At 39.3% G+C, this 57,671-nt stretch carries 53 protein-coding genes and 1 pseudogene (2 of these 54 only partly in view); 22 read left to right on the top strand and 32 right to left on the bottom strand.

Going from position 1 to position 57,671, the window contains the following annotated elements; all coding sequences use genetic code 11:
- Together IHV77_RS10465 and gyrA are read left to right on the top strand one after the other, a co-directional pair.
- Positions 1–196 carry the final stretch of a DegQ family serine endoprotease gene (locus IHV77_RS10465; RefSeq protein ID WP_194811893.1) on the top strand. The gene continues 1,196 nt to the left of window position 1, outside the view, so the window shows 196 of its 1,392 coding nt (coding positions 1,197–1,392); the start codon falls outside the window, past its left edge; it ends in the stop codon at positions 194–196.
- A 364-nt stretch (positions 197–560) separates the two neighbouring features.
- Positions 561–3,203 (top strand): DNA topoisomerase (ATP-hydrolyzing) subunit A, encoded by a 2,643-nt coding sequence (gene gyrA / locus IHV77_RS10460; protein WP_194811892.1) that lies wholly within the window; start codon positions 561–563, stop codon positions 3,201–3,203.
- A gap of 102 nt (positions 3,204–3,305) precedes the next feature.
- On the opposite strand, the gene IHV77_RS10455 is transcribed toward gyrA, so the two are convergent.
- From IHV77_RS10455 to IHV77_RS10425, 7 genes and pseudogenes are all read right to left on the bottom strand, one after another.
- Positions 3,306–6,449, bottom strand: a complete 3,144-nt coding sequence (locus tag IHV77_RS10455; RefSeq protein WP_194811891.1) for a type I restriction endonuclease subunit R — start codon at positions 6,447–6,449, stop codon at positions 3,306–3,308.
- A 60-nt stretch (positions 6,450–6,509) separates the two neighbouring features.
- On the bottom strand, positions 6,510–7,583 hold the full coding sequence (locus IHV77_RS10450) for a Fic family protein (protein WP_194811890.1): 1,074 nt from the start codon (positions 7,581–7,583) through the stop codon (positions 6,510–6,512).
- 335 nt (positions 7,584–7,918) lie between these two features.
- Positions 7,919–8,389, bottom strand: coding sequence for an REP-associated tyrosine transposase (locus IHV77_RS10445; RefSeq protein WP_194811889.1), 471 nt, complete (start codon positions 8,387–8,389; stop codon positions 7,919–7,921).
- Positions 8,390–8,952: 563 nt separating this feature from the next.
- Complete coding sequence (locus IHV77_RS10440) at positions 8,953–9,864, bottom strand: hypothetical protein (RefSeq protein ID WP_194811888.1); 912 nt, start codon at positions 9,862–9,864, stop codon at positions 8,953–8,955.
- Entirely contained in the window at positions 9,861–11,216 is a 1,356-nt protein-coding gene (locus IHV77_RS10435; protein WP_194811887.1) for a restriction endonuclease subunit S, read from the bottom strand. Before IHV77_RS10435 ends, IHV77_RS10440 begins: the two co-directional genes overlap by 4 nt.
- A 17-nt stretch (positions 11,217–11,233) precedes the next feature.
- Positions 11,234–11,863, bottom strand: coding sequence for a hypothetical protein (locus tag IHV77_RS10430; protein WP_194811886.1), 630 nt, complete (start codon positions 11,861–11,863; stop codon positions 11,234–11,236).
- Positions 11,856–13,481 (bottom strand): annotated as a pseudogene (locus IHV77_RS10425) (class I SAM-dependent DNA methyltransferase); the annotation flags it as partial. The pseudogene IHV77_RS10425 and the gene IHV77_RS10430, both read right to left, overlap by 8 nt.
- Positions 13,482–14,026: 545 nt before the next feature.
- Between IHV77_RS10425 and IHV77_RS10420 the strand changes: the two are divergent.
- The 6 genes from IHV77_RS10420 (at position 14,027) to IHV77_RS10395 (ending at position 23,216) form a co-directional block, all read left to right on the top strand.
- On the top strand, positions 14,027–16,390 hold the full coding sequence (locus IHV77_RS10420; protein ID WP_228550013.1) for a TonB-dependent receptor plug domain-containing protein: 2,364 nt from the start codon (positions 14,027–14,029) through the stop codon (positions 16,388–16,390).
- 215 nt (positions 16,391–16,605) lie between these two features.
- Positions 16,606–19,377 (top strand): M16 family metallopeptidase, encoded by a 2,772-nt coding sequence (locus tag IHV77_RS10415; RefSeq protein ID WP_194811885.1) that lies wholly within the window; start codon positions 16,606–16,608, stop codon positions 19,375–19,377.
- A gap of 336 nt (positions 19,378–19,713) precedes the next feature.
- Positions 19,714–20,595 (top strand): metal ABC transporter substrate-binding protein, encoded by an 882-nt coding sequence (locus IHV77_RS10410; RefSeq protein WP_194811884.1) that lies wholly within the window; start codon positions 19,714–19,716, stop codon positions 20,593–20,595.
- Positions 20,595–21,518, top strand: a complete 924-nt coding sequence (locus IHV77_RS10405; protein WP_194811883.1) for an ATP-binding cassette domain-containing protein — start codon at positions 20,595–20,597, stop codon at positions 21,516–21,518. The genes IHV77_RS10410 and IHV77_RS10405 overlap by 1 nt, the downstream gene beginning before the upstream one ends.
- Positions 21,515–22,372 carry a metal ABC transporter permease gene (locus IHV77_RS10400; protein WP_194811882.1) on the top strand — a complete coding sequence of 286 codons (858 nt, stop codon included), beginning with the start codon at positions 21,515–21,517 and terminating at the stop codon, positions 22,370–22,372. The genes IHV77_RS10405 and IHV77_RS10400 overlap by 4 nt, the downstream gene beginning before the upstream one ends.
- Entirely contained in the window at positions 22,365–23,216 is an 852-nt protein-coding gene (locus IHV77_RS10395) for a metal ABC transporter permease (protein ID WP_194811881.1), read from the top strand. The genes IHV77_RS10400 and IHV77_RS10395 overlap by 8 nt, the downstream gene beginning before the upstream one ends.
- A gap of 15 nt (positions 23,217–23,231) precedes the next feature.
- Here the strand turns inward: IHV77_RS10395 and IHV77_RS10390 are convergent, their stop codons facing one another.
- The 3 genes from IHV77_RS10390 to pmbA form a co-directional block, all read right to left on the bottom strand.
- Complete coding sequence (locus IHV77_RS10390) at positions 23,232–23,870, bottom strand: thiamine diphosphokinase (protein ID WP_194811880.1); 639 nt, start codon at positions 23,868–23,870, stop codon at positions 23,232–23,234.
- 138 nt (positions 23,871–24,008) lie between these two features.
- Complete coding sequence (gene hpt, locus IHV77_RS10385) at positions 24,009–24,548, bottom strand: hypoxanthine phosphoribosyltransferase (protein WP_194811879.1); 540 nt, start codon at positions 24,546–24,548, stop codon at positions 24,009–24,011.
- 203 nt (positions 24,549–24,751) lie between these two features.
- On the bottom strand, positions 24,752–26,107 hold the full coding sequence (gene pmbA / locus IHV77_RS10380) for a metalloprotease PmbA (protein ID WP_194811878.1): 1,356 nt from the start codon (positions 26,105–26,107) through the stop codon (positions 24,752–24,754).
- A 151-nt stretch (positions 26,108–26,258) separates the two neighbouring features.
- On the opposite strand from pmbA, the gene yjgA reads away from it, so the two are divergent.
- The 6 genes from yjgA to rapZ all read left to right on the top strand — a co-directional run bounded on the left by yjgA (position 26,259) and on the right by rapZ (position 30,065).
- Positions 26,259–26,792: a ribosome biogenesis factor YjgA gene (gene yjgA / locus IHV77_RS10375; RefSeq protein ID WP_194811877.1), complete on the top strand. Its 534-nt coding sequence runs from the start codon at positions 26,259–26,261 to the stop codon at positions 26,790–26,792.
- A 66-nt stretch (positions 26,793–26,858) separates the two neighbouring features.
- The gene (gene lptC, locus IHV77_RS10370; RefSeq protein ID WP_194811876.1) at positions 26,859–27,467 is read left to right on the top strand and encodes an LPS export ABC transporter periplasmic protein LptC; all 609 of its coding nucleotides are present in this window, start codon (positions 26,859–26,861) and stop codon (positions 27,465–27,467) included.
- Positions 27,448–27,963 (top strand): lipopolysaccharide transport periplasmic protein LptA, encoded by a 516-nt coding sequence (lptA, locus tag IHV77_RS10365; RefSeq protein ID WP_194811875.1) that lies wholly within the window; start codon positions 27,448–27,450, stop codon positions 27,961–27,963. The genes lptC and lptA overlap by 20 nt, the downstream gene beginning before the upstream one ends.
- 3 nt (positions 27,964–27,966) lie before the next feature.
- Entirely contained in the window at positions 27,967–28,692 is a 726-nt protein-coding gene (gene lptB / locus IHV77_RS10360) for an LPS export ABC transporter ATP-binding protein (RefSeq protein ID WP_194811874.1), read from the top strand.
- Between the two features lie 2 nt (positions 28,693–28,694).
- On the top strand, positions 28,695–29,195 hold the full coding sequence (gene ptsN, locus IHV77_RS10355; protein ID WP_194811873.1) for a PTS IIA-like nitrogen regulatory protein PtsN: 501 nt from the start codon (positions 28,695–28,697) through the stop codon (positions 29,193–29,195).
- Positions 29,196–29,207: 12 nt separating this feature from the next.
- Positions 29,208–30,065, top strand: a complete 858-nt coding sequence (rapZ, locus tag IHV77_RS10350; RefSeq protein WP_194811872.1) for an RNase adapter RapZ — start codon at positions 29,208–29,210, stop codon at positions 30,063–30,065.
- Between the two features lie 199 nt (positions 30,066–30,264).
- On the opposite strand, the gene IHV77_RS10345 is transcribed toward rapZ, so the two are convergent.
- The 5 genes from IHV77_RS10345 to IHV77_RS10325 all read right to left on the bottom strand — a co-directional run bounded on the left by IHV77_RS10345 (position 30,265) and on the right by IHV77_RS10325 (position 35,451).
- Complete coding sequence (locus tag IHV77_RS10345; protein WP_194811871.1) at positions 30,265–30,945, bottom strand: M15 family metallopeptidase; 681 nt, start codon at positions 30,943–30,945, stop codon at positions 30,265–30,267.
- A 1-nt stretch (position 30,946) separates the two neighbouring features.
- A complete protein-coding gene (gene dapE / locus IHV77_RS10340) occupies positions 30,947–32,080 on the bottom strand; it encodes a succinyl-diaminopimelate desuccinylase (protein ID WP_194811870.1) in 1,134 nt (377 codons plus the stop codon).
- A 146-nt stretch (positions 32,081–32,226) separates the two neighbouring features.
- The gene (locus tag IHV77_RS10335) at positions 32,227–32,571 is read right to left on the bottom strand and encodes an ArsC family reductase (protein WP_194811869.1); all 345 of its coding nucleotides are present in this window, start codon (positions 32,569–32,571) and stop codon (positions 32,227–32,229) included.
- Positions 32,572–32,647: 76 nt separating this feature from the next.
- Positions 32,648–34,528 carry a molecular chaperone HtpG gene (gene htpG / locus IHV77_RS10330; protein WP_194811868.1) on the bottom strand — a complete coding sequence of 627 codons (1,881 nt, stop codon included), beginning with the start codon at positions 34,526–34,528 and terminating at the stop codon, positions 32,648–32,650.
- Between the two features lie 131 nt (positions 34,529–34,659).
- On the bottom strand, positions 34,660–35,451 hold the full coding sequence (locus tag IHV77_RS10325) for an IclR family transcriptional regulator (protein ID WP_194811867.1): 792 nt from the start codon (positions 35,449–35,451) through the stop codon (positions 34,660–34,662).
- Positions 35,452–35,653: 202 nt separating this feature from the next.
- Here IHV77_RS10325 and yiaK point away from each other — a divergent pair, with 202 nt between their 5' ends.
- From yiaK to IHV77_RS10295, 6 genes are all read left to right on the top strand, one after another.
- On the top strand, positions 35,654–36,652 hold the full coding sequence (gene yiaK, locus IHV77_RS10320) for a 3-dehydro-L-gulonate 2-dehydrogenase (RefSeq protein WP_194811866.1): 999 nt from the start codon (positions 35,654–35,656) through the stop codon (positions 36,650–36,652).
- 38 nt (positions 36,653–36,690) lie between these two features.
- Positions 36,691–37,161, top strand: coding sequence for a YhcH/YjgK/YiaL family protein (locus tag IHV77_RS10315; RefSeq protein ID WP_194811865.1), 471 nt, complete (start codon positions 36,691–36,693; stop codon positions 37,159–37,161).
- A complete protein-coding gene (locus IHV77_RS10310) occupies positions 37,161–37,643 on the top strand; it encodes a TRAP transporter small permease (protein WP_194813279.1) in 483 nt (160 codons plus the stop codon). The genes IHV77_RS10315 and IHV77_RS10310 overlap by 1 nt, the downstream gene beginning before the upstream one ends.
- Positions 37,640–38,917, top strand: a complete 1,278-nt coding sequence (locus tag IHV77_RS10305) for a TRAP transporter large permease subunit (RefSeq protein ID WP_194811864.1) — start codon at positions 37,640–37,642, stop codon at positions 38,915–38,917. The genes IHV77_RS10310 and IHV77_RS10305 overlap by 4 nt, the downstream gene beginning before the upstream one ends.
- Before the next feature lie 41 nt (positions 38,918–38,958).
- The gene (locus IHV77_RS10300; RefSeq protein ID WP_194811863.1) at positions 38,959–39,948 is read left to right on the top strand and encodes a TRAP transporter substrate-binding protein; all 990 of its coding nucleotides are present in this window, start codon (positions 38,959–38,961) and stop codon (positions 39,946–39,948) included.
- Between the two features lie 61 nt (positions 39,949–40,009).
- Positions 40,010–41,470 (top strand): FGGY-family carbohydrate kinase, encoded by a 1,461-nt coding sequence (locus IHV77_RS10295; RefSeq protein WP_194811862.1) that lies wholly within the window; start codon positions 40,010–40,012, stop codon positions 41,468–41,470.
- Between the two features lie 176 nt (positions 41,471–41,646).
- Here the strand turns inward: IHV77_RS10295 and IHV77_RS10290 are convergent, their stop codons facing one another.
- From IHV77_RS10290 to IHV77_RS10280, 3 genes are all read right to left on the bottom strand, one after another.
- Positions 41,647–42,156 carry a SprT family zinc-dependent metalloprotease gene (locus IHV77_RS10290; protein ID WP_194811861.1) on the bottom strand — a complete coding sequence of 170 codons (510 nt, stop codon included), beginning with the start codon at positions 42,154–42,156 and terminating at the stop codon, positions 41,647–41,649.
- Positions 42,157–42,296: 140 nt separating this feature from the next.
- The gene (gene metK / locus IHV77_RS10285) at positions 42,297–43,451 is read right to left on the bottom strand and encodes a methionine adenosyltransferase (RefSeq protein ID WP_194811860.1); all 1,155 of its coding nucleotides are present in this window, start codon (positions 43,449–43,451) and stop codon (positions 42,297–42,299) included.
- 219 nt (positions 43,452–43,670) lie between these two features.
- On the bottom strand, positions 43,671–44,240 hold the full coding sequence (locus tag IHV77_RS10280) for an anthranilate synthase component II (RefSeq protein WP_194811859.1): 570 nt from the start codon (positions 44,238–44,240) through the stop codon (positions 43,671–43,673).
- Positions 44,241–44,390: 150 nt separating this feature from the next.
- On the opposite strand from IHV77_RS10280, the gene IHV77_RS10275 reads away from it, so the two are divergent.
- A complete protein-coding gene (locus IHV77_RS10275) occupies positions 44,391–45,368 on the top strand; it encodes an aminodeoxychorismate synthase component I (protein ID WP_194811858.1) in 978 nt (325 codons plus the stop codon).
- Positions 45,368–45,934, top strand: a complete 567-nt coding sequence (locus tag IHV77_RS10270; protein ID WP_194811857.1) for an aminotransferase class IV family protein — start codon at positions 45,368–45,370, stop codon at positions 45,932–45,934. Before IHV77_RS10275 ends, IHV77_RS10270 begins: the two co-directional genes overlap by 1 nt.
- A gap of 148 nt (positions 45,935–46,082) precedes the next feature.
- On the opposite strand, the gene srlR is transcribed toward IHV77_RS10270, so the two are convergent.
- From srlR to IHV77_RS10200, 14 genes are all read right to left on the bottom strand, one after another.
- A complete protein-coding gene (gene srlR, locus IHV77_RS10265; protein ID WP_194811856.1) occupies positions 46,083–46,853 on the bottom strand; it encodes a glucitol operon DNA-binding transcriptional repressor SrlR in 771 nt (256 codons plus the stop codon).
- A 22-nt stretch (positions 46,854–46,875) separates the two neighbouring features.
- The gene (gene gutM / locus IHV77_RS10260; protein ID WP_194811855.1) at positions 46,876–47,238 is read right to left on the bottom strand and encodes a transcriptional regulator GutM; all 363 of its coding nucleotides are present in this window, start codon (positions 47,236–47,238) and stop codon (positions 46,876–46,878) included.
- 225 nt (positions 47,239–47,463) lie between these two features.
- The gene (gene srlD / locus IHV77_RS10255; RefSeq protein WP_194811854.1) at positions 47,464–48,246 is read right to left on the bottom strand and encodes a sorbitol-6-phosphate dehydrogenase; all 783 of its coding nucleotides are present in this window, start codon (positions 48,244–48,246) and stop codon (positions 47,464–47,466) included.
- 11 nt (positions 48,247–48,257) lie between these two features.
- Positions 48,258–48,623: a PTS glucitol/sorbitol transporter subunit IIA gene (gene srlB / locus IHV77_RS10250; RefSeq protein WP_194811853.1), complete on the bottom strand. Its 366-nt coding sequence runs from the start codon at positions 48,621–48,623 to the stop codon at positions 48,258–48,260.
- Positions 48,624–48,674: 51 nt separating this feature from the next.
- A complete protein-coding gene (gene srlE, locus IHV77_RS10245; RefSeq protein WP_194811852.1) occupies positions 48,675–49,661 on the bottom strand; it encodes a PTS glucitol/sorbitol transporter subunit IIB in 987 nt (328 codons plus the stop codon).
- 12 nt (positions 49,662–49,673) lie between these two features.
- Complete coding sequence (gene srlA, locus IHV77_RS10240) at positions 49,674–50,219, bottom strand: PTS glucitol/sorbitol transporter subunit IIC (RefSeq protein WP_194811851.1); 546 nt, start codon at positions 50,217–50,219, stop codon at positions 49,674–49,676.
- A gap of 270 nt (positions 50,220–50,489) precedes the next feature.
- On the bottom strand, positions 50,490–51,665 hold the full coding sequence (gene rlmC / locus IHV77_RS10235; RefSeq protein WP_194813278.1) for a 23S rRNA (uracil(747)-C(5))-methyltransferase RlmC: 1,176 nt from the start codon (positions 51,663–51,665) through the stop codon (positions 50,490–50,492).
- Complete coding sequence (gene nagZ, locus IHV77_RS10230) at positions 51,662–52,708, bottom strand: beta-N-acetylhexosaminidase (RefSeq protein WP_194811850.1); 1,047 nt, start codon at positions 52,706–52,708, stop codon at positions 51,662–51,664. The genes rlmC and nagZ overlap by 4 nt, the downstream gene beginning before the upstream one ends.
- Before the next feature lie 2 nt (positions 52,709–52,710).
- The gene (locus IHV77_RS10225) at positions 52,711–53,061 is read right to left on the bottom strand and encodes a DUF1425 domain-containing protein (RefSeq protein WP_194811849.1); all 351 of its coding nucleotides are present in this window, start codon (positions 53,059–53,061) and stop codon (positions 52,711–52,713) included.
- Positions 53,061–53,411 carry a purine nucleoside phosphoramidase gene (gene hinT / locus IHV77_RS10220; protein ID WP_194811848.1) on the bottom strand — a complete coding sequence of 117 codons (351 nt, stop codon included), beginning with the start codon at positions 53,409–53,411 and terminating at the stop codon, positions 53,061–53,063. The genes IHV77_RS10225 and hinT overlap by 1 nt, the downstream gene beginning before the upstream one ends.
- Before the next feature lie 305 nt (positions 53,412–53,716).
- A complete protein-coding gene (locus IHV77_RS10215; RefSeq protein WP_194811847.1) occupies positions 53,717–54,184 on the bottom strand; it encodes a YjiG family protein in 468 nt (155 codons plus the stop codon).
- On the bottom strand, positions 54,181–54,837 hold the full coding sequence (locus tag IHV77_RS10210) for a nucleoside recognition domain-containing protein (protein ID WP_228550012.1): 657 nt from the start codon (positions 54,835–54,837) through the stop codon (positions 54,181–54,183). The genes IHV77_RS10215 and IHV77_RS10210 overlap by 4 nt, the downstream gene beginning before the upstream one ends.
- Positions 54,838–55,349: 512 nt before the next feature.
- Positions 55,350–57,212 carry a peptidylprolyl isomerase gene (gene ppiD, locus IHV77_RS10205; RefSeq protein WP_194811846.1) on the bottom strand — a complete coding sequence of 621 codons (1,863 nt, stop codon included), beginning with the start codon at positions 57,210–57,212 and terminating at the stop codon, positions 55,350–55,352.
- Positions 57,213–57,290: 78 nt separating this feature from the next.
- On the bottom strand, positions 57,291–57,671 hold the 3' portion of the coding sequence (locus IHV77_RS10200) for a manganese efflux pump MntP (protein ID WP_194811845.1). It continues 192 nt past the right edge of the window; the window shows 381 of its 573 coding nt (coding positions 193–573); its start codon lies off the right edge, out of view; it ends in the stop codon at positions 57,291–57,293.

The raw sequence follows: 57,671 nt of genomic DNA, 5'->3' as shown, positions 1-57,671 counted from the left end.
CATTGAGATAACGAAAATTCAACCGAACTCTCTTGCGGCACAACGCGGTTTGAAAGTTGGTGATATTATTATCGGAATGAACCGTCAAATGGTGGAATCAACCCAAGATTTACGTAAAGCTCTGGAAGAAAAACCTTCGGCAGTCGCATTAAATATCTTGCGTGGCAATAACAATTTCTACTTGCTGGTGCAATAAGTAAAAAAGTGCGGTTAGTTTTTCGTTATTATGTATCTATCGCACAAAGAGAGTTTTATTATGTTGGTAGGGGCATATTGCATACGCCCCTACTGTGATTTGTGCAACAACTACATAATATCGATTTTTTTAACCGCATTTTTTAAGATCCTTAGGGTGAATTAGCCACAAGGCGTAACGCACCGTAAAAATACCGAGGAATCGTGGAGCGTTACGGCTTCGCCCAACGTCCCCTACGGGAATTGCCGTTAAGGCTGTAAGGTGGGCAAATTTTTTGCCCACCGTTTTTTCATGGGAAAAACTAGGGAAAAATCCTCTCTTATGCTACAATTCACGCAATTTTTTGATCGAAAAAGGAATACCCATGACGGATTCAATCCATTCCTCTATTACCCCTGTCAATATTGAAGAAGAGCTGAAATCTTCTTATCTCGACTATGCGATGTCGGTCATTGTCGGGCGCGCCTTGCCTGATGTGCGTGACGGTTTAAAACCGGTTCACCGCCGAGTATTATTCTCAATGGATCGCGAAGGCAATACGGCGAATAAAAAATATGTAAAATCAGCCCGTGTGGTGGGTGATGTTATCGGTAAATATCACCCGCATGGCGATTCTGCCGTGTATGAGACCATTGTGCGTATGGCGCAGCCTTTCTCTCTTCGTTATATGTTGGTGGACGGTCAAGGTAACTTCGGTTCGATTGATGGTGATGCGCCGGCGGCAATGCGTTATACCGAAGTGCGTATGCAAAAAATTACGCAAGCTCTACTTACCGATTTAGATAAAGAAACCGTAAATTTCTCGCCGAACTATGACGGCGAATTGATGATTCCTGATGTTTTACCGACCCGAATCCCCGCCCTTCTTGCAAACGGTTCTTCCGGTATCGCCGTGGGTATGGCGACTAATATTCCGCCACACAACTTAAACGAAGTGTTAAACGGCTGTTTAGCGTATATCGATAACAACGAAATTACGATTGATGAATTAATGCGGCATATTCCGGGTCCGGATTTCCCAACCGCAGCATTGATAAACGGGCGTAAAGGAATTGAAGAAGCCTATCGCACCGGTCGTGGTAAAGTCTATGTTCGCGCCCGTGCTGCAGTTGAAAGCAACGATAAAGGTCGTGAACAAATCATCGTCTCCGAATTGCCTTATCAAGTGAATAAGGCAAAATTGGTAGAGAAAATCGCCGAGCTTATTCGCGAGAAAAAAATCGAAGGTATCAGCAATATCACCGATCTTTCAAATAAAGAAGGGATTCGCATTGAAATCGATATAAAACGCGATGCCGTAGGTGAAGTGGTGTTAAACCACCTTTACTCACTGACACAGATGCAGGTTACTTTCGGTATCAATATGGTGGCGTTGGATCATGGTCAACCTCGCCTGTTCAATCTGAAAGAAATCATTGAATCTTTCGTATTACACCGCCGTGAAGTGGTAACCCGCCGTTCGATTTTTGAATTACGCAAAGCACGTGAACGCACCCATATTTTAGAAGGTTTAGCGGTAGCGCGTTCTAATATTGACGAAATGATCGGCATTATTCGCAATTCTAAAAATCGTGAAGAAGCCGCAACCGCACTGAGCTCCCGTTCTTGGGCGTTACACAGCGATATTATTAATTTACTTGATATTAATGCACGACCTGATGATCTTGAAGAAAACTTAGGCATTCAAGGCGAACAGTATTATTTATCGCCTGCACAGGTTAATGCGATTTTAGAACTCCGTTTACACCGTTTAACCGGTATTGCCTTTGAAGAAGTGGTAAAAGAATATCAAGAATTATTGGTAAAAATTGCAGATCTTCTTCATATTCTAAATAGTGCAGAACGTTTAATGGAAGTGATTCGTGAAGAATTGGAAGAGGTGAAAGCCCAGTTCGGTGATGATCGTTTAACCGAAATCACCACAGCCTCCGGCGATATTGATTTAGAAGATTTAATTGCACAAGAAGATGTTGTTGTTACCCTTTCACACGAAGGCTATGTGAAATACCAGCCGCTTACCGATTATGAAGCGCAACGCCGAGGCGGTAAGGGTAAATCTGCAACAAAAATGAAAGAAGAAGATTTCATTGAAAAATTATTAGTCGCCAATACACATGATACGATTCTCTGCTTCTCAAGTCGCGGGCGTTTATATTGGCTGAAAGTGTATCAACTTCCGCAAGCAGGCCGTGGCGCACGTGGCCGCCCTATCGTAAATATTCTTCCATTGCAGGAAAATGAACGAATCACGGCGATCTTACCGGTATCCGCTTATGAAGAAGATAAATTTGTGGTGATGGCGACTGCCGGCGGTATCGTGAAAAAAATTGCGCTCACTGAATTCAGTCGCCCACGTTCAAATGGTATTATTGCCTTGAATCTACGTGATGAAGATGAATTGATCGGTGTGGATATTACCGACGGTAACAATGAAATTATGTTGTTTTCTTCTCAAGGTCGTGTCGTACGTTTCGCAGAAAGCGCCGTGCGTGCAATGGGACGTTTGGCAACCGGTGTTCGTGGCATTAAACTCGCCTTAACAAATGAATTGTCCGATGATGAAAGTGCGGTCGAAATTGAAGAAGTTTCCGATGAAAACACAGAAAAAACCTTAGATCTCAATATCGACAAAGTGATTTCATTGGTTATTCCAAAAGGTGAAGGAACAATTTTAACGGCAACGCAAAACGGTTACGGCAAACGTACACAATTAAGCGAATATCCGATCAAATCGCGTAATACGAAAGGGGTTATTTCCATCAAGGTGAGCGAGCGTAACGGTAAAGTTGTTGCGGCAACCCAAGTGGAAGAAACCGATCAAATTATGTTGATTACCGATGCCGGCACATTGGTTCGCACACGTGTAAGTGAAGTGGGAATTGTGGGCCGTAACACGCAGGGGGTTCGCCTAATCCGTACCTCAGAAAATGAACACGTAGTAAGCCTGGAACGTGTTTGCGATGTGGATGATGAAGAAACATCAGAAGAAATGGATTCGCAAGAATAATCTTAATAAGGTAGGGTGGGCTACTTGTTGCCCACCATTGAAATATCCTCTTTGAATCTGTGGGCAACAAGTTGTCCACCCTACGTTTAAAGGGGCTGATTTTTATTTACTCCATTCCTCCCCAATCACTTCCGCCTGTTTTAACACAAATTCAATGGCTTCAGGCTGTAAATCCGGTGGGTATTTGTAACTTTGCAATAAACGTTTGATAAAAATCCGCATTTTGGCTCGCACTGCCTCTTTATATTGCCAATCAATGGTAACGGATTTTCGTAAGCGTTCGGTGAGTTCTTTGGCTAAACGCACCAATACCAAATCGCCCATCAATTCCACCGCACTTTGATTTTGTGCTAAAGCATCATAGAAGGCTAATTCCGCTTGACTTAGCCCCAAGGCTTCGCCTCGGGCTTGCTGTTGGTGAAAATCTTTCGCCAGTTCCACTAACTCTTGCAGAATTTCAATCACCGACAGTTGCTGGTTGTGATAGCGATTCATCGCTTCTTTTAAACGTTCTTCAAAGGTTTTCTTGGTGGCAAGGTTGGCGGTGCTACGCTCTCGGATTTCTGCTTTGAGGTATTTTTCCACCGCACTAAGCCATAAATTCGGCACTTCACTATGTTTGACAGTGGTTAAAAATTCATCGGAAAGCAAGCTGATATTCGGGCGTTCTTGATGCAACAGCTCAAATAAATCCACCACGCCCTCTGAGGTAACTGCACGATTTAGCCATTGTGTCAGCTTAAGCTGTTTATCCTGTTGCCCTGTGGCGGGTTCTCGGGTGGTGCTATTTTTAATAATGGTCGCCCGCACCGCATCATAAAAAGCCAATTCGGGTTTATAAGGTTCGGTTTCAGACATTGCCCCACAGAGAGAAAGCCCTTTTTTCGCCAAACGTATCGCCTGTAAAAACGCTTGTTTACGTTCCGTTTTGTTCGCTTTCGTTGCCTCATCTAACGCCAAAATATGGTTCGCCGCCCGTAAAATACCATTGAGCAACGCATTCGGATCGGTTAATTGCAAAATTTGTGAAATATCGATCGCACTTCCCTGCACCGGCGTGGCAAATTGCCCACGAATAATGCTGATATGTTCTCGCATTTTTGCGAATACCGCCTCAACATCTTGTTTTACATCCGAGCCTTTCCCGCCTGCATTGGTGTATTGCTGTTTAGCGGCTTTCAATTCCTCCGTCAGCCCAATATAATCCACAATCAAGCCACCATTTTCACGGCTTTTATTATGAAAAACCCGATTAACCCGTGCAATCGCCTGCATTAAATTATGCCCTTTCATCGGCTTGTCGATATACATCGTATGGCAACAAGGGGCATCAAAACCTGTCAGCCACATATCCCGCACAATCACGATTTTCAACGGGTCATCAGGATCTTTAAACCGCCGTTCGAGCGTTTTTTTATCTTGATTATGTTTCTGCCAACTTTCAGGATCGTTCACACTGCTTGTCATCACAATTTTAATCGCCCCTTGATGGACATCATCTGCCGCCCATTCGGGACGAAGTGCGGTGATTTTTTCAAACAATTTTACCGCCACTGCACGGCTAATCGCCACAATCATCGCCTTACCGTCTGTAACCGCAATGCGTTGCTCAAAATGATAAATAAAATCCTCGGCTAAACGTTCAAGCCGTTGCTCATTGCCGACCAGTTTCTCATAAATGCGGAATTTATAGCTTTTTTCGTTCTCCTCATCGGCTTCATCAAGCTCACTTTCTCGCACCACATTGTCAAATTCCTCGCTTTCGCCCAAGCGGATTTGGCGCGCTTCATAGAAAATCGGCACCGTTGCCCCGTCAATCACCGCATCTTCAAAATCATAAATCGACACATAACGCCCAAAAACCGCTTGCGTGTCTTTATCTTCCGCCTCAATCGGCGTGCCTGTAAAGCCGATAAAAGAGGCATTCGGCAAAGCGTGACGGAGATATTGAGCGTAGCCCGTGCGATATTCGCCTTTTTGATTGAGTTTTTGGCTAAAGCCATATTGGCTGCGGTGGGCTTCATCAGAAATCACAATAATATTATCCCGACTATTCAGCACAGGGTGCTTATCTTCATTCTCTAACAAGCCGAATTTTTGAATGGTGGTAAAAATCACACCGCCTGCTTGGCGTGCATTTAATGCCTGACGCAAATCCTCTCGCCCGTCTGCTTGCATCGGCGTTTGTTTCAACAAAGCATAACCGCCACAAAAGGTTTGATAAAGTTGCCCGTCCAAATCATTGCGATCCGTAACCACCACAATAGTCGGATTTTTCAACGCTTTTTGGGCTAACAATTTGCCGGCATAAAACAGCATTGAAAGAGACTTGCCCGAGCCTTGCGTGTGCCACATCACCCCAATTTTGCGATCGCCCTGCTCACTGCTCGCAACCAGCGTGCAATCGAGGGCTTCATTCACCCCATAATATTGATGATAAGCCGCGGATTTTTTAATTATTTTGCCCTTTTCATTGCTTTCAAACACAATAAAATTCTGCACATAATCCAAAAAACATTCCGGCAACAGCACACCATTTAGCACCGCATCCAGCTCTTGTTCAAAGGGAATACGCAGACTTTTTTGCTTTTCATCCACCACACGCCAAGGGGTAAAGCGTTCAAAAGAGGCGGAAAGCGAGCCGATTCGAGCGGTAACGCCGTCCGAAATCACTAAAAGCTGGTTAAAAATAAACAGATCACCGATTTCCTCTTTATAGGTTTGCAACTGTCGCCACGCCATCGTCAAATCCGCCTCAATGTTCAGCGGATTTTTCAGCTCGCACACCATTAACGGCAAACCATTTACATAGCCGATTAAATCAGGAATCCGCTTACCTTTCGTGCCTTGAATATCAAGCTGATTGATCAGCAAAAAATCATTATTTTCGACCGCTTGAAAGTCCACCAGCTGTGCCACATCGTGCTTTTGCTCGCCATTTTGTTGATACACCACCGGCACACCGTTTCGCAAATAGCCATAAGCAAGTTGATTTTTCTCCAACAAATCCCGCCCTTCAACCTGACGCACCTTGCTCAACACCTGATCGACAGCCAACTCCGGCAAATGGGGATTGAACTTTTCCACCGCCTCACGCAAAAGGTTCTCAAAAATGACCGCACTTGTCCTCGCCCGCCACGGATTTTCCAAGCCTTCCAAAATCGTCTTGCCATACACATAACGCCAACCTACCGATTGAAATTTCTCAATCGCCGTTTGCTCCAGCACCGTCTCGTTAATTTGCATATTTTTTCCTTACAATATTTTCATTCGTAGGGTGGGCAACGAGTTGCCCACCCTACGTATCTATTGTGCTAACAGCTCAAAAAGTTCTTGATTGACATAAAAACTTTCTCGCCCAATTTTTGTTTTTTTAACTATTCCCAATAGTTCCAGTTCTGTTAAACGTTTTAACGCCGTATTACGATGAACTTCACAATCTTCAGCTAAAAACTCTACTTTGGTATAAGGATATTTATAAAGATTATTGATTAGTTCGTGACTATATAACTTAGGATTTGCATCTTTTATTATTTTCTTATGTTTTTGCATTAAAGATTTAATTTCAGTAACTAAATTTAATGTCTGTTTTGCCGTTTTCTCAATACCTTTCAACATAAAAAGAAGCCATTTCTCCCAACTTTCGGTATCTCTTACTTCTTGCAATAAATAATAATATTCTCGTTTATTTTGGTTAATATAACGGGATAAATAAAGAATCGGCTTGTCTAATAAACCATTTAAAACCAGATATAAAATATTGATAATCCTCCCTGTTCGCCCATTCCCGTCATAAAAAGGATGAATACTCTCAAATTGATGATGAATAATCGCCATCTTCACTAACGGATCATAATCTAATTGCTCAGAATCATTGATAAAAAGAGCTAACTTCCCCATATAATACTCAATTTCATTATTGGACTGCGGCGGTGTATAAACACTTTTTCCCGTATTTTGATCAATCAATTTCGTTCCTGCCTGACAACGAAAACCCGCATTATTATTTTCTAAAATTTGTTGCACATTTTTGATCGTACTCAAAGTCAAAAGCTGATAAGTTTTCACTTGCTGAAAACCAAACTGCATAGCCTGAGCATAACGATGTACCTCTTTAGCTGCCAACGAGCTAAAATGCTGAGTTTCATAATTGCTCGCATACATATCATCTTGTGTTGTAATGATGTTCTCAATTTCCGAACTATCCTTCGCTTCTTGCAAAGGCAATGTACTTAACAAAATATCTTGGTTTGGCATTGTATTCACAATCCCTTTCAATTCACCCAAAGCTTGATGAGCAAGATTCGCCGCTTTCAATACCGCTTTTGTTTCCACATCAGGTAACGAAAACAAATCAGGGACCCGGTACGCATTTTCCATAAGAACTCCTACAAATTTTCCACATTTTTTGTATCTATCAAAAGAATACATACAGATTTTAGCGTTTTTTTGTAAGTGTTACATTCAATACTCACAGTTTTTTGCGATTTTCTGTATGTATTTCAATAATGCTCACACAAAATAGCCTTTTTTTGTAGTTTTCCGCACAATGCTCACAATAGATAAAATTACGAAAAATCCAACAGCTTGTACTTATTAAATTTCTCCTCATCGAGTGTGTTGAACCAAAAGCTATTTTAACCTTTTGTAGAGTGGGCAAATTTTTGCCCACCGTTTCAATCCTGATATTTTCGGTGGGCAACGAGTTGCCCACCCTACGTATCTTTTATTTTATGAATTGACGAATATTTCCAATCCTCACAACGCTCAACATAACCGTGTCTAACAGGGTTATAATGAATATAATCAATACAATTATTTAAATCCCGATCATCAACAATCGTATGTTCCCAAAAACGCCGTTGCCAAATCCCTTTTTCTCTATGCTTGATTTTGCTTTCACTCCTAGTGTTACTGATAGGTAATTTAGATGAAAAATATTTTTTTATTAATTGCCAACGTAATGAATAGTTTGTATCGCCCTCGGGTAATTGCCAAATAGCGTGAATATGATCAGGTAAAATACAAATTGCAATCGTTTTAAACGGATATTTTTGACATACCTTTTGATAGGATTGCCTTAATAAATCAATACGATCAATCAGTAATGTGCTTTTTCTATCTTGTAACGCAACAGTGAAAAAATAATAGGCATTTTCTAAATAAACACGGCGATAATTTGGCATAAAACCTCCCAATATATTCCGTGTTAATATCATTATTTCATCACCCTAAACAATAAAAAAATCTCATTTTCTCGATCCACATCACATATTTATATTATTCATATTTCAGCATTTCACATTACACGTAGGGTGGGCAAATTTTTTGCCCACCCTTTCAATCCGGTATTTTCGGTGGGCAACCAGTTGCCCACCTACGTATATCTCGTTAATTTACATATTTTTTCCTTACCATATTTTTATCACCCGTAGGGTGGGCAAATTTTTGCCCACCGTTTCAGTCCGATATTTTCGGTGGGCAACCAGTTGCCCACCCTACATATATCTCGTTAATTTACATATTTTTTCCTTACCATATTTTTATCACCCGTAGGGTGGGCAAATTTTTGCCCACCGTTTCAGTCCGATATTTTCGGTGGGCAACCAGTTGCCCACCCTACGTATATCTCGTTAATTTACATATTTTTTCCTTACCATAATTTTATCACCCGTAGGGTGGGCAAATTTTTGCCCACCGTTTCAATCTGATATTTTCGATGGGCAACGAGTTTCCCTCCTAGCCTCCATTACTTATTTGTATTTATTTTATCTGTAATTTTTATTAATAATTCTTCCATAGGTATTTTCTCCATTGAAGATTTTTCTAATAACAATGCTGGATTTAAACCTAAACTATCTATTGCTATTTTGGTAAGTTCAAATTTTATCTCTTTCAACTTATCTAGATCTTCGTATAAATGGTAATCTCTACTAAAAAACTCTAGAAAATTCAAATATGATCTTGCAACAGTTTCTTTATGCATATATGTCTGCTCAAGTTTTCTACACTCTGATATTCTTTTAGAAAGAAAAAGGATACTCCAAACAGCAGGAATAAATAGAAAAAATTTAGCAAATAAACTAAAAATATCACTAGCCGAATTGATTGTTAATAACCCACCAATAAGCATTAAGAATAATAAACAAAAAAATGCCCAAGTATAGTTTTCTTGTTGTCTCCTAATTTCATCTCCCTTACGCCTAAATTCTGAGTACAAATAAGGCAATGTGGTTTCTCCAAAAATTTCAGAAACTCTTTCATGAATTTTTTTCTTTTCATTATCAATAAATTCTAGATTAAATTTTTGCAATTCAATGAGAAAATCTATACTTTCGATTTGTAAAAACTCTGCTTTTAGTCTTTCAAGTAAATTAATAATCGTTTTTACATCATTCTCTTGTATCTCTCTTACTTCTATCCCTCTAAATTTAATTTTATTACTAATAAACCCCCTAACTTCCAATAATACTTTTTTAACATTTTCAATATTAGTTATATGTAAAATAGGGAAGTTAAAGCAACCATCTAGATAAGATACTAAATCTGAAATTTCAGGAATTGAATTAAAAGGAATTTCATCAACTTTTAACTCTACTCTTTTTAACTCTCTTGAACAGTTATTCCATTCACTTAATAAAATTTCAATTTCATTACTCATACCTCAACCTCTCCATTCAATAACTTAGGTAATAATTCATCTCTAGTCTTAGACAATAAGATATTTTCTCTCAAATTACATACTTGTTTATCCATAATTGAAGAAATACAACTATCAAAATATTTTAAAATCTCAATATTTGGTTTAAATATTTCTGTATTTTCTACAATTCCTTTACTAATATTTTGCTGTGCAGAACCAACAGCTTGATTAGCAAAATATTCTTCTTTATTTTTTAGATAGTAATAATTAAAATACCTAAAATATTCTTTGGGTTCTAATGAGCATACAGCTTGATTGCTTGTTGTCTCAAATGCACAAAAAGAACATTTACCAGCTGTAGGCGAGGCATATAAAGCAATCAAAGTAGAATTTTCTTTAACAAGTTTCGCTGACGAATTTTGTAAACCTAATTCGGTAATAAACTCTTTTGAACTTACTAAAATAGGATTATTACAGACCTCTCCCGAGGATAGCCAAGGAATAGTCCCATTTTCCCAAAATGGGAGATTGCTTCTTTTGGGAGTTCCTCCATTTTGGATTTTATTACAACATTCTTTTAAAGTTACAATCTCCCCCCCCCTCGGCACGCCATCTTCCCCAATCTCACTTGGCATTGCGTCGGCGAGTTGTTGGAGGGGGTGGTATTGTTCGGGGGGAAGTGCGGTCAATTCTTGGGGAGTTTTGCCCGAGATGGCTTGCATTGTAGCAAGGCGAATTTCCGCTTCGGTTTTGCCATTACGAATGGCTTGTGCTTTGGCTTTGACTGGCTCAAAGTCAATAAACCAGCTTTTAAAAATCGCTTGGGCGATTTGTTCTAGGGTTTGATTGGTTTGGGTGTTATATCTAATCTTGTTATCCAAATTATTTAATGTATTAGCAATTTTTATTTGTAATTCTAAATCAGGAGCTAAAAACTCTAATTTACTTAAATTAGAAATATATAAATTTTTTTGTACACTACCCTCAGCTAAATTTTCAATATCTTTACGATTGACAAGCAACATATAAAATATAAATCTATAATCAAATTTATTTTTATCAACTTCAATATTTATTATTGCTCTATTAGCACACATATAATCTTGTAAAATACCTATCCTACCTATAGTACCTGACTTACTTACAGCTATAGTATTAGGTTTAAAAAGAATTGAACTTTTACCTGCACTTTGGAAACCTATTTCACTTAAAGTTTGAGAAGTATCAAAAATAAAATTATCATTTAAATCTGTAGCTCTCAGCCATTTTACATTTCCTCCAAAAAATTCTTCAACTGTTCTTTTAGGATTTACATACCCTTCTCTAAATATACCACACTCACCTAATTTATAAATTTTCCAATCACTCATACACTGTTCCTTTATTACTATTTATCCTTCATAAAATATTCTAAATCTAACGAACGATAAAACTCTAAAAAATCATTATCTAAATATTCATAATCTTTTTGTAATTCAGGAACTGTTACATTAGTTCCATTTAGCATAACAACTTTTCCATTTTTTAAATCATCATCAATATTTTTTATTTTGACAAATTCTTTAACAATTTCATCAGGTGTTTTATTTGAATGCCAAAGTTCATAACTAGACATTTTCTGCTTACCAACCATACTCTGACGAATTTTATCTTTGTCATTTTGAATTAAATACACACATCGCTTTCTAAAATTTTGTATTGGTGTAGGTGGATTACCAAAATTTGTGAAACTAAAGCTACGTTTTTGATTTTCTTTTTCAATCCAAAAGCACAAGTCTTTTGATGGTTTATATTCCGATTTTCTAACATAAAAATCACAGCCTCTTAAATTATCAAACTGTAATAAAATAATTTCTTTATCATCGTGATAATCGGTTAAAAAACTTTTTAAATCTATAATATGATTTTTGTTTGAAATTTTCTGCCCTTGACTATAACTATCCCTTATATTTCTTAGATGAGCTTTTAAAGATTTCTTGCTAGAAAACTTATGATTATTCAATATATATTTACTCATACCCCAATCCCCCCAAATTTGCTTTAATCTTCGCTTCCAATTCCGCACTTTGTTTAAATTGTTCGTTTAAAAGAGCGGTCAAATTTTGCATTTTTTCTGCAAAAGGAATGCCGTCATCTTCCATTTCTTCGGTGCCGACATATCGCCCCGGGGTGAGGACAAAGTCGTTTTGGGCTATTTCCTCAAGGCTGGCGGCATAACAGAAGCCTGCTTGGTTTTGGTAACCTTCTGCTTTTTGCCAGTTGTGATAGGTGTCTGCAATGTTGGCAATATCTTCGGGGGTGAAATCTCGCAATACTCGGTCTTTCATATAGCCGATTTTGCGTGCGTCAATAAATAACACCTCATTTTTTCGTTTTTTGGCTTTGTTTAAAATCCAGATACAGGCAGGAATTTGGGTATTAGTAAAAAGTTGGCTTGGCAAGGCGACCATCGCTTCCACTAAATCCGCTTGCACGATATTTTTGCGGATTTCTCCCTCATTGTTGGTTTGGCTGCTCATTGAGCCGTTGGCAAGCACCAAGCCCATTTTGCCTTTTTCGCTGAGGCTATAAAGCATATGCTGTATCCAGGCAAAGTTGGCGTTGCCTTCGGGCGGTGTGCCAAATTGCCAACGGGGGTCATTGGCGAGGCTTTCGTTCCACCAATCTTTGACATTAAAAGGGGGATTCGCCATCACAAAATCCATTTTGCGGTCGATATGTTGCGGATTAAGTAACGTATCTTCTCGTTTAAAATCAGGATCAATCCCACGTATCACCATATTCATTAAGGCAAGTTTATAGGTGGTTGGGTTGGCTTCTTGTCCATAAATGGAAATGGCATTGCGGTTGCCGTGATGAGCGGTGATCAAGCGGTCGGTTTGCACAAAAAATCCGCCGCTCCCCATTGCCGGGTCATAAACCCGTCCTGAATAAGGCTCAAGCATTTCAACAATCAGGGTTACGATGGATTTTGGGGTGAAATATTCTCCGCCCTTTTTCCCTTCAAGGCTGGCAAATTCGCCTAAAAAATATTCGTAAACGTGTCCGAGAATATCTTTTGCTGCTAGGTGAATCGGCTCGCCGTTGTAATTCGGTTGGGTAAAATTGGTATCGGAAAAGGTGTTAATTAAGCCGATAAGGGTTTGCTCCGACACCTCAAAACGGGAAACTCGTTGTAATACGCCTTTGAGTTTCGGGTTTTCTTGCTCAATGGCTTCAAAGGCTTCATCAATCAGGCTGGCGACATTTCTAAATTTTCCGCCCCAAGGTAATTCATCACCTGTATTCAGCAAGGCGATATTTTTGAGGTTCTCCCAACGGGCTTGCTCCGGCACATAGAAGATATTTTCAGCGGTGTAATAATCCCGTTCGTTGAGTTCCGCTTGCAAATTTTGTTCAAATTCCTCCGCTTGATAAAAGCTCGGATCGAAATAAAGCTCGTGATTTGGATCGGTGAGTTGTTGGTAAAGCGTTTTTTGAAAGCCGGTAAAGCTGTCGGAAATGTATTTTAAAAAGATAAAACCGAGTACAACGTGTTTATAATTTGCCGCATCAATTTTGTTGCGAAGTTTATCCGCGGCAGCCCATAATTTAGCGTCTAAATCCTTTAAAAAGGCTTGACTTAGATCGCTATTTCGGCAAGGTTCGGTTCGGTTCGGTTCGGTTCGGTTCGGTTCGGTTCGGTTCGGTCAGGATTATGTTGGATTAAATTTTCGTTTGCCATAAAAAATGCCTCTTCTTGAATAAATTTCTGTAATAAAAATCGGGGTAAATTGCGGTATTACGTAGCAGTCGCACAATCTAAAAAGTAGGGTGGGCAAATTTTTGCCCACCATTGAAATTTTCTTCTTTGATTGGTGGGCAACAAGTTGCCCACCCTACGTAATCGTTGCTTAATAATATTTGTGCAACTGATACATAATAATATTTGTGCAATTGATACATAATGCTGGGAAATTGTAGTGGAATAAAGGCAGAAAAACAATTGGAGAGTTGGATAATAAACGGGCAATAACATATTTGTGAAGATTTCGGCAAATCACTAAATCTAAAAACAGCTTTTTGGTTCGTTATTGATTCTCACTAAAAAAATGAAAACCATTATCATTAATGTAAAAATAAAGTTATAATGGAAAACCAATTTTATTCGATTAATTATTATACAAAGGAGCTAATTAAAATGAAGCTATCTTATCTTCATTGTTTTGTTGCTTGTAGTCTTTCTACGATGTCAATTTCTTCATTTGCCGCTGAAAAAGCGTCTCAGGGGAAAAACCAACTGGAAGAAATTGTCGTTTATGCGAATCAAACGCAGGAACTCTCTTCTTCACAAACCATTTCTAAAGAACAAATAAAAAAAATGCCGAATTCTAACGGCAATATCACTGATTATCTTAAAACCAATCCTCACGTACGTTTTGAGCAAAGCGACCAAAATGGAACACAGCGCGGCGAAATCAAACCTGAAAATATTTCGATTAACGGCGCAGACGCCAACCAAACGGCGTTTTTTATGGATAACGTGAATATTAATAATGATTTAATGGCTGACAGTGAAGTATTTGACGGTGCAATGCAAGTCGTGCCGGGGCTTGGAAACACTCAGGCTTATTTTTTTGATGCCAATATGCTTTCTTCTATTGTTGTCCACGACAGCAATATTTCAGCCAGCCTTGGAGGATTTACCGGTGGTGCGGTTGTGGCAAAAACCCGTCAATATAGCGGTAAAAATGGCGTGAAACTGAATTACCGTACGACAGGATCTTCATGGGCTAAATTACACGCTGATACCGCTTTACAAAATAAATTAAATAGCATCTTACCCGATGCCACATTACAAGCCACTTACCAGCCTAAGTATAAAAAACATTTCTTCAGTGTCGTTACCGAGCAAGCATTAACGGATAATCTCGGTGTCGTTATCGGACTTAGCCGCCGTGGGTCAAATATCCAACAAAGTAAATTGGTATCAAAAGAAGGTAAACGTGATAATCAATTCTATCGCTTTCAATCAGACAACGGTTTAATCAATTTCAACTGGACACCTAATGACGATGATCGTTTTGAATTAGGTTTACGTTATTCCAATTATCGTGAAAGCAAATTCTATCCAAATACATTAAACAACAACGTTAAAGACTATCATCAAGCTTATGGTGCAACGCTCGCTTGGATCCATGCATTCAATTCAGGAATACTCACAACGACATTGGCTTATGATCAAATGACAGATAAGCGTGATTCCGAGTCAGCCGATGTAGAAACACTCATTATTCCTGATCTTGATGATTCTATTGAAATCGGTGGTTACGGTGATAGTCAACTAAGACAGCGCAATGCGTCTATTTCCATGGAATATGCCGTGAACACTTTTGATTGGGGGAAAGTAAATCACAATATTTCCATTGGCACGACTTATCAATTTACACAGTATAAATTTAATCGGGATCAAGATGTCACCGGTAAAATAACCTTTTTTAATCCTGAATTACCCCCTGATTTAACTCCCGATAGCCCTAAAGAATTGAAGGCTAGAAAGGGAAAAACCAATACTCAATACCAAAATCTTGCACTTTATGCAGAAGATTTAATGAAATGGCGTAACGTTGAATTTCGTATGGGTGTACGTGCCGAACGTGATGATTATTTAAAAAACACTAACATCGCACCGCGCTTAGTCGCCAAATGGAAACCTTTTGAAGATACCGGATTAAGTGTCGGTTATAACCGTTATTACGGACGTTCATTCGCTTCCTTAAAACTCACGGATAAAATTCTTAAATTAAATGAGAATGAAACACGCCGTTATAACCAACTTAAATCACTGAAAACGCCTTATGCCAATGAATTAAGTCTGGGTTTAGAACAAAATTGGGGCAATTTCGCCTTTAATCTAAAATATATTTATCGCCAAAATCGCCAACGTATCGTATTAGATCGTTACGAAGATAATGAAGGTAACAAAGTATCCGAGTATAAAAACGGTAAGCCTTATAATGTGAATGTCTATACCTTCCAAGTAAACACTATTGAACCTTGGAAATTAGGGAATACTTATTGGAATACCGGCTTAGCTTTCGACTGGCTCGATACAAAACTTAGTGATGTCAATTCCGATGTGAATGGTAAGGAATTGGTCGTTTTAGACGGAAAAGTGATGACTCGCGAAGAAATGCGCCGTAAAGTGAATGCCAGCACGGAAGATTGGACACTTCGTTATAACCTTGATATGGCAATACCCGAATATGGTATCACTTGGTCAAATTATCTCTGGCTGAAAGCCCCGATCAGAGGCTATAAAGAAATAGACGACCAGTCGGAAAAACCGATTTACCGCACATTCAACTATGGCACTCATACTCAGTGGGATATGCGTTTACGCTGGCAGCCAACAATTGCCGAGCAGCATAAACCTTATATTCAAGTAGATGTGCTGAATATCCTAAATAAAACCCGTAAAATTATGAAGCGTAGCGGTTCGGAAAACTTTGGCGAATATACCCCGGGTCGGGAATTTTGGTTAGAAATAGGTTATGAATTTTAATCCGACAGTTATGTAAACGGTGCGTTACGGCTTCCGCCTAACGGCACATACTTTCGATGTTAGATTATAGTAATATCAATGAATTGTGTAGGGTGGGCAAATTTTTTGCCCACCATTTCAGATATCTTCGGTGGGCAACAAGTTGCCCATCCTACGTCACTTTTTGCAATTCATAAGGGCGTGCAAAACGTCCTTTGTTTCCTTTATCAAAAATTATGAAAAAACTGACCGCACTTTTATTTTTACTTCTGACTTTAGTTAGCTGTACACAAACAATATCAAAATCCCAAAATACCTTGCCTTTCCCCCCTGATATTTTACAGGGTAAATTAGACAACGGGTTACGTTATTACATATTAGAAAATAAGGAGCCAAAAGATCGCGTGTATCTCCGTCTTGTGGTTAACGCCGGTTCAATGAATGAAGACGAAGATCAAAAAGGCGTGGCGCATATCGTTGAGCATATGGCATTTAACGGTTCACAAAAATATCCGGGCAACCAAATCATCAATGCATTGGAGAAACTGGGTATGACATTTGCTCGTGATATTAACGCCTTCACCGATTTTGAAAATACCGTTTATACCCTTAATCTCTCCGATAACGATGAAGAAAAACTCTCTCTTGCCTTAGAAGTCATCAACGAATGGATGAATCATTTAACTATTTTACCGCAAGATTTAGATGCCGAACGAGGCGTTGTATTGGAAGAATGGCGTGCACGTCTCAGCCCTATGCTGCGACTTGGTGATAAGAAAAGCGCAATTGAAATGGCAAACTCCCGTTATATTCGGCGCGACCCGATCGGTGAGGTGAATATCATTAAAAACGTATCACCACAACGCGTAAAGGATTTTTATCGCAAATGGTATCGTCCGGACAATATGTCCTTAGTGATCGTTGGTGATATTCAGAAAAATAGAATTCAATCACTGATTCAACAAAAATTAGCGCATAGCAAAGCACCGACGACACCGTTAGAAAAAATTGATTTTCATATTCCGTTAGTCAATCAGTTTCGTTTTGCAACCGTTGCGGAAAAAGAAACCGATTATCGCAGTATTGAGTTCAGCCTGTTTGAACCATTTCAAGAAACGAATACAAAAGCCGGTTACAAACAAGATTTAATCCGTGCAGTTATGAGCGGTCTATTAAATACCCGATTGCAAGAATGGGAAAAGCGACACCCGACATTGATTGATTCGGCCGCTTTTTATGACTCTCTGCTAGGACGAGAAACACAACAACATTTATTTACCTTGCAGCTCAACAATACAGAGTACCGACAAGGAATAAATTTATTGTTTCAATTTATGGCGGAAATTAAACAACATGGTTTTAGCCAAGCGGAATTTAAACAGGAAGTTGAACGATTACAAGCGTTAAATCAACGTAAATTGGATTTAAAAGAAGGGAGTTTACATCTCGCCACAAAATTACTCACGGTAACCGTGATGAAAAATCCGGTGTTTTTAAGTAAATCGCAAGAATATCAACTTAAATCCCGTTTACTGAAAAAAATTACCCGGCAAGAAGTGGAACAAGAGTTTGCCCGAATGATGGTATTACCGTCAAAATTAATGTTGGTCACTTTGCCAAATCCACAACATAAATTAGCATTAAATCAATCAGAAGTGGAAAATCTTTGGCAAACCGCTTTTACCCAACGCCAACAAAGCTGGCAAAATCAGCCGACCAAACAAACATTGCCTCCGCTTAATTTAACAGCAGGTAAAATTGTTCAAGAAGTACGGAAAGATCAGGGGGATATTTATGAATTTCAACTCGGTAATGGCAGCAAATTAATTTACTTGTATAGTGATAAAACACCCAAGCAGGTGTATTTCAAAGCCATCACCGCAGGTGGCGCACGTTCCGTACCAGAACAGGATTTTCATCTGTTGCGTTCGGCGGCGAAAGTGGTGGATGAAACCGGCATCGGTGAAATCTCCCGACAAGATTTCCTTTATTTATTCCGTAAAACACCGCTGGGTTTATCGACGGTTTTAGATGATTATTACCAAGGCTTTATCGGCACCGGGAAAACCTCTGACTTTGAAAATGTATTAAAACTGTTCCGCTTAAAATTACAGTCTGCGCCTGTTGATCCGGATGTTTTAGCAAAGTACAAAAAAGACAGTCTGGAATATTTACATAAACAGGATAAAGAAACCGAGTTTGCACGCAGGGTCGCCAAACTGCGCCACCCTAATGCGGAAACCGTTTACAGTCAAACAGAACAAAATCTGACCGCACTTTCAGCCCCTAAATTAAGCCAAATTTACCGTCATTATTTGACTGAAAAAACCGACTTCACTTATTTTATCGTGGGTGATATTGAGGTATCCGAAGTAAGAAAACTCGCTAAAAATTATTTAGCGAACCTGGAAGTAAAAAAACAATCTCGCCCAACCTACACCGTTAAAGTCGCCATACCTGAAAAGCGATTGGTTGTTAGCGGTTTTTCAGAGCCTCGGGCAGAAATAGAAATATATTTTGTCGCCGATAACCCATGGCAGGCGGAGAGTGCTTATCTATTCGATATCTTAGCGAATATTTTGCAAGAAAAACTACGTCTATTACTGCGGGAGCAAGAATCCAGTATTTATTCCGTTAACGTTTCAATTTTCCAAGAGCCACAACTTCCTCAAGCTGAAGGCAGAATCACATTCAGTGCGGCACCTCACCGCGTTAATCATTTACTTCAGCTCACACAACAAGTGACGGATGAACTAGCCCGACAAGGCGTTGAACCTGAATTATTAGCCAAAAAACTGGCTGAGAAACAAATTCAAATCAAACAGAACTTTGACAGTTTAGTCTTTGTATTAAACCAAGTCGAGCAAAGTTACTTACTGACTCAAAGCCCCGATTTAATCTATTTGTACCAACAATTGGAACGGGATATTACCTTGGAGAAGGTCAATGCTATGGCAAAAAAACTCCTCAACCGCCAAACAAGGTTCGAAGCCATATTAACCAAATAAAATTGACCGAAATCAGATAAGTGCGGTTAAAAACACCGATATTTTTTCGGTGTTATGTATCAGTAGCAAAGAGAATTTTATCTCCGATATTTCTTGGGATAGGCTGTCGTTAGGCGAAGCAATAACGCCTCAATAACAAGATTTAATAATGAAACGGTGCGTTACGGCTTCGCCTGACACAGCTTACAGTGATTTATGTAACTGCTACATAATAATATTTCTAACCGCACTTTTATGGACAATGTCAAAAATCACATTTTGATAATCATTTGCATTTACAGGTGTGTTTTTTTATTTTATAATCTTGTCGCATTAATTAAAAAAGGAGAACATTAAATGCGTTTAATTTTTTCAGTTTGCCTAGTTTTAGGTTCACTATTTAGTTTACCAAGTTATGCTAAATTTAAAGTCATTACCACTTTTACGATTATTCAGGATATTGCACAAAATGTTGCCGGAGAAGCAGCAATAGTGGAATCCATCACAAAGCCCGGGGCGGAGATTCACGATTACGAACCAACGCCGAAAGATATTGTAAAAGCACAATCGGCAGATTTAATTTTGTGGAATGGACTGAATCTTGAACGTTGGTTTGAGCGTTTCTTCCAAAATCTCGATAAAAATACCCCTTCCGTTGTCGTTACCGAAAATATCCAACCAATGTCTATTTTTGAAGGCCCTTACCAAGGATTACCTAATCCGCATGCTTGGATGTCCCCGTCTAATGCGCTGATTTATGTTGAAAACATCAAACAGGCATTAATCAAATATGATCCGCAAAATGCCGATATCTATAATCAAAACGCGGCTGCTTATATCAAAAAAATCAAAGCATTGGATCAGCCTTTACGGGAAAAATTATCTAAAATTCCTGAAAATCAACGCTGGTTGGCAACAAGTGAAGGTGCATTCAGTTATTTGGCGAAAGATTATGGCTTTAAAGAAGTCTATTTATGGCCGATCAATGCAGAACAACAAGGAACACCGCAACAGGTTCGTAATATGATTAATTTAGTTCGTGAACACAAAATTCCCGTAGTATTCAGTGAAAGCACGATCTCTCCAAAACCGGCGCAACAAGTAGCGAAAGAAAGCGGTGCAAAATATGGTGGTGTGCTTTACGTTGATTCCCTCTCTACGGCAAAAGGACCGGTTCCGACATACATTGATTTACTCAACACCACTGTTTCAACTATTGCAAAAGGATTTGAAAAATAATGAACATAGCCCCACAAACTTCTATACAGGTTGACAATATTAGCGTTCGTTATAACAACGGACATACTGCAATTTATGATGTTTCCTTTGATTTACAAGGTGGCACGACTTGTGCCTTAGTCGGCGTAAACGGTAGCGGTAAATCTACCTTATTTAAAAGTTTGATGGGGCTGGTTTCCCCTCAATATGGTCATATTCAGCTTTGTGGATTGCCAATTAAGCAAGCACTAAAACAGAACTTGGTTGCTTATGTGCCGCAAACCGAAGATGTGGATTGGCAATTTCCCGTTTCCGTTTATGACGTAGTGATGATGGGGCGCTACGGCTATATGAATTTTTTAAGAAGACCAAAACCCGAGGATAAACAGAAAGTTCAACAAGCAATGCAAAGGGTTTCAATAGAACATCTTGCAGAACGACAAATCGGTGAACTGTCGGGCGGTCAAAAAAAACGTGTGTTTCTTGCTAGAGCATTAGCACAACAAAGTAAAATCATTTTGTTGGATGAGCCTTTTACCGGCGTAGATGTTCAAACTGAAAATGCAATTATGGATTTGTTATCCGAATTACGCAATGAAGGACATTTGATCCTCGTTTCAACTCATAATTTGGGTTCAATTCCCGATTATTGTGATCAAGTTGTCATGATTAATCGTACCGTACTCGCAGTTGGTGAAACAAAAACGACTTTTACCCAACAAAATTTAGAGCTGGCCTTTGGTGGCGTATTACGCCATATCAAACTACTTAGCAGTGATTTACATGATGATGAAGATACTCGCTCTGTTACCGTCATAACCGATGATGAATTACCGGCAGTGTTCTATGGTCAAACCAAGAATGATCCTCCTGCACCAACAATCAAACCTTGTTGTAATGAAAATAATAGCAAAAATACTGAACAACAGGATAAAAACTTATGATGGAATTATTACTTGAGCCTTTCAGTTATGACTATATGTTGAAAGCATTATTGCTCAGTGCCGCTGTCGGCGGAATTTGTGCATTTCTCTCTTCTTATCTTATGCTAAAAGGTTGGTCGCTCATAGGCGATGCACTTTCTCATTCCGTTGTTCCCGGCGTTGCGATTGCTTATTCGTTTTCCTTACCTTACGCCTTAGGTGCATTTTTCTCCGGAATTTTAGCAGCCCTTTCTATACTTTGGATAAAATCCATCTCAAAATTACGAGAAGATGCGATTATCGGCTTTATTTTTACCACATTTTTTGCCTTAGGATTGCTGATTATTTCCTTAAATCCCACTTCAATTAATGTACAAGAAATCATCTTAGGCAATATTTTAGGTATTGCCGATGAAGATATTATTCAGATGGGCATCATCACTTTCATTTGTTTAGTATTCATGCTGTGTTTTTGGAAAGATTTATTATTAGTCTTTTTTGATGAAACCCATGCTGCTTCTGTAGGATTACAACCATTTTATTATAAAGTGCTGTTTTTTACCTTATTGAGTGCCTGCGTGGTTGCTGCGTTACAAACCGTAGGAGCAATTCTTGTTATCGCAATGGTCATCACACCGGGGGCAACCGCCTATTTATTAACGGATCGTTTTAAAACCTTGGTACTCATTGCGGTTTCACTCGGTATAACGACCAGTGTATTAGGGGTTTATCTCAGCTACTATTTGGATGGTGCAACAGGCGGAATTATTGTCTGTTTTCAAACCGCACTTTTCCTAATGGCTTTCTTCTTTTCACCAAAATACGGTGTTATTACACAAAAATTATCCCGTAAAAAGGAGCAAACGAATGAATAATTTACTAAATTGGTTTGCGGAACCCTTCCAATATCCTTTTATGCAAAACGCATTGGCAACTGCACTTATCGTCGCCATTATTTGTGCGATTTTATCTTGCTATTTAGTTCTAAAAGGCTGGGCATTAATGGGTGATGCGATCTCTCATGCCGTTCTTCCCGGTATTGTTGTCGCCTTTCTATTAGGAATCCCTTTAACGATCGGCGCATTTGTCGCCGGGTTAATTTGCTCACTTGGTGTCGGTTATTTAAAAGAAAATAGCCGAATAAAAGAAGATACCGCCATGGGCATTGTTTTCTCAGGAATGTTTGCGTTAGGTATTGTAATGTTCACCAAGATAGAAACGGATCAGCATCTTTCCCATATTTTATTTGGTAATTTATTAGGCGTTAGCCTCAGTGAAGTTATACAAACCTTGCTTATTTCCGCGGTTATTTTCGCTATCGTGATACTAAAAAGAAAAGATTTCTTACTTTACTGCTTTGATCCAAGCCATACGCGAGTTGTCGGACTTTCACCTAAAGTGTTACATTACGGATTATTGATTTTGCTGGCGATGACGATTATCAGTGCAATGCAAGTGGTAGGGGTTATTCTTGTCGTCGCAATGCTCATCTCACCGGGTATCACCGCGTATACGCTAAGTAAACGCTTTGATCGAATGTTACTCATTGCCATCGCAGTGTCCGTTACAACAAGTATTCTAGGGACAATAATTAGCTATCATATTGATGCCTCAACCGGTCCTTGTATTATCCTATTACAAGCGGGTATTTTTATCTTAGCGTTAACATACAAGCAAATTAGATATAGCAGCAGATCGCAAATAAGCAAAACGGCATAAAAAATGACCGCACTTTTATCGATCTTTGCTATAAATAACTAAAACATATCCGCTCTCTAATTCGATTTCAATTGTGTCCTTGATAAATTCGTTACTTCCGTAACAGGGTTTTATAAAATAATTGTTTTCATTGAGCGGATATTTCGCATAACGAATCGTTAACGCACCATCTTGCATTGGCATAAAACCAATATAGTGCATCTGAGAAATTGGCGAAAGAAGATGTTTTCCAGCCGGGCGAAATAAAATATGGTTTTGTGAATCAATAAGCTCAATTTGCGACATAAAGGGAGCGATTTCAGGATTCGCCACTAAGAAAAGATTACTCATCTGATGATCAAGCCGCCCTCCCAAAGCACCAAAAATTTGTACCTTTGCCTGGGGATAGCAATGGAAAATCGCACTGATCGCAAGCTCTAAGTCGGTGTCATTTTTCTCTTCAGGAGCCTGAACGAGTTTCTCAGCCTGTTGCAAAACACCTTCAAATTCTACCGCACTTACGGAGTCAAAATCCCCCACCGCCATATTCAGCGGCAGGCTTTGTTGCAATAAAAACAGCGCCCCTCGATCTACACCGACAAAATAATCAAATTGGGCAGAAAGTGCGGTACAAAATGGGGAAGGATTTTCCCCTGCAATAACAGCGATATTCATTTTGATTTTTCCAAAGAAATACGCATTGTTCGAAGAAATAAATTATAGAGTTATTAAACACTATCAGTCTTTCACATAGCTTTGAGATAGATATAAATTGGTAACACTTTAATGCAAATTATGTATTGCTATTTAGGTTTACTCTTCTAAAACCACTTTCCCGATATAACCTAAATTACGATGGCGTTGAGCGTAATCAATACCGTAGCCCACAACAAACTCATCAGGAATTTTAAATCCCACCCATTCCACGGGTACGCTAACTTCACGACGCGACGGCTTATCAAGTAAAGCGCAAATAGCCAAACTTGCCGGTTCGCGCAATTTTAAAATCTCACGTACTTTTTCAAGGGTATAACCGGTGTCAATAATATCCTCAACGATAAGTACGTGTTCGCCACGAATGTCGCCATCTAAATCTTTTGTTATTTTCACATCGTGATTTGTCGTCATACCGCTACCGTAACTTGCGGTAGTCATAAATTCAACTTCTACCGGAAGATTTAACTTACGCACTAAATCCGCCATAAACATAAACGAACCGCGCAACAAACCGACGACAATAAGTTTATCCACTTGCTTGGCTTTATAAAAATCCGTAATTTCGTTCCCTAATGCTTCAATCCGGGACACCACATCGGTTTCAGAGATGAGTACATCAACATGATGTTTTTTCATTTTGTTTCCTTTTCGACAATGAGGATAATAACGTGCGCTATTCTACAAAAAAAAGGCTGAAGTTGAAACCTTCAGCCTTTTAGCCCTAACGAATTTACTTTCTACTCTACCTGTTGGAGCAACCTGCAATCGCTGCTAAACAGATGTGCGTATCCTATCAGAATTAAACTCATTGTCAATAAGAATTATTATCAATTACAAACTTAATTACCCGAAACTTTCATTTTATCCAATAGAATTGAGCCGGTTTGAATATTGGAACGATGTTCAACATCATCGGCAACGGCAACCATATTTTTCAACATATGAGGAAGCTGTCCCGCAATCGTGATTTCCGCCACCGGGTACTGAATTTCACCGTTTTCCACCCAAAAACCGGATGCGCCGCGGGAATAATCGCCGGTAACAAGATTCACGCCTTGTCCCATGACATCCGTCACCAATAAACCGGTACCCATCTCACGTAAAAGTGCGGTCAATCCGCCGGTTAAATTAGGCTTAACCAGCCAGTTATGAATCCCTCCCGCATGACCGGTACTTTGCATCCCCATTTTTTTGCCGCTGTAATGAGTCAATAAATAGGTTTGTAATACGCCGTCTTGCACAATTTCCAAGTTTTGCGTACGCACGCCTTCGCTGTCAAAAGGCGTTGAAGCTAAACGGCGTAATAAATGTGGACGTTCGCTAATATTGAACCATTCCGGCAAAACCTGTTTGCCTAAGTAATCAAGTAAAAAACTTGATTTTCGGTATAAACTACCACCGCTAATCGCTGCGGCAAAATGTGAAATAATACCCGTTGCCACGTCATTTAAGAAAATTACCGGCACTTCGCGTGTCGTTAATTTTTGCGGATTCAAGCGGCCAATCACTTTTTCCGCACAATGCTCTCCCACCCATTTGGCAGAAGACAATTTATCAAATTCACGCGAAACCGTATATTCGTAGTCATTTTCTAACGCCTCTTCTACCCCGCCGATGACAGAACAAGATAAAGAATAACGGCTTGATAAATAGCTCTGTAACATTCCGTGACTATTGCCATACACCCGCACACCGGTATGAGCGTTGAAACTTGCGCCATTGCTATTGACGATATGCGGGTCAAAATCTAACGCCGCCTTTTCCGCCTCCAATGCTAATTTTGTGGCATTTTCAACATCTATATCGGCAGCGTGATAAAGTTCAAGATCCGGCGCTTCAAACGCCATTAATTCTTTTTCGGCTAACCCCGCACAATCATCGGGAGAGGTATATTTTGCTATTGCCAAGGCGGCTTCAACCGCATTTTTAATTGCCTTTTCACTTAAATCCGAAGTGGAGGCATTACCTTTTTGTTGCCCTAAATAAACAGAAATACCTAACGCACCGTCATTGGTAAATTCGACATTTTCCATTTCTTGCAAACGTATTGAAACGGATAAACCACTCGATTTCGTAACCCCGACTTCCGCCGTCGCACCGGCTTTTTTTGCCGTATCAATTGCAAAACTTACAGCCTGACGCAACTCTTGTTCTTGTGTTTTTAAAAGTGCGGTCTGATTTTCAGTTGTTTTCATTTCTTTATTCCTATTCAAAATTTGCTGCATTTTATCCCATTTTAAAAATGATTGATAACTCATTTTATTCCCGTAAAAGAGCAAAAATGAATGTCAACAGATGCTAAACTTTGTGCTAAAATGCACGCCGTATTTTATTAAAGGACACAAAATGGCAAGACGTAAAAGAGAAGCCTTCGATTGGGAAGATGAAGATCAAGAAGAAATCATTTGGGTAAGCAAAAGTGAAATCAAACGTGATGCGGAAGCACTCAAACAGCTTGGTGAGAAACTTGTGAACTTAACCAAAGCAAATCTGACTAAAATTCCGCTTGACGATGCTCTGCTTGAAGCCATTGAATTAGCACAACGCTTGCAAAAAGAAGCACGTCGCCGTCAGTTACAATATATCGGAAAACTTTTACGTGGTATTGATGCAGAACCGATTCAAGAAGCCTTGGATAAAATTGAGAACAAACACAATCAACAACAAGCCATGCTGCATAAAATCGAAAATGTACGTGACGAACTGGTTGAAAATGGCGATTTAGCCTTAACATCATTATTAAATGAATACCCAAACGCTGATCGCCAACAATTACGCAATTTAATTCGAGCCGCACAAAAGGAAAAAACGCAAAATAAACCGTCAAAAGCTTATCGTGAAATTTATCAAATGTTGAAAGGACTTATGTTAGAAGAATAAACACCGCGCTTTTCGACCGCACTTTATTTTGTGCACAATGAATTTAACAGGAAAATAAAATTATTTATGAATATTCGTTTGAATATTATTTTAGGTGTGATTGCACTAGGGTTATTAGGTTGGTTTTATACCTTAAATCAAGATAACCCAAACTTGGAAAGCCTAATCAAAAAACCGGATTCACCTGAATATATCGGTACGAAAATGGCAACGACCGTATTTTCTCCCGAGGGAAAAAAACAGTACTTCGCCGTTTCCGAAAAAGTAGAACACTATAATCAAGAAGGGCGTACCGATTTTATCTCTCCGTTAGTGTATCTTTTCGATGTATCGTTAAACTCGGATAAAGAAAAGGCTGATTCGGATAACATCAAACTCAATAAACAAAATTGGAAATTAAGTGCGCAAAAAGCAAAATTGATGAAAGATGAAATGCTTTATTTAGAAGGCAACGTGATTGCGGAAAGTTTAGATCCGCTTTCAAAATTACAACGTGTAGAAACCGAATCGGCGGCAATTAACTTAAAAACACAGGATATTACCTCTGACACTCAAGTAAAAATCAACGGAATTAATTTTCATTCTACCGGATTAAAATTAGTCGGTAATTTACGCCAGCAAACGGCAACCTTAAAAGAACAGGTAAAAACGTACTATGAAATCAGTAAACCGTAAGTTTATACTCATCACTACCCTAATGATGACTTCCCTTTCTGCATTTGCATTGAAAGATGATACCAATCAACCGATTAATATTGTTTCCGACAACCAATCTTTGGATATGGAAAACAGTGTCGTTACTTTCACGGATAATGTGGTAATTACACAGGGTTCAATTCTGATTAAAGCGAATAAAGTCGTAATCACCCGCCCACCTGAAAATTCGGGCAAAAAAGAGACCGTAGAGGCATTCGGTTCACCGGTAACTTTCCATCAATTATTAGATGACGGTAAACCAGTGGATGGCAAAGCCGGTAGAGTGCATTATGATTTAGGTGCGGAGTTTTTAACTCTTACCGGCAATGCGCAATTAAAACAGCTTGACAGCAAAATCGACGGCGAACGCATTACTTACGATGTGAAAAAGCAACAATTAAAAGCCAATGGCGGTAAATCACGAGTACAAACCGTATTGATCCCAACACAATTGCAACAAAAGGGAAAAAAATAACCGATGTCTGTATTACACGCTGAATTTCTCGCCAAAAGTTATAAAAACCGCAAGGTTGTCTCTGATGTCAGCCTTACCGTCAACTCAAATGAAATTGTCGGTTTACTAGGGCCAAATGGTGCCGGTAAAACAACCACCTTTTATATGGTGGTGGGCTTAGTTCGTCAAGATCAAGGTAAAATTATTATTGACGGCGAAGACATTAGCCTATTGCCGATGCACAGCAGGGCGCAACGAGGAATTGGTTACCTTCCGCAAGAAGCCTCTATTTTTCGCCGTTTGAGCGTATATGAAAACTTAATGGCGGTATTAGAAATTCGTAAAGATTTAACACAGGAACAACGCCGTGAAAGAGCAAACGAATTAATCGAAGAGTTTAATATCGGACATATCCGCGACAACCTGGGGCAATCGCTTTCCGGTGGTGAACGCCGCCGTGTCGAAATTGCACGGGCGCTTGCCGCTAATCCGAAATTTATTTTATTAGATGAACCTTTTGCCGGAGTTGACCCGATTTCCGTTACCGACATAAAAAAAATCATTACCGATTTACGCAATCGTGGGCTGGGCGTACTCATTACAGACCACAACGTACGTGAAACCTTAGATGTATGTGAACGCGCTTATATCGTCGGCGAAGGTAAAATTATTGCGACCGGCACACCGGAACAAGTAATGAACGATGAACACGTGAAACGTGTATATCTAGGCGAACAATTTAGATTATAGTTATGAAATTTTCAGAACTTCTACGCCCTGAGGATATTCGCCAAGGCGTCAGCTTCTCAAGTAAAAAACGTTTATTTGAATCCATTTCCACCCTTATTACGGAGCGACTACAATGTGATAAAGCGGAACAAGCCTGCTTTGAATGTTTGTTTAATCGAGAAAAATTAGGCAATTCAGGTTTGGGAAACGGCGTGGCTATGCCAAAAGCGAAACTTCCGGAAGGCACAATTACAAAAGCATTCGCTGTTTTTATGCAACTGGATATGCCGATTGAATACGATGCACCGGACGGCAAAGCCGTAGATTTGATTTTTGCCGTTTTTGTGCCTGATAATCAATGTCAAATTTATATCCCTGTGCTTTCCAAACTAACAGAAAAATTAACCGATAAAAATTTTGCCAAACAGTTACGTTCCGCTCAAAGTGCGGATGAAATTTGGCAAGTTTTTGAAATTGCCGATCAAACTGAAGAAACGGATTCTTCAGCCGAAAATGACATATAGTACTGGCTTTTTATGGAAATCATCATTATCAGCGGCCGCTCCGGCGCAGGAAAATCTGTCGCATTACGTGCATTAGAAGATATGGGTTATTACTGTGTTGATAACCTTCCGCTCGATCTTTTGCCTCAACTGACTAAAATTTTAGCTCAAACACAAACGACAGTAGCAATCAGCCTTGATATTCGCAATTTGCCGGAATCTTCTCATTCGTTAGAGCATATTCTTACGAATATCCAACAGCATTATTCCACCAAAATTATTTTTTTAGAAGCAGATCGCAGCACCCTTATTCGCCGTTATAGTGATTCACGCCGTTTACATCCCCTTTCCGCTAAAGATTTCTCTCTTGAAGCGGCGATTGATGCTGAATATCACCGGCTTGAACCGCTTATTCAGCATGCCAATCTCATCATTGATACGACAACGCTTTCAACTCACGCACTTGCCGAACGTTTACGTGAATTTTTACACGGCAATAGCGAAAGAGAATTAAAAATTATCGTTGAATCCTTTGGCTTTAGATATGGTATTCCTCTTGATGCCGACTATGTATTTGACGTACGTTTCTTGCCGAATCCACACTGGAATCCCGAACTCCGCCCAATGACAGGATTAGATGAACCCGTTGCGCATTTTTTAAATCAACATAATGAAGTAAATGATTTCATTTACCGTACGCGCAACTACATCGAAACCTGGCTTCCAATGCTGGAGCAAAATAATCGAAGTTATTTAACTATTGCTATTGGCTGTACCGGAGGAAAACATCGCTCCGTTTATATTGCTCAACAGCTTGGTGAATATTTTCAAGCGAAAGGGAAAAATGTGAAAATCCAGCATAAATCCCTAGAAAAAAATAAGCACAAATAAGCCAGAAAGTGCGGTCAAAAAGCATTATTTTTCATTATTATGTATCAGCCGCCGTACAAAGAGAATTTTATATTCAATATTTTGAGGTAGAGGTAGAGTGCGTTAGCCGTAGGCGTAACGCAACCTACCCAAAAAAATCTCGGAGATAAAATCCTCTTTATGCAACAGATACATAATACCGTTTTTTATCACCGCACTTTTACACCATAAATTGATCGAAAATTTGTTCAAAATGCGCTAATAAAACGGTTTTTCCGCCGATTTCTTCTCCATTCCAAGCCTGCAATAAAATATCCGATGAAAATTGATTACTCGCCTGCTCCGCCAAGGGAAGATAGCTAATATGCCAAGGCTCACGACCAATTTTTTTATTTTTAGACATTTGCATAAATGGCAAAGCAAAATCAAAGTGCGGTAGGTATTCTGTGAGAAATTCACTTAGCTCGAAAAAATAACCGCCCTTTTCATATTCCCAAGGTTCAAGCTGTAAAGATTGATTTTGTGGCAGTAAATCAGGATCAAAAATATCAATTTCCGTTCCCCAGTGATGGCGGCTCGCCCCCGGCAATGCAGACCATCGCAAAATGGCTTGGCATTTTTGCCACTCATCTAATTGCGTCAAATCTATCGGATTGCCTTTATCATCGTGAACTTTGCGTAGTCCATTAAATTTATTATTCCAAATAAACTGCTGACGTTCAAAATCACGGAAACTGCTTGCAGGCTGTAAATTAAACCCGTTTTTGACCGCACTTTGTTGTAAACCTTGAAAAGCATTCCTTGCTGCCTTCTGTAAAAAATGATTCGGTGAATGAGGCGTAGCTAAATTTACGAGGTGTTCACGAGACTTTCCACAAAGCATTTCCGCTGTCAATTTCATCTTATTTGTCCAATAAATTGATTAACATTTGGTGATAAATCTGACCGCACTTTCCTAAATCCTCCAAACTGACACATTCATTCACCTTATGAATCGTGGCATTCAGCGGACCAAATTCCACCACTTCCGCGCCCATTAGGGCAATAAAACGGCCATCGGAAGTTCCGCCGCCGGTATCCGGTTTTGGGCGAATATGAGCGATTTGCTCAATAGCTTGAGTAACGGCACTAAGTAATTTTCCCGGTTTGGTTAAAAACGGTTTGCCGGAAAGCCACCATTCAAGACGATATTTTAAGCCGTGCCGTTCAAGTATTTGCACCACGTTTTGCTTAATCATTTCATCGGTTAGCTCTGTGCTATAACGCAAATTAAACTGCACGTAAAGTTCTCCCGGGATCACATTATTACTGCCCGTTCCTGCTTTTATATTAGCGATTTGTAAGCCCGTCGGCGGGAAAAATTCGTTGCCTTGATCCCATTGATAACGAGTAAGTACGGTCAAAAATTCAAGAGATTTATGCACCGGATTTTCCGCTAAATGCGGATAAGCAACGTGGCCTTGTACGCCTTCAATATACAGATTGCCGGTAATCGAACCACGGCGACCGTTTTTTACCACATCACCTAACGTTTTTGAGCTTGAAGGTTCACCCACAAGACAATAATCGATCTTTTCTCCACGCGCCATTAAGGCATCCACCACTCGTTGTGTGCCATCTTTTGCACTGGCTTCTTCATCAGACGTGATCAATAACGCAATCGTGCCTTGGTGATGGGGATTGGCTTTTACATATTCTTCCACAGCGACAACCATTGCAGCAAGGGAGCCTTTCATATCTGCCGCGCCACGTCCATAAAGCATATCATCAACAATCTTGGCATCAAACGGTGGATACGTCCATTGGCTTTCATCACCTATCGGCACAACGTCCGTATGCCCGGCAAAAGCAATAACAGGTTCACCATTCCCGTGTTTCGCCCATAAATTTAGCGTGTCATTAAAAGGCATCCATTCGATCTGAAAACCGACCGTTTCCAAACGATGCGCAATTAATTGCTGACAACCTTCATCATTCGGGCTAATTGATGGACGGCGAATTAAATCTTGCGCTAAAGAAATGATGTTTTCTTTCATAAAAACTCCTGAAAAAATGGGTATTATGTATCAATTGCACAAAGAGAATTTTATATTTAATTATTTGGTGCGTTACGGCTTCGCCTAACGGCACCCTACAATGGTATACGCAACTGCTACATAATACAGGGAAAAATTACCGCACTTTATGCAAAAGCGACTTGATATTCTTTTTCATTAAAACCAATCAAGGCTTTCCCTTCTTGCAAAATAACTGGGCGTTTGATTAAGGTTGGATTTTCTAAAAGTACCGAAAGTGCGGTCGATTTTGATAATGTTTTTTTAATTTCTTCGTCTAAATTTCGCCAGGTAGTGCTACGTTTATTGACTAAATTTTCCCAACCGAATTGTGCTTCCGCTTGTTGTAAAAACGTTTCTTCCAAACCGTCCACACGATAATCGTGAAGTTTATGTTCAATATTGTGCTGTTCAAGCCACTTCAAGGCTTTTTTCACAGTATCACAATTTTTAATGCCGTAAACGGTAATCATACAATCTCCTAAATAAAAAATCCTCCGTCTTTTCAGACTGAGGATTTTAACCATAACATTAAATCATCGCAATGAATTAGCCTAATAACTTATTAATACGCTTAATAAAGGCTGCCGGATTTTCTAAAGAACCACGTTCCGCAAGCATCGATTGCTCAAGCAACAATTCGATCCAATCGGCAAATTGTGCTTCATCCGCAATGTCCGCCACTTTTTTCACTAGGTGATGTTCAGGGTTGAGTTCAAAGGTGTATTTCACTTCCGGTACAGGTTGACCTGCGGCAGCGAAAAGTTTTGCCATTTGAGTAGTCATCTGATCATTATCCGTAGAAACCACTGCCGGTGTATCGGTCAAATTATGGGTTAAACGCACCTCTTTTACACGATCGCCCAACAAAGTTTTCACACGTTCGATAAAGCTACCAAAGGCCTCGTCTTGTTCTTTTTGGGCTTCGGATTCTTTATCCGCCAAATCCCCTAAGTCCAAATTCGCTTTCGTGATACTTTGTAATGCTTTGCCGTCAAATTCGGTTAAATAGCTTAACATCCATTCATCAATACGGTCTGATAATAGCAGCACTTCAATGTCTTTTTTATTAAACAATTCCAAATGAGGGCTATTTTTCGCAGCAACATAACTATCGGCAGTAATGTAATAAATCGCTTTTTGCCCATCTTTCATACGAGAAACATAATCTTCCAAAGAAACGGTTTGCTCACTGCTGTCGTTGTGGGTTGAGGCAAAGCGTAATAATTTGGCAATTGCTTCTTTATTTCCGAAATCTTCGGCCGGGCCTTCTTTTAACACTAAACCGAACTCTTTCCAAAATTGTTGGTATTTTTCCGCATCGTCTTTTGCCAGTTTTTCGAGCATTTGTAAAGAACGTTTCGTTAAGGCTTTACGTAATGCTGCAGTCACCTTATTATCTTGCAAAATTTCACGCGATACGTTTAACGGCAAATCATTACTATCAATCAATCCGCGCATAAAACGTAAATAATTCGGCATAAATTGTTCCGCATCATCCATAATAAAGACACGTTGAACATAAAGTTTTAAGCCGTGTTTATGATCGCGATTGAATAAATCCCAAGGTGCTTTGCTCGGCACATAAAGCAGGCTGGTATATTCTTGATTACCCTCTACTTTGTTGTGTGCCCATAGTAAAGGATCCGCAAAATCGTGGCTTAAATGTTTGTAAAATTCTTTGTATTCTTCATCGGAAATATCGTTTTTACTACGTGTCCAAAGGGCTTCGGATTTATTGATTTTTTCCCATTTTTCACCGCTTTCTTTCCCTTCATCATCATATTCCTTCGTGAGCATTTCCACAGGAAGCCCGATATGATCGGAATATTTACCGATAATCTCACGTAAACGCCATTCGTTTAAAAATTCTTTTTCATCTTCACGTAAATGCAAAATCACATCCGTACCACGAGATTTTTTCTCAATATCCGCGACCGAGTAATCCCCTTCTCCTGCAGACTCCCAAATCACGGCGTTATCCGCTGTTTCTCCTGCCGCTCGGGTTTTTACGGTAACTTTATCCGCCACAATAAAAGCGGAATAAAAACCGACACCGAATTGACCGATAAGCTGGCTATCTTTAGCTTGATCTTGTCCAAGTGCGGTCAAAAATTCTTTCGTTCCCGATTTTGCGATAGTCCCCAAGTGATCGATAACCTGCTCACGAGTCATACCAATACCGTTATCGCTGATAGTAATCGTCCCTTTTTCACTATCAAAACTGATACGTACACGTAATTCGCCGTCATTTTCATAAAGCGCCGGATTAGACAACGCTTTAAAACGAAGTTTATCCGCCGCATCAGAGGCATTAGAGATCAGCTCACGCAAGAAAATTTCTTTATTGGAATATAAAGAATGAATCATTAGTTGAAGAAGTTGTTTCACTTCGGACTGAAAGCCACGGGTTTCTTGATTTTTTGACATAGTTTTTCCTTTATAAAATGAAATAAGTTAAAGTTGAACGCCACAAATATAAGAATGAAAACGGTGTTTTCAAGGGACATGTTCTCAATATTCAAATAAATTGAATATTTGACCGCACTTTTAGGTATAGTTTATATCTCACCCGTATAGCCCAACTCTTTTGGTATCTCCAACGCTGTTTTTTTGATTTCATTGAGGAAAAAATCAATACCGATTTTTTTCAGTTTATAAATCGACATAGAAACCGAAACGGCATATTCCACTTGATGAAAAGAATCAAATATCGGGCAAGCGATACAGACTACGCCCATTTCGTTTTCCTCTTTGTCCATTGCGAATTTATTTTGCCGAATATTTTCTAGTTCTACTTCCATTTCATCTAATTGGGTGATGGTATTTTTCGTCAGTTGTTGAATCACATTTTGGTGGGTTTGCCAATAGTACGATAGATAGCCTTCTTTTTTAGGATAAGCCAAATAAAGTTTTCCCATTGCCGAACAATAAAGCGATATGTGCTGACCAATGTAAGCCCGTGTTTTAAACATTCCGTGAGTAGGCTCTAACTTATAAATCATAATGGCTTTATCATCTTCTCTTTGAGAAAAATTAATGGTTTCGCCTAAAGTTAGATTAAGCTGCTCTAAATAAGGGGATACCACATTAATAATATTCATTGAAGTCAATATTTTTTGTCCGATACTGAGGCATTTTATACTCAACCGGTAGCTCCCCGCCGTGGAAGCAGGTTTTACATAGCCTTCTCTTTGCAGCCCCTGTAAAAGACGATGAACCGTGCTTTTGTTCAATCCTGAAATCTCCGCTAATTTCGCTAATGGGCAACCATTAGGAAAATCACTTAACATATCTAACAACCGAAGTCCTCTGATAAGGCTTTGATTACCGGTTGATTTTTCTTCCGCCATAGTTTTTCCTTCTTTATAAATCATCCTATTTCATAATATGAAATATTTTCTCATAAAAATGAGACATTAGTCACAAAAATGAAAACAAATTTATATCCAATTGATTTTAAAAGAAATTTATCTTTTCTCTCAAATTGACTTAGCAACGAAATAATCGTATATTTTGAAATATGATTTTACAATATGAAATGGAAGATGTTAAATGAAAGTGTCTTATAACGATTTAAAAGCTGAGTTCAAACGGGTTTTACTTGCTCGTAACGTACGTGAAGATATTGCCGAAGAATGCGCCACCGTATTTGCCGATACCACACAGGCAGGTGCCTATTCTCACGGCGTAAACCGCTTTCCGCGCTTTATTCAGCAACTGGAAAACGGCGATATTGTGCCTGAAGCACAACCGACTAAGGTCCTTTCATTAGGCGCAATCGAACAATGGGACGCACACCAAGCCATAGGAAATTTAACCGCGAAGAAAATGATGGATCGGGCGATTGAACTCGCCTCTCAAAATGGAATCGGTGTTGTGGCATTACGCAATGCCAACCATTGGATGCGTGGTGGATCTTACGGTTGGCAAGCGGCGGAAAAAGGTTATATCGGTATTTGTTGGACAAATGCCCTTGCAGTCATGCCGCCTTGGGGGGCGAAAGAATGCCGTATCGGAACCAACCCGTTAATTATTGCCGTACCAACCACCCCAATTACTATGGTGGATATGTCCTGTTCAATGTATTCCTATGGAATGTTGGAAGTACATCGTCTGCAAGGTCGCCAAACTTTTGTCGATGCCGGCTTTGATGACGAAGGAAAGCCAACCCGTGATCCGGCAACCGTAGAAAAAAACCGCCGTTTAATGCCAATGGGTTTTTGGAAAGGATCAGGTTTATCCATTGTATTGGATATGATCGCCACCCTCCTTTCTAACGGCGAATCTACCGTTGCCGTTACGGAAGACAAAGATGACGAATACTGCGTTTCTCAAGTCTTCATTGCCATTGAAGTTGATCGTTTAATTGACGGTAAAACCAAAGATGAAAAACTCAATCGCATTATGGAATATGTGAAAACGGCTGAACGAGCGGATCCGAACGTAGAAGTGCGTTTACCGGGTCACGAATTTACTCAAATTCTTGCCGATAACAAAGCCAATGGCATTCCGGTGGATGATACCGTTTGGGCAAAACTCAAATCACTTTAAAGTGCGGTCTTTTTTCTAAAAGTTTTTTAGGAGGGCTTATGATTTTCGGTCATATTTCTCATATCATCGCCAATCGCTACCCAAAAACAATTTTCGCCGCTTTAGATTATCTGAAGCGGACGGATTTTAACCGAATGGAAGCCGGTCGCTACCCGTTCAAAGGTAAATCCTATGTTCAGATTCTTGATCTAAAAACGCTTCCCGAAGAGGTATCGCTCCCTGAAGTACATCGTCAATATATCGATGTGCAATACTGGCATTCAGGGACAGAAAGAATGGCTGTTGCAACGGATTTAGGTCATCATCAAATTGCCGAGCCTTACGACGCAACGCGCGATATTCTATTTTATAAGGCTGTCAAAAATGAGCAGGAACTGATATGCAGTACAGGCAATTTTGCCGTATTTTTCCCGGAAGATGTACATCGTAGTGCCTGTAAGCAAAATGAAATTTCTACGATTCGTAAAGTGGTTATCAAAGTGGCGCTTGATGACTTGGAGGAAGAATGATGAAACGTTTTGCGCAATTTGTTGGAAAAATACTGGAGATGTTCGTCGTTTTCATTTTATCCGTGATGGCAATTTTAGTTTTTCTGAATGTTGTATTGCGATATGGTTTTAACAGTAGCATTAATATGACGGAAGAAGTTTCCCGTTATATGTTCGTATGGCTTACTTTCTTAGCGGCGGTATTGGCATTCGGCGATAATCAGCACGTCAACGTTACCATTTTAACGGATAAGCTATCTCAAAACGGGCGTAATCTATTAGGTATCTTTACCGATAGCCTAATGCTCTATTGCTGCTATTTAATCATTGACGGAAGCTGGATTCTGTTCCAATTAAACCTCACCAATTTGGCACCGATCTCAGGTTTACCACAGGGCATTACCTACTTCGCCGGGGTTACTGCAGGCGGTTTAATCGGCATATTGTTAATTGCCCGTGTTGTATCAAGAATCACCTTTTTAACAAAGGGAGAGAAAGCATGATCGTTGTTATTTTCCTCTCTGTCTTGCTTGGTGCCATCATCTTAGGTATTCCGGTGGCATTTTCACTGTTAATTTGCGGTATTGCGTTAATGCTGCAACTTGATTTATTTGACTCTCAGATTTTAGCGCAACATTTAATTAGTGGTGCCGATAGCTTTTCACTGATGGCGATCCCTTTCTTTATTCTTGCCGGCGAAATTATGAATGAAGGCGGATTGTCGAAACGTATTATCGACTTACCGATGAAACTGGTAGGTCATAAACGTGGCGGTTTAGGCTTTGTTGCGATTATCGCAGCAATGATTATGGCAAGCCTTTCCGGCTCGGCTGTCGCAGACACGGCTGCGGTTGCGGCAATGTTATTACCGATGATGAAAACCACCGGTTATCCCGTTGATAAATCCGCCGGTTTAATTGGAACGGCGGGCATTATCGCCCCGATTATTCCTCCCTCTATTCCCTTTATCGTATTTGGCGTAGCAAGTGGCGTATCTATTACAAAACTTTTCTTAGCCGGTATTTTTCCCGGTTTGATGATGGGGATCGCATTAGCTTCACTTTGGTGGTGGCAAGCGAAACGCTTAAATTTAATGACATTCTCAAAAGCAACCAAAGAAGAGCTATGTGCTTCTTTTAAAAGCAGTATTTGGGCATTACTGTTGCCGGTGATTATCATCGGCGGATTCCGTTCCGGCATATTCACGCCAACGGAAGCCGGTGTCGTGGCGGCATTTTACGCCTTGATCATTTCATTGTTTGTTTATCGCGAACTTAAAATCAAAAACCTATATAAAGTGATTCTTGCCGCAGGTAAAACAACCGCAGTTGTGATGTTTTTAGTGGCAGCGGCTAATGTAACCGGTTGGTTGATTACCATTGCGGAATTACCGCAAATGATGACGGAATTTTTAGAACCGTTAATTGACAATCAAACCTTATTGTTAGTGGTGATTATGATTTCGGTGTTTATTATCGGTATGGTGATGGATTTAACGCCAACCGTGCTAATTCTGACTCCGGTATTAATGCCGTTAATTGAAGAAGCAGGTATCGATCCGGTTTATTTCGGCGTGTTATTTATTCTAAACACCTCAATCGGTTTAATTACGCCGCCGGTGGGGAATGTATTAAATGTGATTACCGGTGTTTCAAAACTCCCCTTTGATCAAGCAGCAAAAGGCATTCTTCCTTATATGGGTATGATGCTTATCCTGCTTGGTTTGTTCATTCTCTTTCCATCACTAATTTTGGTTCCACTTAAATGGATGTTGTAAAAATCACTTATTTTTAATAACGCTTAATTCAGGAGCACATTATGAAACGTTTTAAAATGAAATTCTTAACCGCTTTAATTGCCGGTATGGCGATATTTAACGCATCAGCCGCTTCTGCAGAAATCAGTTTACGATTTGGTTATGAAGCACCTCGCAGTGATACTCAACATATCGCCGCCAAAAAATTTAATGAATTGTTAGCGGAGAAAACAAAATCTGAAGTAAAACTCAAACTCTTTCCGGATAGCACTCTGGGCAACGCACAAACAATGATTGCCGGCGTTCGCGGTGGTACGATTGATCTTGAAATGTCGGGTTCGCCTAATTTCACCGGATTGGTGCAATCGCTTAACGTGATTGACATTCCTTTTATCTTTAAAGATCGCGAACACGTTTATAAAGTATTAGACGGCGAAATCGGACAAGGCTTACTAAAATCTCTAGAAGAGAAAGGGCTTAAAGGATTAGCCTTTTGGGATGTCGGATTCCGAGCCTTCTCTAACTCTAAACATACGATGACAAAACCGGAAGATGTGAAAGGACTAAAAGTCCGAACCAACCAAAATCCAATGTATATCGAGGCTTTCTCTCTTTTAGGTGCGAACCCTGTGCCAATGCCATTGGCAGAACTTTACACCGCATTAGAAACACGAGCAGTTGATGCACAAGAACATCCGATCGGTATTTTTTGGTCTTCAAAATTATATGAGGTGCAAAAATATCTAACGCTAAGTAATCACGGTTATACCCCGTTAATTGTTGTGATGAATAAAGCAAAATTTGATTCGCTTTCCCCTACGCTTCAGCAAGCTATTTTAGATGCCGCCAAAGAAGCCGGGAAATTTCAACGGGATCTCAACGTAAAAAACGAGCAAGAAATTATTGCCAAGTTACGTAAAGAAGGCGTTGAAGTAACGGAAACCATTGATCCTGCTCCATTTAAGGCACTCATTGAAGAAAAAGTACGTAAGTCTTATATCGAAAAACATGGCGATACATTAGTCCATAAAATTGATGAATTAGCCAAATAATCCTATCGTAGCAGTCAACAGTGATGGTTTGGTTGACTGCTTTCATTTTATTCGAGGTTTTATGAATTATTACTTAGGCATTGATTGCGGCGGAACATTTATCAAAGCCGCATTATTTGATAATAGCGGAAAATTGTATGGCATAGCCCGCCAAAATATTCCCGTTATTAGTGAGCAATCCGGCTATGCTGAACGGGATCCGGAAATGTTATGGCAAACGACCGCAAAAGTTGTCCGAGAAGCTATTGCGAAAAGTAATATCACGTCAAAACACATCAAAGCGGTTGGCATCTCCGCCCAAGGAAAAGGTGCGTTTTTATTAGATAAACAAAATCGTCCTCTGGGACGGGCTATTTTATCTTCTGATCAACGCGCGCTTGAAATCGTCAAAAAATGGCAAGTAGAGGGTGTTCCGGAACAACTTTATCCGATTACCCGACAAACATTATGGACAGGCCATCCCGTTTCAATTCTTCGTTGGCTGAAAGAAAATGATCCTCAACGCTATGCGAGCATCGGTTCGGTTTTAATGTCTCACGACTACTTACGATTTTGCTTAACCGGACAGTTATTTTGCGAAGAAACCAATATTTCTGAATCCAATATCTATAATATTGAAACCGAGCAATATGATATTCATCTTGCAAAATTACTTGGTATTGAGGAGATTTTCGATAAATTTCCACCAATTATAAAATCCGGAGAGATTGCCGGTTATATCACTAAACAAGCGGCGGAAATGACAGGATTAACCGAAGGAACTGCCGTTGTCGGCGGCTTATTTGATGTCGTTTCGACCGCACTTTGTGCCGATTTGGATGATGAAAAAAAATTGAATATCGTACTTGGAACTTGGTCTGTAGTAAGCGGCATTACCGATTGCGTTGATTCAAGCCAATCAATCCCTTTTGTTTATGGTCGTTATGCAGAAAAAAACAAATTTATTATCCACGAAGCCAGCCCTACTTCATCAGGCAATTTAGAATGGTTTTTAAATCGTTTTAAACATTTGGATTACGAGACGATTAATCAGGGTATTGAGGCTTTAGAACCAGCAAAAAGCACTGTCTTGTTTGTTCCTTTTCTTTATGGTTCTAATGCCGGATTGGGTATGCAAGCGGGCTTTTACGGGTTGCAATCTTATCATACGGAAATCCATCTATTGCAGGCGGTTTATGAGGGTGTACTCTTCAGCCTTATGTACCATTTAGAAAAAATGAAACATCGTTTCCCCAACGCAAACATACTTAGGGTTACCGGTGGCCCGACCAAATCTAACGTATGGATGCAAATGTTGGCGGATTTAACCGGTATGAAATTGGAAATTCCATCGGTAGAAGAAACAGGGTGTCTAGGCGCAGCATTAGTTGCAATGGGAGCAATAGAAAAAAGCGTAGATAAAAATACGATTTTAAATTCAGGTATGCGCAGCATTATTCCTAATCAAAACCACTTCAATGCTTACCAAGAGAAATATCAACACTATTTAAAATTTGTTCAGGCTCTCAAAGCATTGATTTAATCCTGATCTTAACTATATAGTGAATTAAATAAAAATGGATACAAAGCTGCAAGCCGAAGACAGTTCAAATAGCACGGCGAGGTGTAGTAATACCGTAGACATTTTTAAATTTAATTCACTATAAAAAAGCCAACCGTATTTTTAATCACTAAAATACGGTTGGAGTGAGAAGATGGTTAAGTATCCTCCACAAACCTCAGTTTTCCTTTACATTTTCGGCATAAATATTCGGCTTTTTCCTTTAAAATGCGATGATGACGGCGAGTAGTCAACAAATGGGTTTGGCAAAGACAACGATATTCAAAGGTTTTTCCTTGCACATTTTGCACATCAAATTGATGGCAAATATCCGCCGGTAAATGGAACACCTGATTCATTAGCGCTTTCCACTCTGCCCCGTGCGGTTTCACCCGTCCGAACATCTGATACACAATCAAATGTGCGAGTTCGTGCGGTACAACCTGCCGAATAAATTCATCCGAATTTTCTAACAATAAAGTGCGGTTAAATTTAACTTCATTTTTTTGTAGATAGGCAACACCCGCTTTCACACCGCGTAAATCATAACTCACCACAGGCATCGGGAATTTGCGGCTAAAATATTCTTCCGCAAGGCGCAACGATTCCACAAGTTTACGCTGAACTTGCATTTTTAAATGTCGAAACTGTGTTTGTGATGAAAGCATAAATTCCTAAAAAACAAAAACCGCTAAAATAGCGGTTTTTATAGTGAATTAAATTAAACTGCAAGCCGAAGAGGGGACAAACTGGCGAAACGCAACAATGCAATAAACATTTTTAAATTTAATTCACTATAAGAAAATAATTATTTCAAACCTGCCGCAGCACGTAATTCTTCTGCACGATCCACGTTTTCCCATGGGAACTGTTCACGTCCGAAATGCCCGTAAGCCGCCGTTTCACGATAAATCGGTTGAATTAAATTCAGCATTTTGATTAGGCCGTAAGGACGTAAATCGAAGAATTCACGAACTAAAGCCACTAGCAATTCGTTTGTTACTTTGCCCGTACCGAAAGTTTCCACCATAATGGAAGTAGGTTCCGCCACGCCGATTGCATAAGAAAGTTGGATTTCACAACGATCTGCCAAACCTGCCGCTACAATATTTTTCGCCACATAACGAGCGGCATAAGCTGCCGAACGGTCAACTTTTGATGGATCTTTACCTGAAAACGCACCACCACCGTGACGGGCCGCACCACCGTAGGTATCAACGATAATTTTACGTCCGGTTAAACCGCAATCCCCCATTGGCCCACCAATCACGAAACGACCGGTCGGATTAATAAAATATTTCGTTTCTTTTGAAAGCCATTCACTTGGCAATATAGGTTTAATGATTTCTTCCATCACGCCTTCGTGAAGCTCTTTTTGATTAATCTCTTCCGAATGTTGAGTTGAAAGCACCACAGCATCCACACCGACAATTTTATTGTCTTCATATTTTAATGTTACCTGACTTTTCGCATCAGGACGCAGCCATGCCAATTTACCGCTTTTACGCACTTCCGCTTGTTTTTGCATTAAACGATGCGCATAGGTGATGGCAGCCGGCATTAATACATCGGTTTCATTGGTTGCATAACCAAACATAATACCTTGGTCGCCCGCACCTTGATCGAGCGGATTTTCACGATCCACACCTTGATTAATGTCCGCAGACTGTTTACCGATAGCATTTAACACTGCACAAGAATGTCCGTCAAAGCCCATATCGGAATGTTCATAACCAATATCGCAAATCACTTTACGGGTTAAATTTTCAATATCCACCCAAGCCGATGTGGTAATTTCACCGCCCACCAAAGCCATACCGGTTTTCACATAAGTTTCACAGGCAACACGGGCTTTAGGATCTTGTTTTAGAATTTCATCAAGTACCGCATCAGAAATTTGATCGGCAATTTTATCCGGATGTCCTTCTGACACGGATTCTGAAGTAAATAAATAACTCGACATAATTTTTCTCTTTTCATTTAGATGTATTGACGTATAGACGGCTATAATACGTATTTTTGCTTAATACGCAAGCACTATTATGGGGTAGTTATAGGAAATTAATTAAAAAAATGCGCTGTTATGCAGCACTTGTACAAAACATTGTAAGGTGCGTTAGGCGAAGACAGACAGTTCAAACCGCACATCAAGATGCAGCAATGATCGTCAATATTTTTAAATTTAGTTCACGATATTTAACCAATTTTGCAAAATTTGCTCGCCATATTCCGACATATAAGATTCCGGATGAAACTGTACGCCATAAATCGGCAAATAGTTATGCTGCATTGCCATCACGACATTTTCATCACAAACGGCGGTAATCTCCAATGGTTCGGGAAAATCTTCCCTTTGCACAGCCCAAGAATGATATAAACCGATTTCGAATTGTTTCGGCAAACCCAAAAATAACGGGGAATTTGACCGCACTTTTAAACAATGTTTTTGCCCATGACGAACCGCAGCCAAGTTATAAAGTGTTCCACCGAAAAATTCACACAACGTTTGATGCCCTAAACAAACACCGAGAATTGATTTTTTTTGATGATATTTTTCCAACATATTAAATAATTGCGGATAAGCCCGCGGGACATCAGGGCCGGGAGAAATTAAAATATGCGTGAAAAATTCAGGCGTGCTTTCTTGCAAACCTTCGACATTCCACACCTCAAAAGGCACTTGAAGACGGCGAATAAGATCCACTAAATTGAAAGTAAAAGAATCGTGATTATTAATAATGAGTAATTTCATAACTTCTCGGCTTTCGTTATAATCGGGCAATTTTACGCTATAGTGAATTAAATTAAAATGGATGCCGAAGATAGTACAAGCATTACGGCGAGATGCAGCCACGCAATAGACGTTTTTAAATTTAATTCACTATAAATTAGAAATAACACAATGCAACATTTTATAGAACAAGCCAATATTTACGGCACACAACGCACCCCTTTTTTCTTTTTGATTGATTTTGAACAGGAAAAACCGCTTGTTTTTCCCTTAGAAAAAATAGCTTCACAAGGGATTTTTTTCAATATTTTAGGCAACACGAATACTGCGGAACAAAAAAACTTTCCGCAAAAATTCATTCATATCGACAAAAATCCGATTTCACTTTCAGATTATCAACAGGGTTTCGAACTTGTTCAACAAGCATTACAACAAGGTAATAGCTATTTATTAAATCTGACTTATCAAACTGAAATTTCAGGCAATTTCACTCTTGAGCAGCTTTTTTATCAAACTCACGCCCCTTATAAATTATGGTTGAAAAATCAATTTGTCTGCTTTTCCCCCGAGTGTTTTGTAAATATTCACGCAAATAAAATCGCCACTTACCCGATGAAAGGGACAATTAACGCACACTTACCCAATGCGGAAATAAAATTATTAAGTGATGAAAAAGAACAGCGTGAACACTATACGATTGTCGATCTAATGCGTAACGATCTCGCAATGGTGGCAAAAAACATTCGAGTAACAAAATTTCGCTATGTAGACCGTATTCAAACACAAAAAAATGCAATATTACAGACAAGTTCCGAAATCTGCGGTGAATTGGAAGAAAATTGGCAAGAAAAGGTAGGAAATATCCTTGCGACATTATTACCTGCCGGTTCTATCAGCGGTGCGCCGAAAGAAAAAACCGTGCAAATTATTCAACAAGCGGAAAAGCTGACACGTGGTTATTACACCGGTGTTTTTGGCATTTTCGATGGAAAAAGCCTGCAAAGTGCGGTAGCAATTCGATTTATTTCTCAACGTGATGATAAATTTTATTTTCACAGTGGCGGTGGTATTACTATTCATAGTCATTTAGAAGAAGAATATCAAGAATTGCTCGAAAAAGTCTATTTACCGATTAAGAAGGAAAATTAATGTTTCCGCTATTTGAAACCTTAGCCATCGAACAGGGCGAAATTCAAAATATCGACGATCACCAAGCACGTTATGAACACAGCCTACATCAATTTTATGGCAAAAGTGCGGTTAATATTTTTTCACTTTTTGAGTTAATCCAACCGCCCGAACATTTGCAAAATAAACTGATACGTTGTCGTATTGATTACAATGATAAAACCACCTTCGTTCAATATTTTGAATACACACGAAAAATCTACCGTACTTTCCAACCTGTGATTTGTGATGAAATTGAATATGGCTTGAAATATACCAATCGAGGCTTACTCAATACACTATTTGCACAGCGGAGAGATTGTGATGAGATTATGATTATTAAAAAGGGAAAAGTGACGGACTGTTCTATCGGAAATTTAATTTTCCGCCAAGAAAATCACTGGTTCACACCTGATACGCCTTTGTTACAAGGCACTCAGCGGGAAAAATTACTGCGTGAAGGAAAAATTCAACAAGCCGCAATTTATGTGCAGGATATTAAAAAATTTGATGAAATCAGGCTGATCAATGCGATGAATAGTTTGTAAAAAGGAATCCCTTCTTCATCATTTATAGTGAACCAGATTAAAACGTCCCTCAAGCCAAGCCTAGGGGGACAAGTAATACTGCGGCGAGGATTGCATTGCAATAGCCTTTTTTAATCAGCCCGAATCTATTCGGGCTGAATTTATCCCGCTATTCGGCAATAAGCACTTGAATATTTCGTTCTAACAAGGCTTGATGAGTTTGTTTATCCAGACCGTTATCCGTAATCACAACATCAATTTTATCTAACGGGCAGACGACATTCGGGCTGCGCCGTCCGAATTTTGACGAATCCGCCAATACAATGATTTCCCGTGCAGCGCCCGTCATTGCTTGACTAACACCGTGCACCTCGTTAAAAGTCGTTAATCCTAATTCAAGATCGAAACCGTCAGTACCGATAAATAATTTATCAAAATTAAATTTATCAAAGGTGGATTCTGCCAAAACACCGTGAAAAGAAGCGGATCTCGCTCGATAAGTACCGCCACACATTAATAATTCATGATTATTTTCCAAACTTACTAGGCTGTTAATGATATGTAAGCTGTTGGTCATAATCGTTAAATTATCCAGTTTTCCCAACAACGGAATCATTTGCAGCACGGTACTACCGGAATCAATAATCATCGAATCTCCGTCTTTCAATAAACCGACTGCAGCCTTCGCAATCTTGCGTTTTTGTTCTAAATTGATGTGGGTTTTATTAGTCATCGGTAATTCATCGTCTTCTTTCTCATTACCCGCTAATACAACACTCCCGTAAGTCCGCAAAACTTTTCGCTCACTCTCCAATACAGTTAAATCTTTACGAATGGTCGTACCGGTTGTGGCAAAATATTGTGCCAAAGTATCAACGGCAGTTCTACCGTTACTTTGCAAATAATCTAAGATCGCAAGTTGTCTTTCTTTTGGTTTCATAAAACATCCGTAATAGTCGCGACTATTGCAACCGGATTGCTTCCTCTAGTGCATCTTGCGATGCTTTACTATGCGGAAAAACCCGCTCAGGAATAATTTCACTATGCAATAATCCTTGCAGTGAAGTAATCGTTTGAGGAGCAGAAAAAACACTGAATCCCTTTATAATAAACGAATTTACAACACGATTGTTTTGATCAAACGCGATGGCAATGACTACTTTAGGTTTAAATCGCCCCTTAGAACGACCGATTCCCACATTCCCCTGCTGACATAGCAACGAAAACGCCTTGTTAAATCGAGAAATCTGCCACCAGCCAAGCAAAAGTTGCAATATCCAAGCAATAATGGCAATTAAAATAAGCGAATTGGTTGCATTTACCATAGGATTATCTCATATTTTGTAATTTATTTTGAGCGGAATAAAATATTTATCGCAAAATTCTATTATATTTATTCAGTAGATAAAACGACTCAAAAAACAACCGCTCTTTAACCGACATAAATCATTTGACCGAATTTTTACCTTAGAAATAGCAAATAGAAGTAAGCAAAATTTAGTTAAAGAGCGTTGAGAACGTTTTTACATTAAGAAAGAAAACGGGGAAACCTAAAACATAACCTGACCGCCGGTAATATTTATTGATTGTCCGGTACAATAAGAAGCCTGCTCACTGGCATAAAACAGTAGAACATTCAGCACGTCTTGATAATCACAGCCTCGCTTTAGCGGAACCTTATCAATGTAAACCTGTTCAACTTCTTCAGGAGAAATACCCAATTTTTGTGCATATTGTGGAATAAGAGATTGAAACATCGGTGATTTAAGTAAATTTCCTAACATTAAAGAATGTACGGTAATACCGTTATCCGCTAAATCCAATGCGAGCGATTGAGTTAATCCTACGCCACCAAATTTTGCCGCACTGTAACCCGAATTATGTTTGCTGCCAACTTTGCCTGATTTAGAATTGATTTGAATAATTCGACCTTTAATCCCATCACGAACCATTAATTTGGCAAATTCTCTTGCGCATAAGAAATAACCTGTTAAATTAACCTGTACTGAAAACTCAAAATCCCGCAAACCAAATTCGGTAATCGGAGCGGCTTTGGCAACCCCTGCACTGTAAACCAATAAATCACTGCGCCCAAAAGCCCGATCGACATTATTCGCTAACGCAATAACACTTTGTTCATCAGTCGCATCAACTTGAAAACCTTGTGCCACCGTTAGCCCCAATTTTTGATTAATACTATCCGCCGTTTTTTGCGCATTTTCTCCGCTTAAATCGGCAACGGCTACCCGATAACCATTTTCAGCCAATCCCGCACACAAAAAAGCCCCCAAAGTTTGTCCGCCTCCGACAACGATTGCCACTTTTGAATTCATATTATAACTCCTTAATTTTTGATAATGCTTAAAATCGTATTTTCTGTAATGTTTGTAGGAATATTGCCTTTCACGTGAATCGTTCCCGGATATTCCGCAATATTAGCGCCATCAAAACGCCAAGTAACATGCCCCAATTCTTTCAAATTAATACTTGCAACTTGTCCAATTGCTGTAATTTGAAAATTTTTATTATCAATTTGCAACATATAACCGACCTGAATATCAGTCTGTAATTCTCCGTGAGAATGAATAAAGCAATAGTCCTCTAGATCTGCCGGTGCGCCTTGTTTAAAGGTAATAAGCATATTTTCAGCAAGTGATTCACGAGCAAATTTGCCAATTTTAGTAAATTTGGTTTGATAAATAACTGTCATCTTACTTTTCTTTCCTCGGTAGATAGAGCGGCTCATACCGCTCTGTATTGATTAATAAATATATGCCGATACAAACCAAGCGACTAATACCGTAGGAGCCCCGGTTAAAAAGCGACTGACCAATACGGATGGTACACCAACCCGAACGGTGTCCTGCTTGGCTTCTGCTAAAGACAAACCGACCGGAATAAAATCACAAGCCGCTTGTGCATTGATAGCGAATAATGCCGGTAGCGCCAAATGCGGCGGAATATTACCTAAGCCGATTTGCACACCGACCAACGTACCGATAACCTGTGCAATAACCGCACCGGGACCAAGAAACGGCGATAAAAACGGAAAAGAACAAATTAATGCTAACGTAACCAAACCGATCGGACTGTTTGCCAGTGGTATTAAACCGTGTGCGATCCAATCCCCTAAACCTGAAGCAATAATGATCCCGATCAAGGCTGATACAAATGCCATAAAAGGTAAAATTGTTTTTAACACGGTATCAATCGTATCTCGTCCCGATTGGAAAAAAATAGCAACGACCGACCCCATTCCTATACCGATTTTGGCTAATAAACCATCACTTTGCTCGGTAATTTTCTTTGTTGTGTCATAATCTTTTACATTTTCTTTTGGTTGATCCTGAATAGTTTGGGCTACATATTTCGATAACTCGGTGTCAATTAAAGTAATATTATTTTCCTTTACAGCAGACACGTAGATACTTTCAACAATATACTCGGCAAGCGGACCTGACTTTCCGGTCGCATGAATATTAATCGTAGGGATTCCTCGTTTTGGGTACAAACCACAACGCAGCACACCGCCACAATCGACAATTGCAATACCTATTTCATTATTTTCCGGTTCACCATCTTTAAAACCGTCCACCGCTTCCCACCCGGTTAATTCAACCAAATGTTCCACAATACTCGGCTTTGTTCCTGCCGTCATATACAAAATTTTTTTTCCTGCTACAACCGGTATAGTTAAAGGTCCTCCCCAGCCGCTTTGACCTTTTTCAATATAAAGTGCTTTTGACATATACTGTTACTCCTATAGATGTACTTCACGCGCTAATTTAATTCCCATCCGTCTTGCAAAGACAGCTGTGGTAAAATCCGTAATCCAACCACGAAAGAAATTGGTAAACATACCTACTAACAAATAACTAACGGCTAAGGGCGCTAAAGGCAAACCTAAGGTTGTTAATCCGCTGGCAATACCTAAATACACAAATAATTCCCCCGGGTTAATATGCGGAAACAAACCGTTCATAGAATGACAACTATAAGAAGCAGCCGCGTAATAACTCGGTTTATACACTTCAGGTAAAAATTTCCCCAAACTTAAGGTCATTGGGTTACAAAATACGAAAGTACCGAACACCGGTAAAATCAAATAACGTGAAATAGGATTCCCGGCGCTACGTTGCGCTAAACGTTCGATACGTTCTTGACCAATCAACTTAATTAAGGCATTCATCACCACTAACAATGAAATCAATAATGGTAAAATTCCCGTCACCATACTGACAAAAACTTCACCGCCTTTCTGGAATAATCCGATAAACCATTCCGCACCATGTGTAATAAATTCCATAAGTTTTCTCCCAAAATGAAAGTTTTATGTTTTGTTTCTGATCTAATAACCAATCATTGAAACTTATTTTATTTCACTTTGAAAACAAAAAACGTGATCGAGATCTCAAAAACAGAAAAATCTTTTAATTGAAAGAAAATTTATTTCATTTCAACAAATGAATTTATTTGCATTTAGAAAAGAAATAATAAGAGAAATATAACGTTAATTTAATGAGGAGACTCGGTATAAAAAAGACAAATTAAGGCAAGTATATGCACCTGCCTTAGTTTAGTAGGAAGTTCGTTCCAACAGCATCAACACTTCATAGTGCGCCGTATGTGGAAACATATCAAAGAGTCGGATTTTTCTTGCGTTATAATGAGTTAAATGCCGTAAGTCTTTTCTCATAGAGGCGGCATTACAGCTGGAATACAAAATAAAACGCGGTTGCATTTCGTTAAGAAATTCACTTAGAGGTTTACCAATGCCGCGGCGTGGCGGATTGACGATAACCAAATCAGGCTTACGTTCATTCTGATTTAACGCAAAATTCGCCGCATCTAAAGATTGAAATTTAATATTTTGTAATCCTAATTTTTGTGCGGATGTTTTAGCGGCCAAAATAGCGGAAGCGGAAATCTCGATTCCTGTAAGTTCAATAGAATGGCTCCGGTTTTCCTGTAATGCTTTTACACAATGCAAACCAAAACCACCTACGCCACAAAAGAGATCCCATAATGAAGTTACCGGCAGATTTTTTATCCACTGTTGAGCTGTTTCGTATAACCCTGAAGCGACATACGGATTAGTTTGAAAAAATCCTTGAGGACGAATAAATAGTGGTACATCATTAAAATTCTCAGCTAATAGTTGCTGTTCGGTCAGAAAAATCTCTTTTTCTCCCTCTAAAATAGCGGCATGCTGTGGCTGTAAATTTACACTTACGACTTCTAATTGCGGTAATTTAGCCAATAATCCTGATAACTCACGGCGAATAAGCGCTAATTTATTTTCAGATCGCAAGACAAAACGAAGCATTAATTTACCCGTTGCTGCACTTTCCGTAAGTAAAATATATTTCAATTCACCCTTTTGTTTTGCCACGTTATAAGGCACAAGCCCTGCTCTTCCAATAAAATCCTTGAGAATAGGAAAAATATCTTGAAAATGCTTAGGATAAAGCGGGCAATCACATAAATCCACCGCACTTTGCGGATTATCCGGATCTTGCAAAATACCGAGGATCGGACGTTCCACTGCACCGCTTACCACCATTTTGGCTTTATTACGGAATGCGTTTTCTGAGGATTGAAAAGGCGGCAACCATGTTAAATTATCGTATTTCAAATCAGAAAGTTGAGTTTGAAGATTCGTTATTTTTTCGGAAAGCTGCCGCTCATAAGGCACATCAAGCCATTTACATGAACGACAACTACCTGCTTGATAATGGTGACAAGAAATCATACTTTGGTTGCCAGCCATTCTTGTTGAAGTGCGGTCAATTTTTTATGATTTTCTAACCAACGTGAGGATTTCGTCAGTTCTATCCAGCTGAGAGATTTTTTCTTAAATAAACTGCTCAAACGGGTTTGACGCTGTTGAAAGTGCGGTTGATTTTCCTTGAGTTTTAATTGATCCAGTACCTGAATAACACCTTCACGTTCATTACAAAGAAGCAACAAATCACAGCCGGCGTTCAATGCTTTTTCGCTACGTGTCACAAAATCGCCCATAAATCCAGCTCCTTTCATACCGAGATCATCAGAAAAAATCGTACCGTTAAAATTCAATTTTCCACGTAAAATATGTTTTAGCCAATATTCCGAGCCGCTTGCCGGCTGGTTATCACAATGGGTGTAAATGACATGTGCCGGCATAATGGCATCCAATTTTTGCTGTTTGATTAATTGCTGGAAGGGGTGAATATCTTTAGCAAAAATTTCCGTTTGAGGGCGTTCATCAATCGGCGTTTCGAGATGAGAATCCGCCAGTACGTGCCCATGTCCGGGAAAGTGTTTGCCCGTTGCCGCCATACCCGCTTGGTGCATACCATCAATAAAAACACTTGCTAAATTGACCGCACTTTTTACATCATCAGAAAAACTACGATCGCCGATAGCACGACATTTATGCCCTAAATCCAATACGGGCGCAAAACTCAAATCAATGTCAAGTGCGGTCATTTCCGCTGCCATTTGCCAGCCTGCCTCGCGCGCCCAATTTTGTTGCTGTTCTAAATCGGATGATAATGCCGCAAAGGCTTGCATTGCCGGTAGTTGAGTAAAACCCTCACGAAAACGTTGAACCCGCCCGCCTTCTTGATCCACCGTTATAAGTAAAGGCTTTTTCACCCGCTCACGCACAGATTTTACTAAGGCTTGAATTTGTTCGCGATCGTAAAAATTACGTGTAAATAAAATCACGCCTGCAACGAGAGGGTGCCCCAGTAATTCGATTTCTTCCTGAGTAAGCGTATAGCCTTCAAGATCAATTAATAATGTCGACATAATTATTGTAAATAAAGACGGTAATTTGTGCTCTCAGGCGTTGGCTTGGCTAATTCAACTGCCTTTTGCTCTTGAGGTTGTAAATGTAAATTTCCCGACAAGCTTTCGCGCTGTTGATCCCACACTTGGGTTACCCCTTGAGCGTTATACCAAAAAAGACGGTAATTCACATTGATCGGTTGAGTGCTTTTATTTTTTACCCATGCCGAGTTTGAACTCACTTTTGCCTCAATATTTGTCGTAAGCTCAGCCGCAACATTCAAAATCGGGGTGTTAGTATGAACTAAATTAGGATCGGAATTTGAACAAGCCGCCAAAACGAAAGCGCTTAAAAGAATTAGTGATTTTTTCATTATTTATTCAACATTTTCCCTAGAGGCTCGCCACCGACAAGATGCATATGGATGTGGAAAACTTCTTGTCCGCCGTGTTTGTTACAATTTACGATCAAGCGATATCCCTCTTCCGCAATGCCCTCTTGTTTTGCCAATTTTGCTGCAACAGTGAATAAACGACCAAGAGAAACTTCATCTTGCTCGGTAACATCATTTACCGTTGGAATGAGTTTATTCGGAATAATTAAAATATGGGTTTTGGCTTGTGGTGCAATATCACGAAATGCGGTAACAAGTTCATCTTGATAAACAATATCGGCGGGAATTTCTTTACGAATAATTTTGCTGAAAATGGTTTCTTCTGCCATAGAATTTTCCTTTCATCAATGAAAAAAGTGCGGTTAAAAACTACCGCACTTTTTATCAGAAATCAGGTTTGATTGCAATTCACCTTTCATCATAAGAAGAAAAGCTCACAGATTGTTGTCCTTTACTATGCCGGTTCATTAGTCTAACTCTTTTGGGGCAAAACAAAATACCCCTTATAACGATAAACAATGTTTACCTACACTGATTTCTGAAATAGCTTTTCAATAATAGCCAAAATTAAATTTCATTTAGGCACGACAGAATCAACGGACATATATTCCGTTTTGGCGTACATATTCTCCCTCTAAATTATAAATTTCATTAATAACATGGCTAAATAAGCATTTACAATGCAAATTCCAAACATTATTAAGTAATGTTTACCGGGCACGCCTAGCACTCCTAATATACGTCCCATATATTGGACGGTTGAGCCGACTAATGCCATACCAGGTAATAAAATAGCAATATGCTGGGCATTTAATGTACCCTCTTGAACCAACGCGACCAATACCCCGGCAGCACCGCCCCAACTCAAGAAAGCTGCTAAGAATACGGCTATAGATTCACCGGGCAAGCCTAAAGGAGACATAATAAAGCCGACATATTCGCCTAATAATTTTAATAATCCTGAAGTATTTAAAATATAGATGATGACATAAGCCATTAAAACATTAGGTAATGTACTATGAATTGCGATATTCCAACCTTTTCTCGCTCCTTCGATAAAAATATCAGTAATTAATTTAGTTTCATTTTTTGTTGGATTCATACTTCCACCTCATCGTCTTTCACAAAATTTTTTACATAAAGACGCATTAAATTTGCCCCAAGGACTTTAAATAGCAAAATGATTCCTAAACATAACGCAATAGAGATTGGAGGAACATTGCCAAAACTATCGGTTATCATTAATAACGGTGCAAAAGATGCTAAAAAATTAGTTAAAAAAGCTCCCGCACTAAATTGGAATGTAGCAAAAATCAATAGCTCTTTATGGCTTATTCTATTTTCATTACTTAAAAATTTTGTGGTTGAACTCCCCGCATCCGTACTTTGTGTGCTGGCAATAAGTGAAATAGAGCAGACTCCGGGAATCCCCATTAAGGGTCTTAAAATGGGACTAAGCCATTTTGAAGCTGCAAGTAATGCGCCATAATGTTCAAAAATAGCCATAAAGCCGAGAGCTAACATTACGCTGGGAATTAAGGTTAATGCAAATAGAAAACCACCTTTCGCACTGGTTCCGCCGGAAGTTTTCAACCACTCAGGAAAATGCCCCGTTAATTTACCAAAATCAAAAACACCACCCCACAATTCCTTAGCCAATCCGCTAAAAAATATGATGGCACAACCTAAAGAAATAGTGCCAACAATCAGCTTTTTAATATTATTTTCATCATTATTTTGCATTTCTTCGTTCATTTTTTTCTCCCAATATTATTACATTCAGAAATGTGAAATTACTATAAGTGAGATTACTCGAAATTACTGTGATCAACATCACAAAATAAATGATTTGCCTCAGATTTAAAAAACTTAGCAAAAGGTTTAAATTCAATATTGTATCGGACTCATTCGGGGGAATAGATCCGTTTGGCGTTAAGACGTGTATCCGGTGCAGTTCACAGATCTAAATTGGATAATCCGGCAGATAACTGTTTATGATTTCAAAATAAATTGATGCAATCTTTGTGTAAGGATGAAATAAAATTCAACCGCTTGTTTTGTTGCTCAAATGTTTAGGTATATTAGGACATAAAAAATCTGCCCCTAACTTAGTTGGTTTATTTAGTCCAACTTTTTGGGGCAGATCATTTGGCTTTATTTAAAGGAATGTGAATACGTTTTAATCACAGCAGCTTAAAATCTCAAATTTCCATTTAAAGCAACTGGTTAAAGGGCGTTTAGCCTAGTTATTTAGGACAGCCCCAAAATTAATTTTCATCTTCTTGTTTGACAAAGCCTTCATTGATTTCAATTTGTGCTTTTTCACGCAACGCTTGCATCAATTGTCCGCGTAATTCAAGCTGACCGGTCTGGCGTAATTGCTCACCAAATTGTGCCAATTCCTGATCATTTAATTCACCTTGCTCTACTTCATTGAGTGCAGCGATAATTACATCACCTTTAGCGTTACGCACCATCTCATAAACCACTTTGCCGTTTTCAGGTTTATGAATAGAAAAAATACCATTGAGCAAAATAGGATCTTGATTTTCAGTAAATGTGAATGTTTGATCTTTACTAAAAGCAATGCCGGAAGGCAATTTATTCGGATTAGCCGGTAAATCTTTTACCAGTTCCGTTACGATTGCAGTTAATGCTTTCTCTGCTTTTTCACGTTTTAAGAAAGTTTCGATGTCCGCTTTGGCTTCTTCTAAGGTTTTTACGCCTTCTGCTTTGTGATCCAATACACGCACCAACACAATATTTTGTTCACCTACATTTAACGGCTCCGAATTTGCACCGCCATTCGCAATATCAGAATCAAACACTGCTGAAGTTACGCTAGGAAAATTGAGTTCCGCCGGCACATTTTTACGTGAAAAATAGTCACTTTCCAACACTTTCACATCGGCAACTTGCGCTGCGGTCTCTAAAGATTTACTGTCTTCAAAGGCTTTTTCCCGAACCTCTTTTTCAATCGCATAAAAACGATTATCTAATAAGTTTTTACGCACTAAATCCGCTACTTGTTTTTTTACTTCAGAGAGAGGTTTTTCTTTACGCTCTTCTACTCGGATAATATGGAAATAGCCATCAACATTGACAGGCTCACTATAAGTATCGACTTTTAAGTTGGTCGCCGCTTCTTCAAAAGTCTTCGGTAATTCATTTGCGTTTACCCAGCCTAAATCACCGCCATTTTTACCGGAAATTTTATCCATAGAACGGTTTTTCGCTAATTCGGCAAAATTCGCACCATTTTGTAATTCCTGGTACGCCGTTTGAGCATCTTGTTCATTAGGAAATTGAATATGTGCTAAACGTTGAGTCATAAATTGCGCTTTATTATCTTGATAGTATTGCGCTATTTCGACATCACTCACTTGAATACCTTTTGCAATTTCTTCACCGGAAATACGAATATATTGCACTTTAACCTGCTCCGGTTGGATAAAAGCTTTTTGGTTCGCATCATAATAAGCTTTAACTTCATCTTCGCTTACGTTTTGTTTCGCCATTTCATCCGCAAGAGAGAGAGTCGCTAAACGTGCCGTGCGTTTTTGGAAAAAGACTTGAGCGTTATCTTTTACTTGAACGGGTACGACAAATTCACTGTCTGCAATACCGTTTTGCATTTGCTCAAGAGTAAGCGCACTACGCAATATAGCGGCATAAGCATCTGAACTTAAACGATTTTGAGCCAAAATCTGTTGATAAAGCGCATTATCAAATTTACCGTTTGATTGGAAATTAGGATCCGTCACAATCGCACGTTTAATCATTTCATCACTTACACTCAATTTGAGTTCTTTTGCATATTGACGAAGTAATTCCTGATCAACCAAACGATCGATTAAACTTTGACGCAGTGCATTTACAAATTCCGGTGAATCGGACTGCGTTAAAAAGGCTTCGCCTTCTCGAGCCGCACGGGCTTCAAATTCTTGATTATAGCGATTCATAAATTCTTGCTGAGAAATGGTTTCACCATTTACTTTCGCTGCATAAGAATCATTTGAGCTAAACAAATAACCGGACATACCACCGACTAAGAACGAAACAGTAATAAGACCGAGAATAAATTTGGCAATTTTGGTATTTGCCACCCCATTCATTTTTTCAATAAACATATTTACCCTTAAAGAGAACAAAATTTTTGAGATTATAATCGAAAGCGAGGTAGTTCGCACATTTATAGTGAATTAAATTTAAAAATGTAAAAAAACTCCGTGTTCAAACAAGATTTTAATCCCCATTATCATCAATATGAAGCCGCCAAAAATTTCTGCTTTACTTTTAAAATTTTTCCCTAAAAAATGACCGCTCTTTACGCCGATGAAAGAAATAAAAAAAGTCATTACACCGATAATCAACACGGCATCAATGATATTTACATTTAAAAATGCAAATGAAATCCCCACCGCTAAAGCGTCAATACTTGTTGCCACACTCAGCGTTAATAAGCGTTTTATGCTGATAAAATGAGTAATGCTTGTCTCCTCATCATCGTTACTAAAACCTTCATGAATCATATTCACACCGATTAACAACAATAACCCGAAGGCGGCCCAGTGATCCCAATCTTGAAT

The organism is Rodentibacter haemolyticus, assembly GCF_015356115.1.
In the GTDB taxonomy this organism is placed as follows: domain Bacteria; phylum Pseudomonadota; class Gammaproteobacteria; order Enterobacterales; family Pasteurellaceae; genus Rodentibacter; species Rodentibacter haemolyticus.
Note: the sequence above shows the minus strand (reverse complement) of the source record. Positions and strands in the feature narration are given on the sequence as shown.

Excerpts from the sequence above, each read along its gene's own strand:
- gyrA (WP_194811892.1), top strand. The coding sequence starts at position 561 with ATGACGGATTCAATCCATTCCTCTATTACCCCTGTCAATATTGAAGAA.
- IHV77_RS10455 (WP_194811891.1), bottom strand. The coding sequence starts at position 6,449 with ATGCAAATTAACGAGACGGTGCTGGAGCAAACGGCGATTGAGAAATTT.
- IHV77_RS10450 (WP_194811890.1), bottom strand. The coding sequence starts at position 7,583 with ATGGAAAATGCGTACCGGGTCCCTGATTTGTTTTCGTTACCTGATGTG.
- IHV77_RS10445 (WP_194811889.1), bottom strand. The coding sequence starts at position 8,389 with ATGCCAAATTATCGCCGTGTTTATTTAGAAAATGCCTATTATTTTTTC.
- IHV77_RS10440 (WP_194811888.1), bottom strand. The coding sequence starts at position 9,864 with ATGAGTAATGAAATTGAAATTTTATTAAGTGAATGGAATAACTGTTCA.
- IHV77_RS10435 (WP_194811887.1), bottom strand. The coding sequence starts at position 11,216 with ATGAGTGATTGGAAAATTTATAAATTAGGTGAGTGTGGTATATTTAGA.
- IHV77_RS10430 (WP_194811886.1), bottom strand. The coding sequence starts at position 11,863 with ATGAGTAAATATATATTGAATAATCATAAGTTTTCTAGCAAGAAATCT.
- IHV77_RS10420 (WP_228550013.1), top strand. The coding sequence starts at position 14,027 with ATGAAGCTATCTTATCTTCATTGTTTTGTTGCTTGTAGTCTTTCTACG.
- IHV77_RS10415 (WP_194811885.1), top strand. The coding sequence starts at position 16,606 with ATGAAAAAACTGACCGCACTTTTATTTTTACTTCTGACTTTAGTTAGC.
- IHV77_RS10410 (WP_194811884.1), top strand. The coding sequence starts at position 19,714 with ATGCGTTTAATTTTTTCAGTTTGCCTAGTTTTAGGTTCACTATTTAGT.
- IHV77_RS10405 (WP_194811883.1), top strand. The coding sequence starts at position 20,595 with ATGAACATAGCCCCACAAACTTCTATACAGGTTGACAATATTAGCGTT.
- IHV77_RS10400 (WP_194811882.1), top strand. The coding sequence starts at position 21,515 with ATGATGGAATTATTACTTGAGCCTTTCAGTTATGACTATATGTTGAAA.
- IHV77_RS10395 (WP_194811881.1), top strand. The coding sequence starts at position 22,365 with ATGAATAATTTACTAAATTGGTTTGCGGAACCCTTCCAATATCCTTTT.
- IHV77_RS10390 (WP_194811880.1), bottom strand. The coding sequence starts at position 23,870 with ATGAATATCGCTGTTATTGCAGGGGAAAATCCTTCCCCATTTTGTACC.
- hpt (WP_194811879.1), bottom strand. The coding sequence starts at position 24,548 with ATGAAAAAACATCATGTTGATGTACTCATCTCTGAAACCGATGTGGTG.
- pmbA (WP_194811878.1), bottom strand. The coding sequence starts at position 26,107 with ATGAAAACAACTGAAAATCAGACCGCACTTTTAAAAACACAAGAACAA.
- yjgA (WP_194811877.1), top strand. The coding sequence starts at position 26,259 with ATGGCAAGACGTAAAAGAGAAGCCTTCGATTGGGAAGATGAAGATCAA.
- lptC (WP_194811876.1), top strand. The coding sequence starts at position 26,859 with ATGAATATTCGTTTGAATATTATTTTAGGTGTGATTGCACTAGGGTTA.
- lptA (WP_194811875.1), top strand. The coding sequence starts at position 27,448 with ATGAAATCAGTAAACCGTAAGTTTATACTCATCACTACCCTAATGATG.
- lptB (WP_194811874.1), top strand. The coding sequence starts at position 27,967 with ATGTCTGTATTACACGCTGAATTTCTCGCCAAAAGTTATAAAAACCGC.
- ptsN (WP_194811873.1), top strand. The coding sequence starts at position 28,695 with ATGAAATTTTCAGAACTTCTACGCCCTGAGGATATTCGCCAAGGCGTC.
- rapZ (WP_194811872.1), top strand. The coding sequence starts at position 29,208 with ATGGAAATCATCATTATCAGCGGCCGCTCCGGCGCAGGAAAATCTGTC.
- IHV77_RS10345 (WP_194811871.1), bottom strand. The coding sequence starts at position 30,945 with ATGAAATTGACAGCGGAAATGCTTTGTGGAAAGTCTCGTGAACACCTC.
- dapE (WP_194811870.1), bottom strand. The coding sequence starts at position 32,080 with ATGAAAGAAAACATCATTTCTTTAGCGCAAGATTTAATTCGCCGTCCA.
- IHV77_RS10335 (WP_194811869.1), bottom strand. The coding sequence starts at position 32,571 with ATGATTACCGTTTACGGCATTAAAAATTGTGATACTGTGAAAAAAGCC.
- htpG (WP_194811868.1), bottom strand. The coding sequence starts at position 34,528 with ATGTCAAAAAATCAAGAAACCCGTGGCTTTCAGTCCGAAGTGAAACAA.
- IHV77_RS10325 (WP_194811867.1), bottom strand. The coding sequence starts at position 35,451 with ATGGCGGAAGAAAAATCAACCGGTAATCAAAGCCTTATCAGAGGACTT.
- yiaK (WP_194811866.1), top strand. The coding sequence starts at position 35,654 with ATGAAAGTGTCTTATAACGATTTAAAAGCTGAGTTCAAACGGGTTTTA.
- IHV77_RS10315 (WP_194811865.1), top strand. The coding sequence starts at position 36,691 with ATGATTTTCGGTCATATTTCTCATATCATCGCCAATCGCTACCCAAAA.
- IHV77_RS10310 (WP_194813279.1), top strand. The coding sequence starts at position 37,161 with ATGAAACGTTTTGCGCAATTTGTTGGAAAAATACTGGAGATGTTCGTC.
- IHV77_RS10305 (WP_194811864.1), top strand. The coding sequence starts at position 37,640 with ATGATCGTTGTTATTTTCCTCTCTGTCTTGCTTGGTGCCATCATCTTA.
- IHV77_RS10300 (WP_194811863.1), top strand. The coding sequence starts at position 38,959 with ATGAAACGTTTTAAAATGAAATTCTTAACCGCTTTAATTGCCGGTATG.
- IHV77_RS10295 (WP_194811862.1), top strand. The coding sequence starts at position 40,010 with ATGAATTATTACTTAGGCATTGATTGCGGCGGAACATTTATCAAAGCC.
- IHV77_RS10290 (WP_194811861.1), bottom strand. The coding sequence starts at position 42,156 with ATGCTTTCATCACAAACACAGTTTCGACATTTAAAAATGCAAGTTCAG.
- metK (WP_194811860.1), bottom strand. The coding sequence starts at position 43,451 with ATGTCGAGTTATTTATTTACTTCAGAATCCGTGTCAGAAGGACATCCG.
- IHV77_RS10280 (WP_194811859.1), bottom strand. The coding sequence starts at position 44,240 with ATGAAATTACTCATTATTAATAATCACGATTCTTTTACTTTCAATTTA.
- IHV77_RS10275 (WP_194811858.1), top strand. The coding sequence starts at position 44,391 with ATGCAACATTTTATAGAACAAGCCAATATTTACGGCACACAACGCACC.
- IHV77_RS10270 (WP_194811857.1), top strand. The coding sequence starts at position 45,368 with ATGTTTCCGCTATTTGAAACCTTAGCCATCGAACAGGGCGAAATTCAA.
- srlR (WP_194811856.1), bottom strand. The coding sequence starts at position 46,853 with ATGAAACCAAAAGAAAGACAACTTGCGATCTTAGATTATTTGCAAAGT.
- gutM (WP_194811855.1), bottom strand. The coding sequence starts at position 47,238 with ATGGTAAATGCAACCAATTCGCTTATTTTAATTGCCATTATTGCTTGG.
- srlD (WP_194811854.1), bottom strand. The coding sequence starts at position 48,246 with ATGAATTCAAAAGTGGCAATCGTTGTCGGAGGCGGACAAACTTTGGGG.
- srlB (WP_194811853.1), bottom strand. The coding sequence starts at position 48,623 with ATGACAGTTATTTATCAAACCAAATTTACTAAAATTGGCAAATTTGCT.
- srlE (WP_194811852.1), bottom strand. The coding sequence starts at position 49,661 with ATGTCAAAAGCACTTTATATTGAAAAAGGTCAAAGCGGCTGGGGAGGA.
- srlA (WP_194811851.1), bottom strand. The coding sequence starts at position 50,219 with ATGGAATTTATTACACATGGTGCGGAATGGTTTATCGGATTATTCCAG.
- rlmC (WP_194813278.1), bottom strand. The coding sequence starts at position 51,665 with ATGATTTCTTGTCACCATTATCAAGCAGGTAGTTGTCGTTCATGTAAA.
- nagZ (WP_194811850.1), bottom strand. The coding sequence starts at position 52,708 with ATGTCGACATTATTAATTGATCTTGAAGGCTATACGCTTACTCAGGAA.
- IHV77_RS10225 (WP_194811849.1), bottom strand. The coding sequence starts at position 53,061 with ATGAAAAAATCACTAATTCTTTTAAGCGCTTTCGTTTTGGCGGCTTGT.
- hinT (WP_194811848.1), bottom strand. The coding sequence starts at position 53,411 with ATGGCAGAAGAAACCATTTTCAGCAAAATTATTCGTAAAGAAATTCCC.
- IHV77_RS10215 (WP_194811847.1), bottom strand. The coding sequence starts at position 54,184 with ATGAATCCAACAAAAAATGAAACTAAATTAATTACTGATATTTTTATC.
- IHV77_RS10210 (WP_228550012.1), bottom strand. The coding sequence starts at position 54,837 with ATGAACGAAGAAATGCAAAATAATGATGAAAATAATATTAAAAAGCTG.
- ppiD (WP_194811846.1), bottom strand. The coding sequence starts at position 57,212 with ATGTTTATTGAAAAAATGAATGGGGTGGCAAATACCAAAATTGCCAAA.